Annotated in this window: 59 protein-coding genes and 1 tRNA gene (2 of these 60 cut by a window edge); 27 read left to right on the forward strand and 33 right to left on the reverse strand. The window is 44.2% G+C overall.

The window, feature by feature from the left end; genetic code table 11:
* Positions 1-160, reverse strand: partial view of a hypothetical protein gene (locus AOC28_RS01970; RefSeq protein WP_072582308.1) — the 5' portion only. The gene continues 125 nt to the left of window position 1, outside the view; 160 of the gene's 285 nt are visible here — the first part of the coding sequence; its start codon is at positions 158-160; its stop codon lies off the left edge, out of view.
* A 170-nt stretch (positions 161-330) separates the two neighbouring features.
* On the opposite strand from AOC28_RS01970, the gene AOC28_RS01975 reads away from it, so the two are divergent.
* The 3 genes from AOC28_RS01975 to AOC28_RS01985 all read left to right on the forward strand — a co-directional run bounded on the left by AOC28_RS01975 (position 331) and on the right by AOC28_RS01985 (position 3,473).
* Positions 331-1,581: an aspartate kinase gene (locus AOC28_RS01975; protein ID WP_072582309.1), complete on the forward strand. Its 1,251-nt coding sequence runs from the start codon at positions 331-333 to the stop codon at positions 1,579-1,581.
* Between the two features lie 72 nt (positions 1,582-1,653).
* Positions 1,654-1,748, forward strand: a tRNA-Ser gene (locus AOC28_RS01980).
* A gap of 312 nt (positions 1,749-2,060) precedes the next feature.
* Positions 2,061-3,473, forward strand: coding sequence for a Type 1 glutamine amidotransferase-like domain-containing protein (locus tag AOC28_RS01985; RefSeq protein ID WP_072582310.1), 1,413 nt, complete (start codon positions 2,061-2,063; stop codon positions 3,471-3,473).
* Positions 3,474-3,529: 56 nt separating this feature from the next.
* Here the strand turns inward: AOC28_RS01985 and AOC28_RS01990 are convergent, their stop codons facing one another.
* Positions 3,530-4,735, reverse strand: a complete 1,206-nt coding sequence (locus AOC28_RS01990) for a trypsin-like peptidase domain-containing protein (RefSeq protein WP_072582311.1) — start codon at positions 4,733-4,735, stop codon at positions 3,530-3,532.
* Between the two features lie 76 nt (positions 4,736-4,811).
* Between AOC28_RS01990 and AOC28_RS01995 the strand changes: the two genes are divergently transcribed.
* Both AOC28_RS01995 and AOC28_RS02000 read left to right on the forward strand, forming a co-directional pair.
* Positions 4,812-5,096, forward strand: coding sequence for a helix-turn-helix transcriptional regulator (locus AOC28_RS01995; RefSeq protein WP_072582312.1), 285 nt, complete (start codon positions 4,812-4,814; stop codon positions 5,094-5,096).
* Positions 5,097-5,165: 69 nt separating this feature from the next.
* A complete protein-coding gene (locus tag AOC28_RS02000) occupies positions 5,166-5,576 on the forward strand; it encodes a hypothetical protein (RefSeq protein WP_072582313.1) in 411 nt (136 codons plus the stop codon).
* Positions 5,577-5,666: 90 nt separating this feature from the next.
* On the opposite strand, the gene AOC28_RS02005 is transcribed toward AOC28_RS02000, so the two are convergent.
* The 9 genes from AOC28_RS02005 to AOC28_RS02045 form a co-directional block, all read right to left on the reverse strand.
* Positions 5,667-6,335, reverse strand: coding sequence for a hypothetical protein (locus AOC28_RS02005; protein ID WP_072582314.1), 669 nt, complete (start codon positions 6,333-6,335; stop codon positions 5,667-5,669).
* Between the two features lies 1 nt (position 6,336).
* The gene (locus tag AOC28_RS02010; protein WP_072582315.1) at positions 6,337-6,708 is read right to left on the reverse strand and encodes a hypothetical protein; all 372 of its coding nucleotides are present in this window, start codon (positions 6,706-6,708) and stop codon (positions 6,337-6,339) included.
* A 36-nt stretch (positions 6,709-6,744) separates the two neighbouring features.
* Entirely contained in the window at positions 6,745-7,581 is an 837-nt protein-coding gene (locus AOC28_RS02015) for a ParB/Srx family N-terminal domain-containing protein (RefSeq protein WP_072582316.1), read from the reverse strand.
* Positions 7,582-7,691: 110 nt separating this feature from the next.
* Entirely contained in the window at positions 7,692-8,150 is a 459-nt protein-coding gene (locus AOC28_RS02020; protein WP_072582317.1) for a hypothetical protein, read from the reverse strand.
* A 97-nt stretch (positions 8,151-8,247) separates the two neighbouring features.
* Positions 8,248-8,454, reverse strand: a complete 207-nt coding sequence (locus tag AOC28_RS02025; protein WP_072582318.1) for an AlpA family phage regulatory protein — start codon at positions 8,452-8,454, stop codon at positions 8,248-8,250.
* An 88-nt stretch (positions 8,455-8,542) separates the two neighbouring features.
* Positions 8,543-9,262 carry a hypothetical protein gene (locus AOC28_RS02030; RefSeq protein WP_072582319.1) on the reverse strand — a complete coding sequence of 240 codons (720 nt, stop codon included), beginning with the start codon at positions 9,260-9,262 and terminating at the stop codon, positions 8,543-8,545.
* A gap of 1 nt (position 9,263) precedes the next feature.
* Positions 9,264-10,478 (reverse strand): site-specific integrase, encoded by a 1,215-nt coding sequence (locus AOC28_RS02035; protein ID WP_072582320.1) that lies wholly within the window; start codon positions 10,476-10,478, stop codon positions 9,264-9,266.
* A gap of 453 nt (positions 10,479-10,931) precedes the next feature.
* Positions 10,932-11,525, reverse strand: coding sequence for a nitroreductase (locus AOC28_RS02040; RefSeq protein ID WP_158009031.1), 594 nt, complete (start codon positions 11,523-11,525; stop codon positions 10,932-10,934).
* Entirely contained in the window at positions 11,515-11,982 is a 468-nt protein-coding gene (locus AOC28_RS02045; protein WP_011902848.1) for a nuclear transport factor 2 family protein, read from the reverse strand. Before AOC28_RS02045 ends, AOC28_RS02040 begins: the two co-directional genes overlap by 11 nt.
* A gap of 113 nt (positions 11,983-12,095) precedes the next feature.
* Here AOC28_RS02045 and AOC28_RS02050 point away from each other — a divergent pair, with 113 nt between their 5' ends.
* On the forward strand, positions 12,096-13,235 hold the full coding sequence (locus AOC28_RS02050) for an HPP family protein (protein WP_072582321.1): 1,140 nt from the start codon (positions 12,096-12,098) through the stop codon (positions 13,233-13,235).
* Positions 13,232-13,756, forward strand: coding sequence for an HPP family protein (locus tag AOC28_RS02055; protein ID WP_071465697.1), 525 nt, complete (start codon positions 13,232-13,234; stop codon positions 13,754-13,756). The genes AOC28_RS02050 and AOC28_RS02055 overlap by 4 nt, the downstream gene beginning before the upstream one ends.
* A 6-nt stretch (positions 13,757-13,762) precedes the next feature.
* On the opposite strand, the gene AOC28_RS02060 is transcribed toward AOC28_RS02055, so the two are convergent.
* From AOC28_RS02060 to AOC28_RS02085, 6 genes are read right to left on the reverse strand one after another with little or no spacing between them, the layout of a single operon-like run.
* Entirely contained in the window at positions 13,763-14,272 is a 510-nt protein-coding gene (locus AOC28_RS02060) for an HPP family protein (RefSeq protein WP_011902845.1), read from the reverse strand.
* A gap of 3 nt (positions 14,273-14,275) precedes the next feature.
* Complete coding sequence (gene ybiB / locus AOC28_RS02065; protein WP_011902844.1) at positions 14,276-15,184, reverse strand: DNA-binding protein YbiB; 909 nt, start codon at positions 15,182-15,184, stop codon at positions 14,276-14,278.
* 7 nt (positions 15,185-15,191) lie between these two features.
* Positions 15,192-18,032 carry a nitrate reductase gene (locus AOC28_RS02070; protein WP_072582322.1) on the reverse strand — a complete coding sequence of 947 codons (2,841 nt, stop codon included), beginning with the start codon at positions 18,030-18,032 and terminating at the stop codon, positions 15,192-15,194.
* Positions 18,025-18,375: a nitrite reductase small subunit NirD gene (gene nirD / locus AOC28_RS02075; protein WP_011902842.1), complete on the reverse strand. Its 351-nt coding sequence runs from the start codon at positions 18,373-18,375 to the stop codon at positions 18,025-18,027. The genes AOC28_RS02070 and nirD overlap by 8 nt, the downstream gene beginning before the upstream one ends.
* Positions 18,368-20,818 (reverse strand): nitrite reductase large subunit NirB, encoded by a 2,451-nt coding sequence (gene nirB, locus AOC28_RS02080; RefSeq protein WP_011902841.1) that lies wholly within the window; start codon positions 20,816-20,818, stop codon positions 18,368-18,370. Before nirB ends, nirD begins: the two co-directional genes overlap by 8 nt.
* Positions 20,815-22,110 carry a CmpA/NrtA family ABC transporter substrate-binding protein gene (locus AOC28_RS02085; protein WP_011902840.1) on the reverse strand — a complete coding sequence of 432 codons (1,296 nt, stop codon included), beginning with the start codon at positions 22,108-22,110 and terminating at the stop codon, positions 20,815-20,817. The genes nirB and AOC28_RS02085 overlap by 4 nt, the downstream gene beginning before the upstream one ends.
* A gap of 151 nt (positions 22,111-22,261) precedes the next feature.
* Here AOC28_RS02085 and cobA point away from each other — a divergent pair, with 151 nt between their 5' ends.
* The 8 genes from cobA (at position 22,262) to AOC28_RS02125 (ending at position 30,655) form a co-directional block, all read left to right on the forward strand.
* On the forward strand, positions 22,262-23,065 hold the full coding sequence (gene cobA / locus AOC28_RS02090) for a uroporphyrinogen-III C-methyltransferase (protein WP_072582323.1): 804 nt from the start codon (positions 22,262-22,264) through the stop codon (positions 23,063-23,065).
* Between the two features lie 20 nt (positions 23,066-23,085).
* Positions 23,086-24,459, forward strand: coding sequence for a CmpA/NrtA family ABC transporter substrate-binding protein (locus AOC28_RS02095; protein WP_072582324.1), 1,374 nt, complete (start codon positions 23,086-23,088; stop codon positions 24,457-24,459).
* Between the two features lie 15 nt (positions 24,460-24,474).
* The gene (gene ntrB / locus AOC28_RS02100) at positions 24,475-25,335 is read left to right on the forward strand and encodes a nitrate ABC transporter permease (protein ID WP_072582325.1); all 861 of its coding nucleotides are present in this window, start codon (positions 24,475-24,477) and stop codon (positions 25,333-25,335) included.
* Positions 25,325-26,188, forward strand: a complete 864-nt coding sequence (locus tag AOC28_RS02105; protein WP_071467219.1) for an ABC transporter ATP-binding protein — start codon at positions 25,325-25,327, stop codon at positions 26,186-26,188. The genes ntrB and AOC28_RS02105 overlap by 11 nt, the downstream gene beginning before the upstream one ends.
* A gap of 30 nt (positions 26,189-26,218) precedes the next feature.
* Complete coding sequence (gene cynS / locus AOC28_RS02110) at positions 26,219-26,662, forward strand: cyanase (protein ID WP_071467220.1); 444 nt, start codon at positions 26,219-26,221, stop codon at positions 26,660-26,662.
* Positions 26,663-26,749: 87 nt separating this feature from the next.
* Positions 26,750-27,175, forward strand: coding sequence for a PAS domain S-box protein (locus tag AOC28_RS02115; protein ID WP_072582326.1), 426 nt, complete (start codon positions 26,750-26,752; stop codon positions 27,173-27,175).
* A 713-nt stretch (positions 27,176-27,888) separates the two neighbouring features.
* Positions 27,889-29,358 (forward strand): Fic family protein, encoded by a 1,470-nt coding sequence (locus AOC28_RS02120; RefSeq protein ID WP_072582327.1) that lies wholly within the window; start codon positions 27,889-27,891, stop codon positions 29,356-29,358.
* Between the two features lie 529 nt (positions 29,359-29,887).
* Positions 29,888-30,655 carry a metallophosphoesterase gene (locus tag AOC28_RS02125; RefSeq protein ID WP_072582328.1) on the forward strand — a complete coding sequence of 256 codons (768 nt, stop codon included), beginning with the start codon at positions 29,888-29,890 and terminating at the stop codon, positions 30,653-30,655.
* Positions 30,656-30,684: 29 nt separating this feature from the next.
* On the opposite strand, the gene AOC28_RS02130 is transcribed toward AOC28_RS02125, so the two are convergent.
* The 8 genes from AOC28_RS02130 to AOC28_RS02165 all read right to left on the reverse strand — a co-directional run bounded on the left by AOC28_RS02130 (position 30,685) and on the right by AOC28_RS02165 (position 38,068).
* Positions 30,685-31,992 carry a HipA domain-containing protein gene (locus AOC28_RS02130; RefSeq protein WP_072582329.1) on the reverse strand — a complete coding sequence of 436 codons (1,308 nt, stop codon included), beginning with the start codon at positions 31,990-31,992 and terminating at the stop codon, positions 30,685-30,687.
* Positions 31,992-32,348, reverse strand: a complete 357-nt coding sequence (locus AOC28_RS02135; protein WP_234397328.1) for a helix-turn-helix transcriptional regulator — start codon at positions 32,346-32,348, stop codon at positions 31,992-31,994. Before AOC28_RS02135 ends, AOC28_RS02130 begins: the two co-directional genes overlap by 1 nt.
* Positions 32,349-32,591: 243 nt before the next feature.
* Entirely contained in the window at positions 32,592-33,140 is a 549-nt protein-coding gene (locus AOC28_RS02140) for a hypothetical protein (protein WP_072582330.1), read from the reverse strand.
* A gap of 64 nt (positions 33,141-33,204) precedes the next feature.
* Positions 33,205-34,029, reverse strand: a complete 825-nt coding sequence (locus AOC28_RS02145) for an SDR family NAD(P)-dependent oxidoreductase (protein ID WP_072582331.1) — start codon at positions 34,027-34,029, stop codon at positions 33,205-33,207.
* A complete protein-coding gene (locus tag AOC28_RS02150; RefSeq protein ID WP_143143858.1) occupies positions 34,030-34,758 on the reverse strand; it encodes an SDR family oxidoreductase in 729 nt (242 codons plus the stop codon). It lies immediately after the preceding gene.
* Entirely contained in the window at positions 34,758-35,537 is a 780-nt protein-coding gene (locus tag AOC28_RS02155; protein ID WP_072582332.1) for a citryl-CoA lyase, read from the reverse strand. The genes AOC28_RS02150 and AOC28_RS02155 overlap by 1 nt, the downstream gene beginning before the upstream one ends.
* Positions 35,538-35,560: 23 nt before the next feature.
* On the reverse strand, positions 35,561-37,069 hold the full coding sequence (locus AOC28_RS02160) for an AMP-binding protein (protein ID WP_072582333.1): 1,509 nt from the start codon (positions 37,067-37,069) through the stop codon (positions 35,561-35,563).
* 6 nt (positions 37,070-37,075) lie between these two features.
* A complete protein-coding gene (locus AOC28_RS02165; protein ID WP_072582334.1) occupies positions 37,076-38,068 on the reverse strand; it encodes a tripartite tricarboxylate transporter substrate binding protein in 993 nt (330 codons plus the stop codon).
* Positions 38,069-38,473: 405 nt separating this feature from the next.
* On the opposite strand from AOC28_RS02165, the gene AOC28_RS02175 reads away from it, so the two are divergent.
* From AOC28_RS02175 to AOC28_RS02195, 5 genes are read left to right on the forward strand one after another with little or no spacing between them, the layout of a single operon-like run.
* Positions 38,474-38,773, forward strand: coding sequence for a hypothetical protein (locus AOC28_RS02175; protein WP_072582336.1), 300 nt, complete (start codon positions 38,474-38,476; stop codon positions 38,771-38,773).
* A 23-nt stretch (positions 38,774-38,796) separates the two neighbouring features.
* Positions 38,797-39,258, forward strand: coding sequence for a Smr/MutS family protein (locus tag AOC28_RS02180; RefSeq protein WP_072582337.1), 462 nt, complete (start codon positions 38,797-38,799; stop codon positions 39,256-39,258).
* A gap of 47 nt (positions 39,259-39,305) precedes the next feature.
* On the forward strand, positions 39,306-39,647 hold the full coding sequence (locus AOC28_RS02185; RefSeq protein ID WP_072582338.1) for a DUF883 family protein: 342 nt from the start codon (positions 39,306-39,308) through the stop codon (positions 39,645-39,647).
* A gap of 6 nt (positions 39,648-39,653) precedes the next feature.
* The gene (locus AOC28_RS02190; protein ID WP_072582339.1) at positions 39,654-40,022 is read left to right on the forward strand and encodes a phage holin family protein; all 369 of its coding nucleotides are present in this window, start codon (positions 39,654-39,656) and stop codon (positions 40,020-40,022) included.
* Entirely contained in the window at positions 40,019-40,300 is a 282-nt protein-coding gene (locus AOC28_RS02195; protein WP_072582340.1) for a YqjK-like family protein, read from the forward strand. The genes AOC28_RS02190 and AOC28_RS02195 overlap by 4 nt, the downstream gene beginning before the upstream one ends.
* On the opposite strand, the gene AOC28_RS02200 is transcribed toward AOC28_RS02195, so the two are convergent.
* A complete protein-coding gene (locus tag AOC28_RS02200; protein WP_072582341.1) occupies positions 40,297-40,815 on the reverse strand; it encodes an adenine phosphoribosyltransferase in 519 nt (172 codons plus the stop codon). The genes AOC28_RS02195 and AOC28_RS02200 overlap by 4 nt on opposite strands.
* Positions 40,816-40,826: 11 nt before the next feature.
* Here AOC28_RS02200 and AOC28_RS02205 point away from each other — a divergent pair, with 11 nt between their 5' ends.
* The 7 genes from AOC28_RS02205 (at position 40,827) to AOC28_RS02235 (ending at position 48,906) form a co-directional block, all read left to right on the forward strand.
* On the forward strand, positions 40,827-41,393 hold the full coding sequence (locus AOC28_RS02205) for a 5'-methylthioadenosine/S-adenosylhomocysteine nucleosidase (RefSeq protein WP_072582342.1): 567 nt from the start codon (positions 40,827-40,829) through the stop codon (positions 41,391-41,393).
* 147 nt (positions 41,394-41,540) lie between these two features.
* Positions 41,541-42,029, forward strand: coding sequence for a MarR family winged helix-turn-helix transcriptional regulator (locus tag AOC28_RS02210; RefSeq protein WP_072582343.1), 489 nt, complete (start codon positions 41,541-41,543; stop codon positions 42,027-42,029).
* Complete coding sequence (locus tag AOC28_RS02215) at positions 42,026-43,498, forward strand: efflux transporter outer membrane subunit (protein WP_072582344.1); 1,473 nt, start codon at positions 42,026-42,028, stop codon at positions 43,496-43,498. Before AOC28_RS02210 ends, AOC28_RS02215 begins: the two co-directional genes overlap by 4 nt.
* Positions 43,499-43,518: 20 nt before the next feature.
* Positions 43,519-44,487 (forward strand): efflux RND transporter periplasmic adaptor subunit, encoded by a 969-nt coding sequence (locus tag AOC28_RS02220; RefSeq protein ID WP_072582345.1) that lies wholly within the window; start codon positions 43,519-43,521, stop codon positions 44,485-44,487.
* A gap of 9 nt (positions 44,488-44,496) precedes the next feature.
* Complete coding sequence (locus tag AOC28_RS02225) at positions 44,497-46,029, forward strand: DHA2 family efflux MFS transporter permease subunit (protein WP_072582346.1); 1,533 nt, start codon at positions 44,497-44,499, stop codon at positions 46,027-46,029.
* Positions 46,030-46,143: 114 nt separating this feature from the next.
* Positions 46,144-47,298 carry an alkane 1-monooxygenase gene (locus tag AOC28_RS02230; RefSeq protein ID WP_072582347.1) on the forward strand — a complete coding sequence of 385 codons (1,155 nt, stop codon included), beginning with the start codon at positions 46,144-46,146 and terminating at the stop codon, positions 47,296-47,298.
* 9 nt (positions 47,299-47,307) lie between these two features.
* On the forward strand, positions 47,308-48,906 hold the full coding sequence (locus AOC28_RS02235) for a choline dehydrogenase (RefSeq protein ID WP_072582348.1): 1,599 nt from the start codon (positions 47,308-47,310) through the stop codon (positions 48,904-48,906).
* 19 nt (positions 48,907-48,925) lie between these two features.
* Here the strand turns inward: AOC28_RS02235 and AOC28_RS02240 are convergent, their stop codons facing one another.
* The 7 genes in view from AOC28_RS02240 to AOC28_RS02270 are tightly spaced (at most 59 nt apart) and all read right to left on the reverse strand, a layout consistent with a single transcriptional unit that may run on beyond the window.
* The gene (locus AOC28_RS02240; RefSeq protein WP_072582349.1) at positions 48,926-51,184 is read right to left on the reverse strand and encodes a molybdopterin cofactor-binding domain-containing protein; all 2,259 of its coding nucleotides are present in this window, start codon (positions 51,182-51,184) and stop codon (positions 48,926-48,928) included.
* Positions 51,181-51,633 (reverse strand): (2Fe-2S)-binding protein, encoded by a 453-nt coding sequence (locus AOC28_RS02245; protein WP_072582350.1) that lies wholly within the window; start codon positions 51,631-51,633, stop codon positions 51,181-51,183. The genes AOC28_RS02240 and AOC28_RS02245 overlap by 4 nt, the downstream gene beginning before the upstream one ends.
* A gap of 59 nt (positions 51,634-51,692) precedes the next feature.
* The gene (locus tag AOC28_RS02250; RefSeq protein ID WP_072582351.1) at positions 51,693-52,457 is read right to left on the reverse strand and encodes an enoyl-CoA hydratase; all 765 of its coding nucleotides are present in this window, start codon (positions 52,455-52,457) and stop codon (positions 51,693-51,695) included.
* A 5-nt stretch (positions 52,458-52,462) separates the two neighbouring features.
* On the reverse strand, positions 52,463-53,443 hold the full coding sequence (locus AOC28_RS02255) for a nitronate monooxygenase family protein (RefSeq protein ID WP_072582352.1): 981 nt from the start codon (positions 53,441-53,443) through the stop codon (positions 52,463-52,465).
* Positions 53,444-53,463: 20 nt separating this feature from the next.
* A complete protein-coding gene (locus AOC28_RS02260) occupies positions 53,464-53,919 on the reverse strand; it encodes a DUF2147 domain-containing protein (RefSeq protein WP_072582353.1) in 456 nt (151 codons plus the stop codon).
* Positions 53,920-53,949: 30 nt separating this feature from the next.
* Positions 53,950-55,146, reverse strand: a complete 1,197-nt coding sequence (locus tag AOC28_RS02265) for an acetyl-CoA C-acyltransferase (protein ID WP_072582354.1) — start codon at positions 55,144-55,146, stop codon at positions 53,950-53,952.
* A 17-nt stretch (positions 55,147-55,163) separates the two neighbouring features.
* On the reverse strand, positions 55,164-56,477 hold the 3' portion of the coding sequence (locus AOC28_RS02270; protein ID WP_072582355.1) for a 3-hydroxyacyl-CoA dehydrogenase/enoyl-CoA hydratase family protein. It continues 1,128 nt past the right edge of the window; only the last 1,314 of its 2,442 coding nucleotides appear in the window; its start codon lies beyond the right edge, outside the window — the gene reads right to left on this strand; its stop codon occupies positions 55,164-55,166.

A 56,477-nucleotide genomic window follows, 5' to 3' on the forward strand; every position in this document is an offset into this window, starting at 1 on the left:
CCTCAATAAAAGATCTCCGCAATTCCGCATTGATGCTTGCTTGTTTAATTGCTCCCACCATAAAGGCGTGAGTAGTCATGCCAAGATCTTTGGCCGCATTGGCTGCTTGGAGCTTGATTTCATCAGTGAGTTTGAGGGAGGTTGTGCTGACAGGGCTCATGGAGGGTCCTAGGATCAAAAAGGTAACACTAAAGTAACACCATCATAAACAGCCCCATAGGACAAAGTCAACAGCTTGGTCTTAAAGACCTACAAAACCCTGTAAAATAGCCCTTTTTAGACCTTCAAGGATTCAATTCCTTGTTACAGATAGTTAAATAGACGGTTTTTATGGCTCTTATCGTTCATAAGTACGGCGGCACCTCAATGGGCTCAACTGAGCGCATCGCCAATGTTGCCAAGCGCGTTGCCAAATGGATGCGTGCAGGCCACCAAGTGGTGGTTGTGCCCTCAGCCATGTCCGGCGAAACCAATCGCTTGCTCGGCCTTGCAAAAGAAATCAATCCAGATGCAAACCCACGCGAGTTAGATCAAATTGCATCAACTGGTGAGCAGGTTAGTTCTGGCTTATTAGCACTGGCATTAATCCGTGAGGGTATCGATGCAGTGAGTTACGCTGGTTGGCAAGTAACAGTCCACACGGATTCTGCATTTACCAAAGCGCGCATTAAGAGCATTGATAGCGAAAAGATTCTCAAAGACCTTAATGCTGGTCGAGCAGTCGTTGTTACTGGTTTCCAGGGCGTTGATCCTAATGGCAATATCACAACCTTAGGTCGTGGTGGCTCAGATACCTCAGCAGTTGCCATGGCAGCAGCTTTAAAGGCTGATGAGTGCTTAATCTACACAGACGTTGATGGTGTTTATACAACTGACCCCCGTGTTTGCGAAGACGCACGTCGCCTAGACAAGATTACCTTTGAAGAGATGCTAGAAATGGCAAGCTTAGGTTCAAAGGTATTGCAGATTCGTTCAGTGGAGTTTGCAGGTAAGTACAAAGTTAAAACCCGGGTTCTGTCTTCTTTGACAGACCCATTGATGCCTTTAGACGTCGAGATGAAGTCGGGCACCTTGATTACATTTGAAGAGGACAGCACTATGGAAGCCGCAGTTATTTCCGGCATCGCCTTTGCGCGTGATGAAGCGAAGATTACCGTTCTTGGAGTTCCTGATCGTCCAGGTATTGCGTATCAAATTCTTGGCCCGATTGCGGATGCCAATATTGATGTAGATATGATTATTCAGAACCAATCAGTTGAAGGTAAAACAGACTTTACTTTCACAGTGCCGCGCGCTGATTATCAAAAAGCATTGGACTTGCTCAAGAACACTGTGCAAGCGCACATCGAAGCAAAAGAAATTTCTGGCGATCCAAAGGTTTCTAAGGTTTCAGTAGTTGGTGTTGGCATGCGTTCTCACGTTGGCATCGCCAGCAAGATGTTCCGAACTTTGTCGGAAGAGGGCATCAACATCTTGATGATCTCCACCAGCGAAATCAAGATCTCAGTAGTGATTGATGAGAAATACATGGAATTGGCTGTACGCGCCTTGCATAAGGCATTTGAGCTGGACCAGAAGTAAGTAAAAAGCACAATAAACCCCTCAGGAGCGGTTATCCGTTAAACTGTGGGGCGTTGTAATAGTAAGAAGTACGGAGACGTGGCCGAGCTGGTCGAAGGCACTCCCCTGCTAAGGGAGCATCGGGGCTAAAACTCTGATCGGAGGTTCGAATCCTCTCGTCTCCGCCAAGATGTCAATAGTTAAAAGGGCTTTTTAGCCCTTTTTTCTTTTTCACCACAATTTTCCCCACATTTGCATTGAAATCACCCTGAAGATTGGTTCATTAATGCTGCTGAATCGATCAGAACGGGTGAAAGTCATTCTCAGGGCTAGTCTAAGATGGCTTCATGGGAAGGATATGCAAAAGCACTCTAGCTTCTTAGGCCATTGGCAATAAAGCCTTCGTTGAGCGACTCTAAGCATACATCTACGAGGAAAGGGACGTTTAACAGATTATTCATCCCGAAGGTTATGATCTTCATAAATATTTAGGACTAACTATGAAGCGACTATATGTAACATTATTGTTGCTAGGCTCATCCCTATCTTTTGAAGCCTCAGCATGGATTTTTATTCCCGGGTCATTAATTTCAGCCGCTATAGACGCAACGGGAGTGAATGACTGTCCTAAAAATGTTATTACCTCCCTCAGAGATAATGATTCATTAGCCACGCAAGATCAATTGGGGGGCGTAGGAAAAGGTTGGCTGATTATTCACGGAGGCGGCAAAATAACTCAAGAGCAGAGGAATTGCTTCATCACACTTGCCGGCGGTCTAAGAAGTAATTTTGTTGCCATTCCGACGGCTATGGGTGATAACGAAATTGATATGAGCGAACTCTCGAGTAGATATAAAAAACTACTAGGCGTTGATAACATAGCGATCCTTCATACAAGAAATAAAGAGGATTCAAATTCTGATGGATTTGTAAACCCCATTAAAAATGCAAATGGAATATTCATTGATGGTGGAAGACAGTGGAGGCTAGTTGATGCATACCTGAATACTGAGGTTGAAAAACAAATTAAAGCTGCCCTTAATCGTGGTGCCGTAGTAATGGGATCTTCTGCAGGAGCAAGTATACAAAGCTCATTTTTAGTTAGAGGTATGCCGGGTGATCCTAAAAATCCTGCTGGCGACAATACAGTTATGATTTTTCCGGGCTATACCACGGGCTTTGGCCTTCTTCCAAACTCGGCGATAGATCAACATGTGGATGCCCGAGGTAGGGGGAATGATTTGCGACCAGTTATCAGTGCGCATCCGGAGTTACTAGGAGTTGGCATTGATCAGGGTGCAGCGATTATTGTTCACCAAAACAAGTTTTATGTGGTTGGCGGTAGTGTAACTATTTGGAGTATGGCTGCTAACTCAATGCTTGCGCCTATTAAGCTTAACTCGGGACAGGGTTATGTGCTGCCAGCTTATTATGGCTCTTCTGCTCCACAAACACAAAGACTCTCACAACAAGACGCTGAAATAATAGCTCTTTCACCCAATAAGCCGCAAACTTCCCAAGCGGTTAACGCAATTGATATAAGCACATTGCCGCAATGTCAAGGGGGAAACTTTCAGCAATGGAATAACTGTTTAGGGATACATCAATACCCCAATGGAAATACTTATACGGGTGAATATCAACATGGGATGAGAATGGGCAATGGTTTTATAGATGTTGCTAACAAAGGATGTGAAGTTAGTTATAACTGCATTGGCTCTAGTATTCACGCTCAATATAGGGGGAGCTTCAAAAATGACAGAATTGAGGGTTATGGAACCTGGGTATCAGACGATGGAGAAAAATACATTGGAGAGTTTTTAATGAATTTACCAAATGGCAAAGGCTCTCGAATCACTCCATCGGGCACTTTTAGCGGCCAATTTAAAGATGGAAAATACATAGGGCTCTAGCGTCGTGTAATCGGTTACACCAGCCCTCTTTAAGGGCGTATATTTAAATCTTCACATTAAGAACCAGTGTATATGCCATCCTTAAAAGTACCACTTACAGTTCCTGATTTGGTGGTTAATGTACCTTTACCATTTCTAAGATTCATTCGAAATTGACCAACATACTTTTCTCCATCATCAGCAAACCAAGTGCCGTAGCCATCAATCTTGTCATCTTTAAATGTCCCTGCATACCTAGCATGAACCGCTGATCCAATGCAATTAAAACTAGTAATGCAGCCTTTATTAACTATATCGAGCGCACCATATCCGTCACGCTGACCATTTTTGAACTCGCCAATATAAAAATTGCCATTGCTAAAGCGGAACGAGCCGGCGCAGTTATTCCATCCTTTGGGATCGGTTCCTACGCAAGGAGGTAACTTGCTTATTACTGGTGGAGCAGCTTGTGGTACAGGAGCGGACGGAGGTTGTGCTGCAGGTGCAGGTCTTGGCTGAGGTTTCGCTTCAATCTTAGGCAAAGGCTTCTTTCCAAGCTCAACCCCAACTAATACCAGGCTTTGCTCAACTTCGCTTGCTGTTTCAGTTAGCTTTTTTGAAAAGACATTTACAAATGAAGAGCCTTGTGCGAGCTTCAAGCCATTAACTGTGCTTGCAAGCTCTATTAGATAGTTTGACTTAACTGCATAATTAACGTTCTGAGGCAAAGAGCCTGATTTTTCAAAAATGTATACATCGCTAAGAGATGAGCTGATTACTCCAACGACTTTCCCGTTATCCAAGAATAGCGGACCACCTGAATTACCAGGCTGAATGGGGTTGCTAATTTGAAACTTTACAGCTTCGTCATGTATACCGGATAGACTGCTAATAAGCCCATCTGTTAGCTTGGGCTCAAGGCCTTGGTCCCCTAATAATGGAAAACCCATTGCGTAAACTTTATCGCCACGTTTTACCTCTAGGGACGATTGAATTTGAATTGGCTTAAAGCCTGTTCCTTCAATTTTAAGAATTGCCAAGTCATTTCTTGGATCGGTCTTTACGATTACTGCATTAACTATCTTTCCGTTACTCGTTCGAACCTGTACAAGCTTTGCGCCATTAATCACATGAAACGCGGTTGCTATATATCCATCGGCAGAAATAATAAATCCTGTTCCAGTACCATCGGCATTAGTGAAAAGTGCAGTACTTCCCGCAAAGATTGGATTTGCGAGCAGTGTCAATGTTGTAAGTAATAAAAATCGTAGCAATAAGTTCATTATTTTTTTATTAAAGGATAATTACTAGTTAAATTTAACGTGGTTATTAGTCTCCAACCTTGCGATTCTTTTGTCAATGGAAAAGAATCGCAAAATCAGTCCTGGCCGTCCAAAGGGATCAATATCCTACGAGCCAAAGCCTGCTATCGCTTTTGGAGCTGTTGTGAGGGCACGAAGACTTGAGATGGGAATATCTCAAGAGGGCTTGAGCTCTATGGCATCCGTTGAGCGTTCCCATATGGGAAAGATCGAAAGGGGTGAGCACCTACCCAATCTGGTGCTAATTTTGCGTCTTGCCCAAGCCCTTGAAATTAGACCCGGTGTGCTGGTTGATGCCACCGAAGATTTAATGGGAAATTAAGACAAGCTCTAATTATGTATTAGCTTTAGTTAAACTGTTCCAGACCTATAACTAATAGTTAGTATTTACATGCTGGAGCATCAATTGTTCAATGAAAACCATCCTGATTGGGAGCGATTCCATCGTCTTGCCCAATATGGGCATAGTGGTTTTCAATACTTCCTAGCAGCACAGATCATAGGATCGGATGATTATCCCAATCGTAGAGTTGAAGCCTATAAGTGGGCTAGTCTTGCAGTTATATTGGGAGAATCTTTTGCAGAAGAGATTCCGAATTTCCTACGCCAGTCGATGTCTGAACAAGAGATTGATATGGCAAATCAGCTAATTGAAGATTGGTTTAGTAATGCTACTGTGTCAATCGGAGCAGGAGAAGGTCAGGCTGAGGGCTGGTCAGTGTCAATTCTGAAAATGTGCGAAGACATTTCTGATGCCGATATCTTTAATAGCCGTGGTAGAGAGAACCCTTATTCAGCGTGACAATACTAGTTCAACTAGTAAGGGTAAACCCTATGGTAGTCAGACTACTAATGGTAAACCCATACTAATCTGATTAGTATGGGGTGAAATTTAATCATCAGTTAATGTATTGATGATCCCATTTCTTTGAAATTCTTCATTGTCGATCTGAAGCATTTCATTGCAGCCAGCTACATTTTCTTTGGCTACAAAGAATTTCCCAGCCTTTTTTCCAAGTCTTTTATCTGCGTACTTCTGCAGATCGCTAAAAAAGTTAGGGCTATCTGTTGGGGGATGGCTCGGATTGGCACATTCTCCGCTCTTAGTGTTTCTACCTTTATGCATTCCAAAAACAGTGTGCTTAGAGGCAATTCTCTGTTCGCCTGAAATGAAAAGGTACACACATCCAGATTTGCATCGATTGAGAGCAATCGTGGTCATCTTTCTCATTTTGATGATGTTCCCAAGATCAAGTGCAACGGCTAGGTTCCCGCCGCCCGAATTAAGCTGCAATTCATAGGAGCTGCATCCCGAGTGGTCTGCTTTTTTCATGACCTCATCAAAAGCGTTTATTAAGGAGTCATTGATCTTGCCATCAATTTTTAGCTCACATTCTCCAGACCTATGAAGACTATAGTAAAGGGTGCCTTTGTCATATCTAGTGGAATGTAAATAACCATGATTAATAAAAATATAGTAGGAACCCACGCTTGCTAATACAAAAATACCTACTAGTATTTTTGTGCGAAGTCGGATTTTAGGTGGGGATGGTAACTTCAAGTTAGATCTCTTCTTGGCGTTTTCTTTTCAATTCAGCAATCAGATCAAAGAATACCTGAGCCCTCTCATTTGCTTCTTCCGAGTCAATGGCTTCCTCAATAATTTCAGTCCGAGCTAATTTAGGAATGGTGTATTCAACTGCCGACATAAACATATCAAAAGCTTTAGCAGGGTTGGGGCGCACCAGATATTCGTGGGTTAGTTTCCCTGTCTCAATATCCACTTTACGGACGCCAGAAGCGACTGTATCAAGCCATTCAGACAGCTTATCTATGTTCCCCTCTATCAATGCTGAAATAGCCCTTCTTGAGTCATTTGAAGCCTTATTGGGGGTTCCCAACTGCCTCCCCCCAGTTTTATATCCCATTGTCATTTCTAATGTCCTCTAAATTCTTCTAAAGTAGATGGCCTAGGGTTTTACGAGATTCATTCGCTCCATCTTTTTGAATCGATCAATTTCTCTCTGAAGTTGCTTAATTTGCTTTATGCAGAAATTTTTATCGTTCATTAATCCATGCATGCTGATTGTCAGTTGAGCGTTGAGATGAGTGAGCTTTTTGATCCGCTCATTGGCAGTGGAGAGTTTATCGTCCGACTCCATGATCATCTCAATCTCTTCGAGGTAGGCTTGCATTGCTAGCTCAGAGGCTTTGATCTCGTCATCATCTGGAGCGGCGCCACTACTTTGAATAGCCTCCGTAGGCGTAATTAAATTACATCCTTCCGGCGATGAAACATTTTTTGCAAAGTGCTTCTTGATATTCTCCTTCTGCCTAGCTTTAACTTTAGGATCTCTGATTGAGGAGACAAGGGGTGCGGAAACATTGCAAATCTTAGCCAGCTCTCGGTCTGACTTTCCAGCGAATCCATCGATTTTGAGCGCTATTTGAACTTTATTGCGCTTGTCATCATTGGTGAGTGGTTTGCCATGCTGACAGTTAGCCTTGAGAGCTTCAATCTGCGCATCTCGTAGGCATCCATCAATGCAATTCACTTGGATTTCTCTAATGCCTAATAGTTTGAAGGCATGGTAGCGATGAAATCCATCAGTGAGCCAGTAGTCTTTACCGTCATAGACAACGTCAATTAAGGGTAGTTCATCATCTTGCTTAATTGCATCACGGTAGTTATATACCGTTGGCTGATCTATCACCATGCGGTACTGGGTATTGCCATCAATCCTGATCTCATTAATGGGGACTGAGAAGGTTTTTGAGTTATTGGTAATTTGATTGTCTGTTTTCATTATGTACTCCTGTGTCAGTTATTTTTAAGCAATACACGGGACTAGGAACCCAATCCCAATTCATTTGAAACCACGGATAAGACCAACCAGTCAGTACCCATGCCCATCTTTTATCCCTTGGTTATTTCGAAGTAAATAATCTTTTCAAAATCACCCTTGCACATATAGCGCAAGAACCCGGAGTTGTAGTAATTCTCAATATGAATTGCTTGATAGCGCCATTCCATTGGCATAAACGCATCGATGATTAGCTGATGAAACTTGTGTTCACTTAGATGGGCGGGTCGACCTATGGCAATGTGAAGGTGAGGGCGGTCTGATTTATCGCCAATTTCATGCGACACCACAATTCCTAGTTGTTTGTGACCATCCATGTACCTGCGTCCATAGACTTTCTTATTTAGGCGGTCATAGCACCAGTGCGCAGTTGACTTTGCAAATTCAGTACGCCAATAGACGTTGAAAGTGGGATGTCTTTTTTTCAGAAGTATGGTGACAACATCGGTCAGATTGCCAAATTTATCAAAGAAATCTTGGTAATCGATTCGTGGAATTTGGATAGAGCTCATCTAATATTCATCCATTTATGTATGATGATTACGGTATGACTGGGGTTACTCAGAATCTCATTGAGCTTTGACCTTGTTGCCCCCACAGCAACCAAATTCATTGTTCCTCGACTTTCTGAAGCCATTCATTAATATGAGACTGTCGCCATACCTTTACAGTGTTAGACAAAGTGATGGGTCTTGGAAACTTTTCTTGAGCCACCCAAAGATTGATGCAACTCTTAGATAGAGTTGTTTGTTCAGAGACTGCTTTAATCCTCAGTAACTGGTCGCCAGTAGTATTTTGTGTTTGGATTTCGTTCATCTTCTTTCCTTGATACAAGAGATGAATGTATTGTTGCGAATGGGTGTTTATTAATCACCAGAATCAAACACTTATTGCCTAAAAATTGTTATTTGTAGTTTTTGATAGATTGGGATTTCCAGTTTCGTAAGGTTCTTTCGCTTACTCTGTGACCTAACTCTTCAAGTCTTCTTAAAATAGTTTTTTCACGAGGTCGTGACCTTGGCCCATTTTCAGCTACATGCTGATGCATTATTTTAAAGAAAGCTTCCTTGGCTGCTTGTTTTATAGGCCTATGGCTATATATCGGCAAGCCATTACTAGGATTTACAAAAACAGCCTCTTTTGTAATGGCAACTGAAAACATAAAAAAACGAATATCTAAGATGATTTCTTTAAGAGTTGTGATTGCATTGATGCGGTTATCAAGCTTATTTTTATTCAAACCTTCAATTTCAGCAGCTAGGCTTTGTTGAGCGGCATACATTTTTTTTGCGCAAACCAAAATTGTTTTCTGTTGAATCACATCCTCTTGGAGGGCATCTAAAAAATATCCCCCCATTACTAAAGAGTATTTTTTAATGATTTCAAACTCATGATCTGACAGTAGGTTATTTTCATTTAGGTAAACTAATTCATCCATCCTCTTATGAAAATCTTCTTTAAATTGATACCAAAATGCTTTTACTAAGTCACGTGGGGTAACTTTCTTTTTAATTTGTCTTGAGGATTTATAGACTCTTCTTGATGGGTACTTACGATGAGCAACTAGATCATCACCGATTAGGCCAATTATTTGCAAATATTGGTTATCTGAATTTCGTCGCATCTTAAGCAGCCCTTTTCTCTGCAATATTAACTACATTACCCCACCCACCAGTGAGGCAATAATCCTCCCAGTCTTTCATTAATCGCTTCCGATGCTCTAATAAATCACCACGTCTATAAGCGGCCTCTACTTGATTTACAACTTTATGGGCTAAAGCTTTTTCAGCAACCTCTGGACTATGCATTGTTTCTTCTGAAACCCAATCCCGAAAGCTTGATCTAAATCCATGGATGGTAACTTTAGGGTTAATTTTTCTAAGCATCATCAACATAGCCATACTAGAAAGTTGTTTGCCATCTCGTGAAAATAAATATTTACTATCTGGATCAAAGGATTTAGCGATTGCCAGCAACTCCATAGATCTTTTTCCTAAAGGTATCCTATGTTCCTTTTTTGCCTTCATACGGTGTGCCGGAATAATCCAAAGTCCCTCCTGTGTTATTTCACTACGTAATCCATTAAGAACCTCACCGGAGCGATTGGCATTCAGAATTAGAAATTCCAATGCTAATGCGGTAGTGCCTTCCTTTTCTCTTAATATTCGTAAGAAACTAGTAATCTCTGCATACGGTAAAGCGGGGTGATGCTTAACCGGTGCAATTTTGGATGGTTTTGGCAGAATTGTCTCTAAATGACCACGCCATGCTGCTGGATTAATTCCATATCTAAGCTTTCTTGTATTGGCTGATGCCAAAATCCACTCGATACGACCCCGCAGACGTGAGGCCGTTTCAGTTTTGGTGAACCAAATTGGAGTGAGAATATCCAAGATATCTTGAGTATCAATTTCGTCTAATGCCTTTTTTCCAATAAATGGATTGGCGTATTGATCAATTGTGTTGAACCATTGATCTTTATGTTTTGGATTTTGCCATTCCGCTTTTTTTGAATCTATGCATTGTTTGGCATAGTCGCTAAATAGAGGCTTATCAATTTGTTCTGGTGTTATTTGTGCTTTCCAGTAAGTTGCTGGTTTTTTTCCTTGCATTAACTCATTTCTGGATGCCAAAGCTCTTTTTCGAGCCTCTTTTAAGGTAATGGCGGGGTAGGACCCAAGGGATAAGTCCAATCTTTTTCCCGCATATGAGTACCTAAATACCCAATAACCGCCACCACTCGGTTTGATATTGAGGTTTAATCCCGCAATTGCTGCATCTGTATAGCGCCCTGGAGTTTTAAGATTCTTGATAAAGGTATCGGTAAACGCTTGTTTCATATAAATCCCCCTAATTTAAGGTTCCCCACATTCACCACGCAATTGCTGTGATTGGGGAAGTAACCTATAAGTCTCAAAGGTAACTTTTCGGATTTATTGAGTACATGTTTCGTAATACTTATTGCCTATTTTCCCCAGAAGGCAGGAGGGGGCAAGAAGCACAAGGACTATCTAGAACACTCAATAACTCCCAAGAAGTCATCAAGCCTCTATTGGATCTCGTCTCCGCCAGCACTTTTGGCATTTTTTCCTCTTTTTGCTATACGCAACATAGACTTAGCCCCTTAACCGGGGCTTTTTCTTTATCACTCCCGCTTACCAGTACGCTTACCACCCAAACAATATGTGATTGCAGATATGTGGCTAATGCAATTTAAGCTAACGATTACTCAGCACATCCTAATGGCATGGTTAATTAATTGTTGAGAAGCTAAAAACGTCCAATAGATTCAGCTAGAAAACAGAACTGTAAGAATTTGCATCAGGCCTTTGCTTATTAGGCTTATGAGCCGAGATAGTGCCGATAGTGATGAAGCACAGAGGCTCCTCTTTATCCTTAAGTAAAAATAACTCCCTCATCTTTTGGCTGTAAAGAGCCTTACCGCTTGATAGTCCTGAGCCAAATCCTAAAGCATTAGCCATTAGCAAAATATTTTGAATTGCACATCCTGCGGAGATGAGTTTTTCTTGCTCGGGAATATTGTCAAGTTCATTGTTCAACTTAGCGGTTGCCAATAAAAGCAAGGGGCCTCGAAAAGCTTTCTGCTTTGCTTCATCAATTTGAGTTGGCGTTGCGCTTGGGTCTCTTGCTATGAGTGCGTCTGCAAATAAGTCACCTAATAAATTACGACTTTCGGGGCTGACTTCATAAAAGTGCCAAGGCGTTACCTTTCCATGATCGGGGGCGGCTCCAGCCGCATTCAAAATTTCTAATTTCTGAGATAGGTTGGGGCCTGGTGCAATCAGTCTTTTAGGAGAAACATGCTGACGACTATGGATCAGTGCATGAGCAAAGCCTCCGAGTGAATCTAAATTATCAGAAGCCAAAATCACTTAGTCCTGGGTGGTCATCCGGTCTTCTTCCTAGGGGCCAAAAAAACTTTCGATCAGATTCTTTGATGGGTAAATCATTAATGCTAGCGAAACGTCTCATCATGAAACCATTCTCATTGAACTCCCAATTCTCATTACCAAAGCTTCGCGACCAGTTACCAGAGTCATCATGACATTCGTAAGCAAAACGAACTGCAATGCGATTAGCTGTAAAAGCCCATAGTTCTTTAATTAAGCGGTAGTCAAGCTCCTTGGCCCATTTACGCTGGAGAAACTCTTTTACTTGCTCTCTGCCTTTTGGAAATTCCGCTCGGTTTCTCCAAATGGTATCTTCCGTATATACCAAGGAGACTTTCTCAGGATCGCGGGTATTCCAAGCATCTTCTGCCATTCGAATTTTTTGAATTGCTGTTTCTTTAGTAAAAGGGGGTAGGGGTAGTTTTTGTTCCATAGCACTTTGTGGTTAATGTTTCGGAATAATAAGAATAAACAGGGATTTGCATACAATAGCCCAACTAGTACCACTTTTGGTGCATTTAAAATAAGCCTTTATTGAGATCGCTTTTGAGACATTTTTTAAAAAAGTTAATTACCATTGTTCTTCCAGAAACTACCTCAGTTTCTTGGTTGGAGCGGTTTAGATCGGTTTTAGGAGTTGTGCTGGGCTTGCTCGCAATGATGGGACTTGGTTTATTGCTTGCAGGTTACGGAAACGCATCACCATGGGTTGTCGCCTCGATGGGTGCCAGTGCATTTTTATTATTTGTCTTACCCTCAAGTCCAATGGCGCAACCATGGGCAGTTATAGGGGGTAGTTGTGTTTCTGCTTTGGTAGGTGTTGCGTGTACGCAATTTGTCCATGAATTACCATTATTAATTCCCTTATCTGTTGGACTCGCAATCTTGGCAATGTTTGCCTTGCGTTGCTTACACGCACCTGCTGCAGCTTTAGCCCTTTTAATTCCTCTTGGTGGAATGACAGATTTTCATTTTGTGCTTTTTCCGGTTATGGGTAATGCTGTTTTATTGGTTTTATGTGCAGTCATTTATAACTCCTTAACTGGCAAGCCATATCCGCAACGCCCTAAGGCCGTCTTGGATTCATCTCCACTGCAGAAACGAAATCGTAAGATCGAGGATCAGGAAATTAACGCTGTCTTGGAGAGCTATAACCAAGTACTAGATATCAGTAAGGATGATTTAGCCAATTTGATTTCTCAAGTTGAACATGGGGCTTATCAAAAGAAGTTGCAAAGTATGCTATGTAAAAATATTATGACCACTGAAGTCTTATACGTTGGGATGGATTCACCTTTGGATCAAGCATGGAATTTACTGCGCAAGCGTCATGTTAAAGCTTTACCAGTCATAGATGGTGCAAAAAGGGTGCTTGGAATTATTACTCTAGAGGATTTTCTTAAAAGTGCAGCAGTGGATTTCCATCAAACTTTTGGACAGCGCATCAGGGGTTTTATGCGGACAGCTGTTCCCGGTTTGAATAGTTTGCCTAACGCTGTTGGGCAGGTGATGAGTAAGCCGGTAAGGGTAATTAGTGAAGATCGAAATATGCTTGACTTAGCTGAGATATTTTGTGGTGATGGTCATCACCATATCCCCGTAATTAATGATAATAGGCAGTTGGTAGGAATGATCACCCAATCTGACTTTGTAAAAGCTATTGACCAGTCTATTGATATTAGATGAAAAATATTTTCAATAAACTGATTAATTTCTTTAATGAAATTGCACCACCCCAGGGACAATATTCTTGGTTTGATAGACTCAGAGTATCCATTGGTGTGGGCCTAACCATCCTTGTGATAGCCTTCTTTAATCACCTATGGGGTGATATGACGCAAGATGAGAATATGGTGACGGCTGTATTTGGAGTCAGCGCTCTATGCATTTTCCTATTTCCCAATAGTAAATTCTTTTCGCCCTTAACTTTAATAGAGGCAAATCTATTGGCTTCCTGCGTAGCCTTCATTTGTGTTTATCTAATTTCATCGATTTCTGTGGGAATTCCAGTTGCCGTCATTGGTACGATAGTTGGAATGTATTTGCTGGGGTGCATGCATCCACCAGCGGTTTTCTTAAGTATTTTTATAGTAATGGCTGGAACTAATAGCTATGACTTTGCCTGGCATCCCGTTTTGGTGGACTCTCTTGTATTGGTCTTAGCAAGTTTTTTAAACAAAGCTTTAATAAAGCGTTCGTTGGGCTAAGCTTTGCTACCCCCAAACACTCCAATCCTTGGATTGCGGTGAAGGTTCATTCCACTTCACTGGGTAATGCAGGGCTTTACCGGGAGTGAGGCGACTCCAGATGGCTGCTACAACCGCAAGAATCGTCACGCTTACCAAAACAACTGCTGTAAGATGGCCAAAGCTAGCATGCGCCTGGATCATGATGAGTGGATTAGCACCAGCCGGCGGATGAACGGTTTGCGTAAGCAATAAGACTACCAAAGTAATTACCTCCGCAAGCAAGTAAACCCATAAAGCATCATCAAAGAGCTGGTAGCAGACAATACCAATGAGTGCGCTAATGAGGTGCCCGCCAAATAAAGCTCTTGGCTGTGCTGCAGGAGCACCAGTCAAGCCAAACAGAAATATTGTTGAACCGCCTAGCGAAGCAAGTAGTAATGGCGTTGTTGGTGGTTTAGTGGCAAGCAGGGCCAAGCCAAGCGCAACGATTGCTCCCAATGAAACCCATGCCAAACGTTTAACTGTTCTGAGCATCGCTTAGTGTAATCCAGCCATCGTAGATATTTGAATGGCTTGTCTGAGAATTGAGCTCGGACATTTGACTTGCCCAGATAGAATTTGCTCGGTAACGGATGCGGTTGAAATGGCATCAATGTCTAAAAACGGACTGAGATCTTCAAAGCGCTCTTCGGGGGTTGTAATTTCATTCGCATTTGCATGCAAAAAATGCATTTCAGGTAATCGTTGCAGGGAGGCAGTTGGTTCACCCTCGCTCCCTCTAATCAAAATTGCATTGGCTGAGCGAAGTTGAAAAAATTCTCGTAGTTTTTCTGGATATTCTGGATGGGTGTAGTTGGAAACTTGCCAAGGCTTCTGAAGGGTTGGGTTAATGAGTTTTGCCAGCACATGACTAGTATTCCGCAGACCTATTCGCTCCCTGATATCTAATAACTTTTGAAGCGCTGGGGAAATAACATTAAGAGAGCAAAAGATCGGTTGATTCAATGCCAGGAGTGCACCAAATTCATCTTTCGTTTTGAGAATTGGCCAGCCAAGGGACTTAAAGATTTCATGGCTCGTTATCCTGGTTTGATCTTTTTCGACCCCCTGAACAAGCACTGTAAAACCATAACTAACAAGCATGCCGGAAAGAAGTGGTGTGAGATTTGCTTGTTTTCTAGCCCCGTTATAGCTTGGTAAGACTATGGTTGGACGTGTGCCAAGATTTAGTAAATTTAGATGTGGTTGCAGAGCATCCATAAAGCCCATGAGCTCAGATACGGACTCACCCTTGATGCGCATAGCAATACAAAATGCACCGAGCTCAAGATCGCTGACATTGCCATCTAGAATTTGAGTGAATACTTCTTTAGCCTGATTGCGATCAAGATCGCCGGCACCTTTGCTGCCTCGGCCAATAACTTTTAAGAATGATGTGATGCTCATTGCAGGATTATGCCGCTACTTCCACTTTCTTGAGAAAGCTGACAATAATTTGCTTGACTTCGGGCTTGCAGGATCCACAATTAGTTCCACATTGCGTTTCTGATTGAAGTGAGCTCATAGCATCATCGGGGGAGGTTCCTGCAGGCATCTTGCTTAAGCATTGCTTCATTGTGTCTGCAGATACATTAAAGCAATTACAAATGGCCTTACCTTTGGGTTTAATTTCTACAGGGGGTTTGCTGACAGGCATCAACAAAGACCGACCAAGCGCTTTTGCATCTAAACCGCTTTCTAGGTACTCTCTTAACCAGGCAGTACTTGCTAGGCTGCCAATAGGGCCGGTAAGCATGGCAGATAGAACCTTCTCTTGAGCGCGAACAAGTCGAACTACGCCCCTGCGCTTATCAATATAGCGCATTACAGGTTCTCCAGATGCTTCATCTAGCTTGAATTTCTGCATCACTTGCTTTAAAGCTTGCGCGGCAAGAGATTCTGATTCTTCTAGCGGGTCATCGTGGTGAGCGGCCTTGAATGAAACTCCAATGAGGCCACCATCCTGCTCTCTACCAAATAGAACACATTGGGCAGAATCGAAATGAGGCAGGATGCTGCGCAAACTGTTTTGAACAGAAAATACTTCTTCTTTAGGAAATAAGCCGAAAGCTACTAAATGCCAGGGAAGATTAGCGGGCAAAATCTTTACGGCTGAATGTTTCAGTTCAGGCTGACCGGATACGGGGTCGATCATGTTGCAAGTAAGGCCGTTGACTCCGCGGCCCGGTGTTTTACCAGCAGCGCCTGAAATAAATTCAGAACCCCAGTGCATGGCAATAAAGGCTTGGGAGGAGGCGATATCGTCTGAGACTTTGATTGGGAAGATCTCACTACCTCTGCGACTAGTGACATGAACTAAATCACCATTTTCTAGATTCATCCTGCCGGCATCTTTAGGTGATAGTTCTACACAAGGCTCAGGTGAGTGCCCATAAAGCGTTCCAATGGTTCCCGTTCTACTCATCCCATGCCATTGATCTCTGAGGCGCCCAGTATTTAAGGCAAATGGGTAGCGAGCATCTACAGATTCTGCGGTTGCTTTATAGGGTGCAGCAATAAAGTGCGCTTTTTTATCTTTGGTAGGAAAAACGCCATTTTCATAAAGACGTTTTTTGCCAAAGAAATCTCCTTTGGGCATAGGCCATTGCTGTGGTCCGCGTTCCTCAAGGATTTTGTAGCTTAAACCAGTAATATCGAGATCGCGACCGGCTGTACTCTCACGATGCTCATTCCAAATATCCTCAGGTCCGGCGTAAGGAAATAGAGTGGATGTTCCTTCTTTTCTATTGCCTGGTAATAGCGCTTCAAGAGCTAATCCAATTTCAAGAGCGATCTGCCAATCATGTTTAGCAGACGCATAGGGATCAATTGCGGGATTTACTTTGGAAATTCTTCGCTCTGAATTAGTAACTGTTCCCACTTTTTCTGCCCAGGTAGTGGCGGGCAATAATACGTCTGCATATAAGGTAGTGGCCGTGTGCGCATAAGCTTCCTGCACCACAACAAATTCTGCCTTGCTTAATCCCTCGTGAACTACATTGAGATCAGGCATTGATTGTGCAGGGTTTGTACAGACAATCCATATGGCTTTTAGTTTTTCAGTACGCAATGCCTCAAACATGGGAATGGCACTAAGACCTGGCTTTTCGGGAACTGAATCCACCCCCCACAGGTTTGCAACTTCTGCACGATGTTCTGGGTTAGCAAGATCACGGTGTGCGGATAGTAGATTGGCTAAACCTCCAACTTCCCGGCCACCCATGGCATTGGGTTGTCCAGTCAAAGAGAATGGACCAGCACCAGCTTTCCCTATTTGACCGGTGGCCAAGTGTAGATTTACTAAAGCAGCATTCTTGGCTGTACCTGATGCTGATTGATTTAATCCCTGGCAGTACATCGATAGAGTTGCGGGAGAAGTTGCAAACCATTGCGCTGCTTGGAACAAGTCTTTTTCGTTAATGCCACAGATCTGACTTACTGCCTTAGGCGTGAAATCTCTAACCAAATCACGCAGCGCATCAAAATCTGCCGTATATGAGTTGATATAAGACTCATTAATCCATTTCTCCCAGAGCATGATGTAAAGCATCCCGTGATAGAGGGCAACATCAGTACCAGGTTGTATCTGTAGGTAGAGATCAGCCTCTTTGGCGGTATCGGTTTTTCTGGGATCAACAACAATAACTTTGAGATCCGGATTATTTTTACGGGCATCCTCAAGACGTCTATATAAAATCGGATGAGCAAAAGCGGTATTTGATCCCGTAATAAAAATAGTGGATGCAGAATCAATATCTTCATAGCAACAGGGTGGGGCATCCATTCCCAAAGTTTGCTTGTAGCCAGCTACCGCACTAGACATACATAGGCGTGAGTTGGTATCAATATTGTTAGAGCCAATTAGGCCCTTCATTAACTTATTAAAGATGTAATAGTCTTCGGTCAGTAATTGACCAGACACATAAATGCCAACAGATTCTGAACCATGCTCTTGAATGATGTCGGCAAATTTTTGGGCAACAGTTTGAATTGCCTCGGGCCAAGAAATATCTACCGGATCTTCGCCTCTTGCCTTGCGGATTGCTGGTGAACCCAGCCGAGCCTGCATCTGAAGGCTTGGGTTTACAGTGAGATGAAGGGTAGAGCCTTTACTGCAGAGTCTGCCAAAGTTTGCAGGATGATCGGGGTCGCCGCGAACCCCGGTTACCTCGATCTTTCCGTTACTTTCTGCGGTTTCAATAATGACGCCACAGCCAACACCGCAATAGCAACAGGTGCTCTTAACTTCAGCCATGAGTAGCTTGCAATTCCTCGCGGCTTAGCCAAACCACACCAGACTCTACTTTGACTGCAAAGGATTTAGCACAGCCTTCATCTGGGGCAACTGCACAGCCAGTGGAGAGATCTATATTCCAGGAATGCAGTGGACAGGTTACGGATTTTCCATGGACAATGCCCTGAGACAGGGGGCCACCCTTATGCGGGCACTTATCCAATACGGCAAATACTTCGTCTTCTGAATTTCTGAAAATAGCTATTTGACCAGCTGGCGCTTCAATAACCCGAGATCCCAGAACAGGAATCTCATCAACTGTTGTGATTTTTTGCCACTGATCAAGTTGGGCGGTATTAGACATTTCCAACCTCGACAATAGGGATGGTTTTAAATTGACGAACATCTACACCAGCACGTTCAAAGTCTTTCCAGGGATCTGGAGCATCTTTTAGATCAAACAGCAGTCTTTCGTAGAGAGCTTTACGACTTTCAGCATCGTCGACCACTTTTTGCTTAATGTATTCCATGCCAACTCTTGCCAAGTAATGGACAGTTCGATCCAAATACCAAGCTTCTTCGCGGTACAGCTGTAAGAAGGCACCAGAATATTCACGAACTTCCTCATCAGTTTTAACTTTACAGAGAAATTCCGCTACTTCAGTTTTAATGCCGCCGTTACCACCAATATAGAGTTCCCAGCCAGATTCAACACCAATGATTCCAACATCTTTGATGCCAGCTTCTGCGCAGTTTCGTGGGCAGCCAGATACTGCAAGCTTCACTTTGTGAGGTGCGTACATACCAAAGAGCATTCTCTCTAGATCTACGCCCATTTTCATGGAGGACTGGGTACCAAAACGACAGTGCTCATCACCAACACAAGTTTTCACTGTGCGAATTGATTTGCCATAGGCATGACCTGACGGCATATCCAACTCTTTCCAAACCGCTGGGAGATCATCCTTCTTGATGCCAAGTAAGTCAATTCGTTGGCCGCCAGTGACCTTCACTGTGGGCACTTGGTATTTCTCAGCAACGTCAGCAATTCTTCGTAGTTCAGAAGGAGTAGTTAGACCACCAAACATCCGCGGAATAACTGAGTAGGTGCCATCTTTCTGGATATTGGCATGAGCACGTTCATTAATGAAGCGGGATTGTGGATCATCTTTTGCTTCATGTGGCCATGTGGAGATCAAATAATAATTTAAGGCAGGGCGACAAGTCGCGCAACCGTTAGGTGTTCTCCAATTCAGCTCGGTGCGAACTTGCTCTTGAGAAATTAAGTGACCGGAGCGTATGGCTTGACGAATTTCATCATGAGAAAGATCGGAGCATCCACAAATTGATTTCTTTCTAGGGGTTGCTGAATAGTCTGTGCCAAGAACATTCATCAGCACTTGCTCAACTAGGCCTGTACATGAGCCACAGGAGCTGCTTGCTTTAGTACATTTCTTTACTTCATCAAGCGTGAATAAACCCTGTTCCCGAATAGCCTTGACAATGGTGCCTTTGGTAACCCCGTTGCATCCGCAAATTTCATCTGCATCAGTCATTCCGGCCGCTTTATTGTGACCTTGATGGCCAACATCACCAATATTGGATTCACCAAACATCAATGTGTCACGAATTTCTGCAATGCTTTGTTCGTCACGCATGAGCTTGAAATACCAAGTGCTATCTGCTGTATCGCCAAACATGCAGGCGCCAATTAAACGATCATCTTTTAAAACTAATTTTTTATACACGCCACCAATAGGATCGGCTAGAGTAATTTCTTCAGTACCTTCGCCTCCCATAAAGTTTCCAGCGGAGAAGAGATCGACGCCCGTTACTTTCAGTTTTGTTGACGTTACGGAGCCCTCATATCGACCGATACCGTGTTCGGCAAGGTGATTTGCACAAACCTTAGCCTGCTCAAATAAAGGCGCAACTAAACCATAGGCAGTTCCACGATGGCTTGCACACTCACCAACTGCATAAACTCTTGGATCAAACGTTTGCAGAGTATCGTTAACAACGATACCTCTTTGGCAATGTAAACCTGCAGATTCGGCTAAAGCTGTATTGGGCTTAATACCCGCCGCCATAACAACTAAGTCAGCCGGTATTTCTAGTCCACCTTTAAAGCGGATATGGCCGACACGATCGCCGGCGGCATTAGGTGTAATTGCCTCGGTAGAAGTTTTCAGTAAAAACTTAAGACCTTTTTCTTCCAAGGATTTTTGTAGTAAATCAGCTGCAGTTTTATCTAGCTGTCTTTCCATCAACCATTCGGCAAGATGGACCACGGTCACACTCATACCTCTGAGAGCTAGACCGTTTGCAGCTTCGAGACCAAGCAGGCCACCACCAATGACTACGGCATTTTTGTAACGCGTCGCCACATCAATCATCTCGTTGGTATCTTTAATATCACGATACGCAATCACGCCAGGTAAGTCATTTCCTGGAACAGGCAAGATGAATGGTAAAGAGCCGGTAGCCAGTAATAAGCGATCGTAGCTTTCAATGGTGCCATCATCGGCAATAACAGTACGCTCTTTGCGATCAATCTTAGTTATGGTTTTGCTAAGATGAAGATGGATGCCATTGCTCTTGTACCAATCGAGGTCATTTAGAACAATTTGCTCAAGAGTCTGTTCGCCGGCCAATACTGGGGACAGCAAAATACGGTTGTAGTTGGGATGGGGCTCAGCACCAAAGATGGTGATGTCATAAAGCTCTGGGTCGAGCTTTAATAGTTCCTCGATGGTCCGAACGCCGGCCATCCCATTGCCAATCATGACGAGTTTTTGTTTTTTCATGCTTTGATCTTGAAGCTATCTGCATAAGCAGCAGGGTTGGAGCCATTCCACACAACACCATCAAATAATTTGCTGGAGCGCATATCGCTTTTTGGTAGTGGTGTCTTTGAAGCAGTAGCAGCCTCTTTGTAAAGCGCAATGTTGTTTACTTTTTTTGCTACAGCCAAGTAATCTGGGTGCTCTTTGAGTAAACCCCAGCGCTTGTGCTGAGTCATAAACCACATGCCATCAGATAGGTAGGGGTAATTAGCCATACCATCGTTATAGAATTTCATCGCATGGGGATCATCCCAAGTTTTGCCGATACCGTTGTTATAGCGACCCATCATGCGGTCTTGAATCACACTAACATCAGTATTGACAAATGAAGGTGCAGCTACAACTTCCGCAGTTGCATGCTTATTCGAAGTCGATGCATCAATATATTTTCCAGCCTCTAATATTGCTGCCGTAACTGCGCGACAAGTATTGGGATACTTCTTGGCAAAGTCGGAGGTTGTTCCTAAAGCCTTTTCTGGATGATCTTGCCAGATTGCTTGTGTAGTAATGGCTGTAAAGCCAATGCCGTCAATGATTGCGCGGGCATTCCAGGGTTCACCTACGCAATAGCCATCCATATTTCCGCTACGCATATTCGCGACCATTTGTGGGGGCGGAACGGTGATAATTTTTGCGTCTTTAAATGGATTAATGCCATAGTTCGCTAACCAGTAGTAAAGCCACATAGCGTGTGTACCAGTTGGGAAAGTTTGCGCAAAAGTGTAGTCACGCTTTTCTTTATCCATGAGCGCTTTAAGACTGGCGCCATCACTTACACCTTTTTGATAAAGCGCTTTTGATAAGGTTATTGCCTGACCATTATTATTTAGAGACATCAGAACTGACATATCTTTTTGTTGGCCACCAATACCCATCTGCAATCCATAAACTAAACCATAGAGGATGTGAGACATATCATTCTCGCCATTTACAAGCTTGTCACGGATTGCAGCCCATGACGCTTCTTTAGTGGGGATGATCTTAACGCCGTACTTCTTATCTAGACCAAGATGGTTAGCCATGACAACCGATGAGCAGTCTGTAAGGGCAATGAAACTGACCTTTACATCCGTTTTCTCAGGGGCATCTGAGCCTGCCGCCCATGCACCCGCTTTAACCATTGGGTCGATTAAGGACAGAATGCTGGCAGAGCCAATACTTTGGATAAGTTTGCGACGCGTGGGATTCGCATCAGCAACAGTGGGGGTAGTAGCTTCTGGTAATAAACCGCTAATGCTTATTTTCACTTTCATGCTGAGCTCCTTTAGTCGATAACTAACGATAAAGAAGTAGTAAGTCCCGAGATTAGAGTGGTGGCTCAGTATTGGTGCACCAAATCAAAGCATGAGCATTTTTGGTTCACGTAGAGAATTAAGGGCTATTGCCGACTGTTACAAATGATGCATGGAACAAATTGCACCAAGAACAGCCAAAGCACCCAAATTTAATGGGGCGTTGCCTGGCGTCTACCTCATTGGTGCTGGGCCTGGAGCCTCTGATCTCATCACTGTTCGGGGTTCAAGAATTTTGGCTCAGGCAGACATTGTTTTTTATGACGCACTCATTGATATTTCTATGTTGGAGTGGTGTCCTGGCACTAGGATGGTGCAGGTAGGGAAAAGATGCGGATCGCATTCAAGCTCTCAGCACTTCATTAACAAGCAATTGGTGGATGCTGCAGGCAAGTACTCAGTAGTTGTGCGCCTAAAAGGCGGGGATCCGATGATCTTTGGTCGTGCGCAGGAAGAAATTGACGCTCTTGAGAAAGCAAACGTGCGCTATGAGATTGTTCCAGGCATCACTACTGCCTTAGCGGCCTCGGCAGAATTAAAGCAGCCTCCAACTACGAGAGAGTTAAGTAGAACCCTGACGCTGACTACTCTTCCTGGCCGTTGCGCACATGAAGATCATAAAACCGCTATTTACTATATGGCGCGTGATCAGCTATCTGAGGTTGCGACAACATTGATTGCTCAGGGCTACACGGTAGATACCCCTGTTTGCTTGATGGAATCGGTCAGCCTGCCAACGCAACGCAGTTTTGCTTGCACATTAGATGAATTGCGCTTTGGTGATGTTCATCATCATTTTTTAGATAAGCAACCTGTTGTGGTGATGGTTGGAGAGGTTTATAGAAAAAAACTGCATACGCTTATCCCATTAATTGAGTCACAAAATCATTTCAACGTATTTCAAGCGGCATCTTAATTACTTACTAGGAGCTATAAATGAATTCATATCGTCCTTTTGATCCAGATAGACCTCTGTTTAGCAACCGCTGCAGCTGTGGACAGCATGCATCTGAGTTAGATCATGCAAACTCGCTTTCAGCAATGGTGGATGCCGAGCAGCAAAGCGCAGATTTTGTTGAGGCCAGCTTAGTTAAGGCTCTTTTTCCTCAAGAAGATCGTAGACGCGCATTTTTAAAGGCTGTTGGAGTTGGTGGAGCAATGAGCGCTCTCTCGGGCTTCTTGCCAGTAGGGTCCTTGCAGGCAATGGCACAAGAAAAAGCGCCATTAGAAAAACCAGACCTAAAAATTGGCTTTATCGCAATTACTTGTGCGACTCCACTCATCATGGCTGACCCACTTGGTTTTTATAAAAAACAAGGCCTGAACGTTACGCTTAATAAGACCGCAGGTTGGGCTTTAATTCGTGACAAGATGCTCAATAAAGAGCATGATGCCTCACACTTTTTATCACCAATGCCGATCTCAATGTCAATGGGCTTGGGTTCTGATCCTTCTCAGATGCGTGTGGCCACAATTCAGAACGTGAATGGTCAGGCTATTACGTTAGCTAACAAGCATAAAGATAATCGTGATCCGAAAAACTGGAAAGGCATGAAGTTTGCTGTTCCATTTGAATACTCAATGCATAACTTCTTGCTGCGTTATTACGTAGCTCAAGCTGGCTTAGATCCAGATAAAGACATTCAGATTCGCGTTACACCTCCACCAGAGATGGTTGCCAACTTACGTGCCGGCAATATTGATGGTTTTTTAGGGCCTGATCCATTTAACCAGCGCGCAGTATATGACGAGGTCGGATTTATTCACATTCTGACTAAGCAGATTTGGGATGGTCACCCTTGCTGTGCTTTTGGAACCTCAGAAGAATTTATCCGTAAGAATCCAAATACCTTTGCAGCCCTCTATCGTGCAGTCTTAAATGCTTCGACGATGGCACGTGATCCTGCGAATAGACCTTTAATTGCTAAAGTAATTTCTACGCCAAATTACCTTAACCAGCCAGAGACAGTTGTAATGCAAGTTCTCACTGGTAAGTTTGCAGATGGTCTAGGCAATGTGCAAAACGTACCAGATCGCATCGACTTCAACCCAATTCCTTGGTACTCCATGGCAACTTGGATGTTGACTCAAATGCAGCGCTGGGGCTATGTCAAAGGCGATGTGAATTATAAGGACATCTCTGAAAAAGTATTCTTGCTTACGGACGCTAAAAAGTATATGGGCGAGACTGGCATTGCAGTTCCACCATTAGCTAAAGTGGGATACAAAAAAGACAAGATTATGGGTAAAGAGTTTGACCCTAGTCAACCGGCAGCCTATTTGAAATCTTTTCAAACTAATAAAGCATGAACTTAGGGTAAATGAATGAAAACAGTATCAATTAAGGTTAAAGGCGCAATTCTATCGGTTGTGATTTTGCTCATGTGCTTATTTATCTGGCATATGGCGACAACACAAAAAGTTACACCGCCGCCAGGAGTATCAACTAGTTCTAGTGAGTACAGCAGTCTCATGGGTCAGGGTGGTAGTGAGCCTGTTCAAAAAACTGGATTCCCAACCTTAACGCAAATGGGGGAGACTATCTATAAGCAGTTATCACACCCTTTTTATGACAATGGCCCAAACGATAAGGGAATAGGTATTCAACTTGCTTATTCTTTGGCGCGTGTTGCCTTAGGATTCTTGTTGGCGATGATTGTCGCTATTCCGTTTGGATTCTGGATTGGCATGTCACCATTAGCTTATGAGGCATTTAATCCATTCATTCAAATCCTAAAGCCGATTTCGCCATTGGCTTGGATGCCTATTGCGCTTTACACCATCAAAGACTCTGCGATTTCTGGAATTTTTGTGATCTTTATTTGTTCCATATGGCCAATGCTCCTAAATACAGCATTTGGAGTTGCCAATGTGCGTAAGGAATTATTAAACGTTGCCAAGACATTAGAGGTTTCTCCTTTACGTAAAGCATTCTTAGTCATTCTTCCTGCGGCTGCACCAACTATTTTGACTGGTATGCGCATCTCTATGGGCATTGCCTGGTTAGTGATCGTTGCTGCTGAGATGCTTGTTGGTGGCACTGGAATTGGTTACTTCTTATGGAATGAGTGGAATAACCTATCGCTATCCAGCGTTATTTTTGCAATTCTTTTAATTGGTATTGTTGGAATGTTGCTAGATACAGCATTTGGCAAGTTACAAAAGGCGGTTTCATATGCAGATTGAAAATACATTCCTCAAAGTTTCAAACCTCAGCAAGTCATATAAAGCTGACGCACCTCCAGTATTTGAGGGCATCGATTTTGAAATCGAAAAAGGAGAGTTCGTTTGCATCATCGGTCACTCCGGATGTGGCAAAACCACTATTTTGAATGTGCTTGCTGGTCTTGAAGAGGCTACTGGTGGCGATGCCATCATTCTTGGTAAGCGTATTCAGGGGCCCGGCTTGGAGCGTGGCGTTGTATTTCAAGGGCATGCATTAATGCCGTGGATGACAGTTCTGCAGAATGTGGCTTTTGCAGTGAAGTCAAAGTATCCTGATTGGTCAAAAGAGCAGATTACTGAGCATTCCAAAAAGTATCTAGCAATGGTCGGCTTGGTAAATGCTGAAAATAAAAAACCATCTGAATTATCTGGCGGTATGAAGCAAAGGGTTGGTATTGCAAGAGCCTTTGCAATTGAGCCCAAAATGCTACTACTTGATGAGCCATTTGGCGCATTGGATGCGTTAACTCGTGGTGTTATTCAGGATGAGCTTCTCAAAATTTGCAAAGAAACAAATCAAACTGTATTTATGATCACCCATGATGTTGATGAGGCAATCTTGCTTTCTGACAAAATTATGCTGATGAGCAACGGCCCTAATGCACGTATCGCTGAAATCGTTGTTAATACTTTGCCTAAAGGAAGAAAGCGGGTTAATTTACATCATGATGCTATGTATTACCCAATGCGCAACCATTTGGTAGATTTTCTGGTCAATCGATCAAAGGATCTGCAGGTAAAAGGAGCTAAGGGTGAGTTGGATGGTTACAAGCCTGTAATAGTGCTTCCAGGTGTTGATGCGGCCGTTGCTTAACAAACTAAAACTTTAAACTAGGAGAAAAAGATGGATCGTTCAGTAGTTACACAAAAAATTATCGAAGCCAAAGTTCGCAATGGCATGAAGTGGAGTGATATCGCAAAAGCAATAGGCGAATCAAAGGAGTGGGTTACTGCAGGCTGTTTAGGTCAAATGACCTTTACTAAGGTGCAAGCTGAAGCTGCTGGTAAGTTATTTGATTTGACTGATGAAGAGATGGCTTGGTTGCAAATCGTTCCTTACAAAGGATCCTTGCCGACCGCTGTGCCAACGGATCCATTGATTTATCGTTGGTATGAGATTGTCAACGTTTATGGAACCACTATTAAAGAGTTAATCCATGAAGAGTTTGGTGATGGCATCATGAGTGCTATCGATTTCTCAATGGATATTCAGCGTGAGCCAGACCCTAAGGGCGATCGTGTTCAAGTCGTACTGTCAGGCAAGTACCTTTCTTACAAGACTTACTAAAAATAGAAGCGCCCCTGAGAACCACCTTCGGGTGGTTTTTTATTGGAGTATTCTTAGCGACAGCTTACTTAAAAATAGAGATTAAATATGTCGGACATCATAGATTTTAAGGCGCTCGTTAGTCATATTGGCGAGGCTGTGATCATTTCTGATCGGGATGAAAATATCCTGTTTTGGAATCCGTCTGCTGAGCGTATATTTGGGTATACCCCAGAGGAGGCCCTGGGAAAAACACTCAGCATCATTACGCCTGAGCGTTTTAGAGAGCGGCACTCTAAAGGGTACTTTCACACTATTCAGACTGGTGTAACAAAGTATGGAAATACTTTGTTAAGAGTTCCTGCGATGCATAAGGATGGGCGTTCTATCTCCATTGCTTTTTCAGTAAGCATGCTTTTTGATGATAAAAAACAACCCATTGCCATAGCCGCGATTGTCCGAGATGAGACTGAACGTTTTCAAGAAGAGCGTAATTTGAAGTCCAAACTAGCGGCATATGAGAAAAATGAGTAAGGCTCCAACACCAAAATTGCTATAAATCTGCTTAGTTTTAGCCCTTTTGTTTCTCCTCCGCCATTGCTTATGCTCATATTGGGCTTACCATCCCGCTTATCAGCGAAACATGGATTTTAGTAAGTTTGAATGGGTTACTCGGGAGTAGGGTCTGCCTTCAGAGGCATATAGGTAAAGGGTTTAATGGGCATTGGTAGACTTAGCGGGAGGGGCAAAATCTTGATCTCGTCTCCACCAGCACTTTTGGCATTTTTTCTCCTTTTCACCATACGCATCAATGACTTAGCCCCCTAACCGGGGCTTTTTCTTTACTACTCCCGCTTACCAGTACGCTTACCACCCAAGCAATGCTTGTTTTGGGATGCTCTAGAGCTTAGTTGCCAAATCTAGCTCTAAAACCTAATAGTTTAAATTGCTCAAAATTTAGGCAATATTGATATCTCAGGTGTTTTCGACATGTTGCGCCTGCTAGGTGGCATATTAAGAAAACTGCATTTTCAAGGTGAATTCAGGCCCTCGATGCCACTAGTAAAAAATCATTTAAATAGCTATTTAGTAGGAAAAAGTGAGGATATGTTTAAAAATGTAGGAATCTATTAAAAAATGTAATAAAAAGTATGTAAATATGTCTAATCGTAAGAAAAAGTGTGTATATGTAAGAAAAAGTATGGGAAAATAACCATTCGAACGAAAAAGCGGAGCTTGAGGGAAATATGAGTGAAATAGGCTACTCACGAGTAAAAAGTCAGTTAGATCTCAGTGCTTTTGATCCTCTGGTACCCGCACGCCTTGCCTCGGTAACCAGTGTAACGCCCACTCAGGGCGCATTGTTGATACCGGCAAAGGTAGCCCCTAAAGATGATCGCCCACTAAGCCACCTTTTGTTTGCACTAAAGCATGAGGGGGTTAATCTTCAGCTGCTATCGCAGGCCTTAAGAAAAATCCCGGCCCAAGAGATGCTGGCTGCCATTAGTGAATCGCCAACAGGCGTTTATATACGCACAGCATGTTTTTTGTGGGAAGCCTTTAATAAGCAAGAGTTAAAGGGCGCGCCAGTAATTACAGGGCCAATGGCCAATTTATTTGACCCAAAAAAATACATTACCGGTCCAAGCATACGCAATGCTAAATGGCGGGTTCATTTCAATGGATTGGGTTCTTTGGATTACTGCGTAACTGTTGAGCGAACCGCACGTATTAATAGCTTGCTTGAATCCAACATCCTCCAGAAGGCAAATGAATTTCTATCGCAGCTTGGTGGAGCCGCGTCCGATAGGGCAATGTCATGGGCTTATTTAAGCGAGACCAAAAGTTCTTTTGAGATTGAGCATGAAACACCAAGCGCAACTAAAGCAGAAGCATTTGTAGAGCTGCTTAAAAAAGCACATCTGACTCCTCAATTGAATGAAGAATACTTGGTTGGATTGCAAAACACTGCCATTACAAGCCCATTAGATAGGGCCGTTCATTATCGGCATGAGCAGAATTGGTTAAGTAGTCCGTTACGTGGTGCTGCTGGCGTAACGTATATTCCGCCACCACCTGAAATTGTTAATGACTTGATGAAGGGTTTGGTAGATTTTGCTAATGCCTCGCCAAAGCAGATAGACCCCTTGGTTGCAGCTGCAATTATTTCATTCGGGTTTGTTTTCATTCACCCATTTATGGATGGAAATGGACGTTTGTCCAGATTTTTATTTCATCATGCAATATGCCAGTCTGGCGCTTTAAAGAATGGCCTGCTATTGCCAGTATCCATTGCGATGAAGCGGAATGAAGATTTATATCTAACCGCTCTAAAGAGCTTTTCTGAACCTGCTCGCAAGCGCTGGGAAGTTATTTGGATTGATGGTGATGAATATCAAATGACATTCAAATCAAATGATTCCTTATATCGCTATTGGAATGCCACTGCCTGTGTTGATTTTGGATTGGAGATGGCCAAGCAAGCATTGGAAAAGGACTTAAGAGAAGAGACCGAGTTCTTGGCAAAGTATGACCTTATTTACCGTGCTATTGATAGTCAGTTTGATATACGCGGCAAGGATCTCAACGCCTTAATTTTGACCTGCATGGAACAAAATGGAAAGCTATCAGCTAACCGTCGTAAGAAATTTTCTGCAACGGTGCCGGAAGAAATATTTAATGCAATTGAAGCTGAATATATGAAGATAGCGGACTGATTCAAAAAGCCTCGCTAATTCTATCAAGGTCAACCCAAGGGCTGGCGCAATGATAAATTGGGTAATTCAGTTGTCTGAAGTTTAATCTTCCCAGACCTTTTGGCTTGCATCCTAACTATGTAAGGCCATCATTTGCTTACCATCCCGCTTACCAGCAAAACATGGATTTTAGTAAGTTTGAATGGATTGCTCGGGAGTAGGGTCTACCTTCTAAGCCATATATATAAAAGATTTAATGGACATTGGTGCACATGACAGGAGGGTCAAAACCTAGATCTCGTCTCCGCCAGCACTTTTGGCATTTTTTCCTCTTTTTACTATACGCAACATAGACTTAGCCCCCTAACCGGGGTTTTTTCTTTATTACTCCCGCTTACCAGTACGCTTACCACTCAAACAGTATTGCATTTCATATGTGTGGCTAATGCGATTTAAGCTAACAATCGCTTATTACATCCTGGTGGCATGGTTAATTTATTGAATACACTAGATTTCAATATAAAAACCAAGATCGTGTCTTATCCAATTTATGAAACTTCATGTACTGAGTGATTTACATCTAGAGTTTGCTGACTTTACCCCTGCATCAAATACGGCAGATGTTATCGTTCTGGCGGGTGATATCGGCCTTCGCGCGGAAGGTGTAACTTGGGCCAGGAAATCTTTTCCGGATCAAGAAATCATTTATGTGGCTGGCAACCATGAGTTCTATGGTTCTCAGCATTCTCATGTCATTGAGGACATCCAAAATGCATGCGCAGAAAACGGCATTCATTTCCTAGATGACTATGGGATTGAGCTACATGATTCGCAGTTAAATACCCCCGTCCGTTTTTTAGGGGCTACTTTATGGACGGACTTTTTATTATTTGGTGAAGATCTAAAATCTAAATGCTTATCGTATGGCGAGCTTTACTTAAATGACTTCAGAAGAATCCGTGACGGAGGTAGAAATTTTTCCCCGAAAAAGTCTATCCAATTGCATGAAAAGTCACTGGCTTGGCTGCAAAAAGAGTTAGAGAGTCCCTTTAGTGGCAAGACGGTAGTGGTTACTCATCATCTACCCTCAATGAGTTCAGTAGCGGAGCGATATAAACCGGATCTACTATCCGCCTGTTTTGCCTCCGAGTTAGCCCATCTCTTTGGAAAGATGTCTTTATGGATTCATGGGCATACGCATGACTCCTGTGATTATCAAATGAATGGCACTAGGGTGGTTTGTAATCCTCGCGGTTATGTGCGATCTAACCATGCTGAAAACCCAGCATTTAATCCATCTTTAATAATTGAAATCTAGTTACCCACCATGCGCTTCATAATGAGAGCTTAGTTTTTGGCTAGGGTCTTGATTAATTCAGTGCTGCAAATATCATCGATATGCCTAAAGGCTAGAGAGATTCCTTCGATTTGATTTGCAGCAATTCCAAGGCTCTCAAAGTGAGTTTTCCATTGCCTAGTTACTCGCCATACACGATCGATAATGTCGCTTGCTTGCTGCGCGGAAAGGCCAAAGCGCTCTTTGGCACCATAGGCATTATCTAGAGTGGCCAATTTACCTTGTGGTCCAACACCTAGATGTTGATAACGCTCGCTTGCAATGACTGCATGAGGCATCACGTCATAGAGTGGGCTCAGGCTCCAACCTTTAAGCGCATGGCTCCATAAGAATGCATGATTGCGTAGATGATCATCATCGTTACTAACAAAAATATTAAAGATCATGCGTGCATATAGTTCTTCAATATCAGCTTTGACTGTTTGAACCACGCAATATCTGCGGATGGTATCCGCAATATCCATATAGCTTTTTGTGTTGGATTCCGATTCGTGACAGGCAACTAAGGTGAGGGCACTAACGACATGATGACGAATTTCTACTGGCCGAGCAAAAGTAGTCCAAGAGCGATCAAAGCGTTTGACCATCAACACTTTTTTCTTGCCAACTTGTTCTAATTGCGTTTGCGCTACATTAAGACCGGCTAACTGCGCAAGTTGGAGTGTGGCGTATTCAATGCTTGGTACATCTAAAGCGCCATCTGAGTTACCTGGGAACTTAGCCATCCATAAAATGTTTTCATCATCGCGCACGCTTGCCTTAGGACGCATGCCCCCAAGACCGCTACCCACAAGCAAAATTTTGGATAGTGCTTCTGACACTGGCAAGCCCGCCTCAATCTTTTGCGCACCCTCGAGTACGTATGACAGATTGTGAATACTTTCGTGAGCAGGGCGCTCCTCTTGATCTAAAGAAGACCGAATGTCTAAAGCCCCAACACGATCACTGCCTGCTTCGACTAGATAGGTTGATTCTGGAAGGCTATTGGCTGGAACCTTCAGCCTAGCTTCAATCACTCTTCTTCCCCAAGAATCAGGAGCAGCATCCCGAATTCCACCAAAAGCCTCTAAGCCGTTAGGTGGAATGAGGCGTTTACCTTTGATCTCACTTTTACTCCTAAGGCTAAGTGCGACTGGATCCACTTCTTGTGCGTTGCTCCTATCTAAGTAACGCAAGCCATAAGCAAATGAAGAGGCAATGAGTCTTGAGCCTTCTTCATCTACTTGCAGTTGACCTGCTGGTACAAATTGCCCATCAAGATTGGCAAAGACAAAAAGATCCTTAGTGGTATTGGCCATCAGAAATCAAGCGCTTTCATTTCCGCTGCACTTAAATCACGCACGCGTTGTGGACGTGAGCGACGCTCTAAAGCAATGATCGCAGGATCATCTCCGCTTAAGAGTTGCAATAAGTTCATGCCTGGAGCAATTGCATCTAAGTAACGCAAGAGCGCGCCAATGGCTACACCAGGATCACCCTTTTCAATGCGCTGTGCAGTAGCGCGAGATAGGCCGGCACGGACTGCTGCTTCACCTTGGCGAACACGACGCGCAAGACGCAAAGAAACAAGGCATTGCGCTATTTCAGCGGATTGGCCAAGTTGCTTTGATGCTAGGGTCAGTTCTTGATCTACGCGCATAGTTGCCTCATGCATTTTGTTAAGTATGAGACGTTAATATACCTGTTTATACTCCATAGGTCAATAAATATGACTCATAAATGAGTCTTTAAGTATTTTAATGACCCATTTATAAGTCATTTAATGGTTTACAGTAGAAAATTTAGGCTTGTAATTCCGTCAAAGGGACACCTCTTTACCGGACAGATTCTCCGCCAGTACTTAAAAATAAAGGGGCTCTATGCCCCTTTATTTATTTCAATCACACTGATCGAGCTATCAATTAAATCCATTCACTGCCTGCATATAACCTTGGATATATTGTGGCGACACAAAAAGCTCAGTCTTCATTCCATTCTTAGCGGATAGGGTGATTATGAAACCCTTCTTCATCTTATCCTTTAGGAATGCCTCGGGCAATTGGATAGAGACGACTTCTCTAAAGATGCAACCTCTGTCACCACAAGCGCCAGCTTCTCTACCAACCACTTTAAATGTCGTAGCAGGTGTGTTTTCTAGCATTGCGGAATCGTAATAACGCCATTGTGAGAAATAAGTTAATTGTGCGTTGAGCTCATAAGTCTTTGCGCCTTGCTTTGGTTGCTCGGCTCTAAGGCTAAACATTTCATAAGTATTGGCTTCATCCATCGTGTTGATAGGAGGGCCTTGATAGGTTTTTCCACCAGTTGAAGAATTTGGCGTGATGATGGTCGAGTGATAGACATCATTAATTTCCCAGCCACTAATTTTTTTATCATTCATATTGCAAGCAACCAGAACAGCGCTGATTGCTAGCAATAAAACAACTCGGTAGATGATTCGATGCATATAAAGCTCCTAAAGAATCATCAAATCATACTATCCCTTAAGCTCGGGGCTGGAATTCTGGGACTTAGACGTATTTCCCGGTGAGGCCGCCATCAACCACCAGCTCAGTGCCTGTAATGTAGGCTGCGGCATCTGAGACCAGAAAGGCGCAAGCGTGTGCCACATCCCATGCTGTTCCAGAGCGTCCCAGGGGTACCTGCTTATCACGTGCGGCACGAGCCTCATCTAGACCATTTTCAGAAAACATCCTCGCTACAGTATTGGCAATGCGTGGAGTATCTATAAGGCCAGGCACTACTGTATTGGCTCGAATGCCTTTATCGGCGTATTGCTGAGCAATCATCCGAATAAATTGGGTATTTGCAGCCTTGGTAACGCTATAGGCAAGGTGAGGGTAGCCCAAATATCGCATACCAGCGACTGAAGAGATCGCAATGATGTTGCCCGTACCGCGTGCCACCATCTCAGGCAAGACTTCTTGAGCTGCTAGCAATAAGCTCCGCACATTGACTTTATGAATGCGATCAAAATCTTCAGCGCTGGTTTCCATTGGTCCGCCAACTTTCCCTATGCCCACGTTGTGGTGCAGTACATCAACAGGACCAAATTGTTTACGAGCCTCGTCAAAGAGTCTTGTTACATCAAGTTCTTCAGAAACATCCCCAACAAAAGTCTGCGCTATACCGCCTTCATTCAGAATGATCTTGGTAGTTTCTTCTGCAGATGCTTGATCTCGATCGACTACGCAGACCTTTGCACCTAAGCGAGCATAGGTAACACATGATGCTCTACCAATACTCCATCCAGGACCAGCTGAGCCTCCACCCGATACAAAGATCACGCGATCAGTGAGATCCGTTGGTAAACCAGGAGGGTGCTTTGAACTCATTTACTGACTCAGGCCTACAGTCATGCCACCACATACATATACAACCTGACCGGTTGTATAACCCGCGCGTTGATCAAGTAGAGAGGCGACGATATGGGCCACTTCCTCTGGTTGGCCAATGCGACCTAGCGGCACGCTGTCTAAGATGCGTTGCGTAGCAGGTGCGCCAGGAGGGTTGGCACTTTGAAAGAGCTCAGTTGCTATCGGGCCTGGTCCAATCGCATTAACCGTAATGCCATCACTTGCGAGCTCTAAGGCTAATGTGCGAGTCAGGCCTAATAAGCCTGCTTTAGAAGTCGCATATGAAATGCGTTCTTCTTTACCCAAAGCTGCGCGACTGGCGATATTCACAATACGACCAAAATGAGCGGCTTTCATAGCGGGGAGTAAGGCTTGCACGCAAATAATGGCAGCGGCGACATTGACATTCATGACCGCTTGAAAATCAGCAATAGTGGTTTTCTCAATCGTAGCGGGGCGCACGATACCTGCGTTATTGACCAAGCGAGTAATCGCAAATTTGGAGGTTACCTCAGCCAATGCATCACGCAATACTTTTTCATCTGAAACATCTACTTTGACAAAAGTTTCATGCTCAGCAATTTTTACAGGCACCTCTTTATCAAAATTAATCACATGCATACCATCGGCAATGAGGCGTTCTGCTATTGCTCGCCCAATGCCACGGCTAGCACCGGTAACTAATACGCATTCTCTAGAGCTCATCATTAGCCAATCTTGTTGGCGCCATCCACAAACGGAATGGCATGTTCAATCGTGTCCCAAATAAAGCGACCAGATGGACTTTGTTGCTCCTCGACAATATGGGCTACTAAGCCAGCAGAGCGGGAGATGACCGCAAAGCCACGCATCACGGCTGTAGGAATGCCAATCTCACCCAATAGGGCAGCAACCGCACCAGTAGCATTAATCGTAATAGGCCGACCAGCCAGTTCATCCACCGCTTTAGATAAGGTCTCAAGAGCCCTAATGTGATCACCTTTGAGTTCTTTCTCAGCGCGGCCCATGTCTAATAGTTTGTAAGCACGTGGATCTACCGGCTTATGTAAGTGATGACCAAATCCGGGAACGGCACCTTTAATGCTCTTGTAATGTTGTGCAATCAACAGGGCTTCAGCATATTGGTCTTTAGAGGTAATAATCCGATCTAGCAAGGCGGAGCAATTTTCCATTGTGCCAATAAAGGAGCTGCCAACAGCCAACAGGCCGGCAGATACTGCGCCTTGAAGGTTCTCTGGGGCACTCATATAGATCAAGCGTGTGGCAATCGCACTCGGCGTTAAACCATGTTCCATCAACACAATCAACACTACATCTGTAATACGAATATCAACACCACGAGGCTCTCTACCCAGAATCTGCATCAGCATGACTTCAGTAAATGTTTTCTTACCCATCAAATCTTCTACTAAATTTGCATCACGATAATGCAGGCTAGTCAGGGTATGGGTGCATAAGCCAGTGATAGGAGTTTTTTTGTCAGTCATAGTCGATAAGTATTCAATATTGTTTAAGCAGGAGTTTGAAGTTTTTGAATCACAGCACTCTTCAGTAACTTACCTACATTGGAGCGAGGCAAGCTCTCGTAGAAATGGACTCGCTTAGGAGTTTGTACTGGCCCCAATAAATTTCGAACAAATGCAATCAGTTCTGCTTCATCCGCTTTTTGTCCAGGATGTAATTGGACGGCAGCTTGAACAGTTTCACCCCACTTTTCGTCAGGGAGACCAAAGACAAGGCATTCGTGAACAGCAGGGTGCTGACTTAAGGCGTTCTCAACATCCACTGGGTATACATTAAATCCGCCAGTAATCACGATGTCCTTAAGGCGATCCTTGAGATACAAAAATCCACGTTCATCAATCAGGCCACGGTCACCGGTATGAAGCCAGCCATCGATAACGGTTTCAGCAGTTTTTTCAGGCATGCGCCAATAGCCACTCATCAGCAGATCACCTCGGGCAACCACTTCACCGATTTCACCGGTAGGTAATAACTTTCCTTCTGGAGACATGATGGCCACATCACTAAACCAAGTGGGTCTGCCAACGGCTGCCCAGTTGTTGGGATCTTCAAAATCCTCTGGGCGCATCACCGTCAAAATTTGCGGCGCTTCGGTTTGACCATAGGTCGTACCCAATACTGGGCCAAAGAAATCACGCACCTTACGAACCTGTTCTGGAGGCATTGGTGCACCCCCATAAATCAGCCTTCGTAATTTTGGATAATCATCTCTGGATGCATTAGGTAATGCCATCAACATATAAACAAGGGTTGGCGGCATGAAGCAAACAGTACCGCGTCTTTCACGAAAAGCAGTTCTGACTACCTCTGCGCCAGCACCATCCAAAATCACATGACAGCCACCTTGCGCCAAGATCGGAACGATATAAGTAGATGTGCCATGGGTAATTGGTGCTGCAACAACATAGCGCTCGTGCTCATCAAATCCCCATACCTGAATCTGATTGGTGATGTTTGCCAACCAAGCGCGATAGGGCTGCATAACTCCTTTAGGAGCGCCAGTTGTCCCCCCAGTAAATTTGATCGCCTGAATTGCATCTAGTGGTAATTCAAAAGAAGGCTGCGGCGCATCTTCATGCAATTGAATTAATTCGTTCATACTCCGCGCAGAAGCATCAGAGGCAGTGCCTGTATAAACCCATGCCCCTGCAGCGCCTTTAAGTAATGCTTGATTAGTGGCATCCAAAATCACAATAGAAGGCTCGGTGACATTAACAATACGCTGAATCTCAGGGTGGGTGCTCTTAGGGTTCAGTGGTACCCAGACCTTGCCGCAAGCCAAAATAGCTAGCAGGGCAGTAATGTGATCATCACTGTTACCCGCGCAAATAGCTACCCGACTCTGTAAGGTTGGATCTAATGCGGTAAGCCCCGCTGCTAGTGCTTTAACACGCTTAGCTAAGGCGGCGTAATGAATGGGGCCACTCGGTGTATCAATGGCAATGCGATCGGGCCAACGCTGTGCGGCCCTCCAAAAAAAATCAATCGGAAACATAATGAGTTATTCGGCTTTAGCGCCCGAAGCCTTTACAACTTCTCGCCAGCGTTTAACTTCGGTTGCTTCAAATGCAGCCATTTTTTCTGGTGAACCAGGCTCTGGTGTTGCTGCCAATTCTTGAAGTCGCTGTTTAACTTCAGGGGAGTTGAGTGCTTTATTTAAGGCGGCATTTAATTGCATGATGATCGGCTTCGGCGTTCCAGCTGGCGCCACCAATGCAAACCAAGACTGCACATCAAAGCCAGGATAGCCTGACTCAGCAATAGTCGGGACATCCGGTAAAAACGGGGAGCGTTGAGCGCTAGTAACTGCAATCGCACGAAGTTTTCCGGCCTTAATATGAGGCAATGCAGAGGGCGCGTTGTCAAACATGGATTCCACTTGACCACCAAGCAAATCGGTCACTGCAGGTGCGCTGCCTTTGTATGGAATATGGAGCATTTGAATTTTTGCTTGCATCTTAAACATTTCACCAGAGAGGTGAATAGATGATCCGCTACCAGAGGAGGCAAAGGTTACGCCATCTTTCGCATCTTTAGCATAGCGCACGTATTCTGCAAGCGTTTTTACTGGAAGATTTGGATTCACTACCAAAATATTCGGAATCTTAGCAATCATGCCGATCGGCTCAAAATCTTTGATCGGGTCATAGCTTAAATTTGGATAGAGCGTAGCGTTAATCGTATTAGCAATCGAGAAGGCGTAAAGCGTGTAACCATCAGCCGGTGAGCGAGCCACAATTTCAGCACCCACATTGCTATTTGCACCTGGGCGGTTTTCCACAACGATAGATTGACCTAAGGTGTTACCCATACCGACTGATACCAGTCTGGTTAATACATCAGTTGCACCACCAGCAGAATAGCCAACAATAATTTTGATCGGCTTGTTAGGCCAGGCGGTGTTAGATTGCGCAAGGGCCGGAATTGAAGTGGCCGTGATGAGGGCAGCAAAAACAGTCAAAAAGCCTTTTCTGGGCGTGAAATGTAAAGACATAGATCTCCTTCAATTGGTAGGGTGCTTTAAGACAGTATTAAGAGGCCCCATTTCTTATTTATCCAGTATTTATAACACCAAAGCGGCTTAAACGCCCCAATACAGCCGCAGCCAAAGCAGTGATCCCAAATCCCCTTAATTAGGGTATCTCATTACTAAATTATTATACTTCACAACTTCACAATTTCAGAAGTTGTGATATAGTGTTGGTACTGGGAGATGAAATGAAGAGACAGGTACCGAAAACACATCAAGCCTTGGAGTGGGTGGGTAAGGGTATGACCGCTGCTCAAGCGGCCAGAAAGATGCAGATTTCAGAATCCAGTGTGTATGCCGCCCTTAGAAAGACAAAGGCGAAAGAAGTGGGTTGTTGTCCAACGTGTGGTCACAAAATAAGGAACTAAGATGAAAAAGACTCTATTAGCAGCCGTAACAATCTCTGTTGCTGCATTCGCTTATGCGAATACATCTCCGTCAGATTCTTCTGAGTTAGTAAATCAGCAGTGCAAGATATCTGCTGAAGCGGTATCCACTTTGAAGGGTCTTCGTTACGGCAATACTGCAATCCGCAAAGATGTATCTACATTAATTAATGCCAGCCTTAAGACTCCAGAAAATCGCGAGCTGGCGCAGAAGACCTTGAACCTCATGGTTGACGATAAGACAGCTGATACACGGGGTTTAGAGGGTAAGTACTGCTCTTAAGGAGTTCAGTCTGATTTTGTAAGGTGGCACATAACGCTGAATGTCCTGATTGTGGAAATATGCGGGCATTGTTTAATCAGTGTCCGCATTGCGGTTCTGTCAATTTTCCTATCTTGAGCTCAGATACGATTGAGCTCAATATTAAGCAAGATGGGCCATATGTTGAAGAGGCGTTAGAGCGGCTGACCGACTATTTACGCAAGTCTTTAGAGGTTGGGATTAAAGCCATTGTATTGATTCATGGATATGGATCAAGCGGTGAGGGTGGTCGAATTAAGTGGGCTATCCATGATGCGCTCGAAAATAACCGTTACTCCGACAGGATTGACGAATACCATTTTGGCGAAGATGTAGCTTTTGGCAGTGAGTCCTACCATGCCCTGCTCAAACGCCGTCCTGGTCTGAAGCGATATCTCAAGCGATTTAAAGAGGGTAATGCTGGCATGACAGTTTTATTGCTGGGATCTCAGGCTAGAAGTGCTTAGAATAGGATTATTGGTATTAATGCCTCATCTATTAGGAATCCATTTCCATGACTGCTAAGAAACTCGAACATTCAGATTCACATGATGCCAAGCAAGTTGGCGCAGAAAGTCTCATCGGTGAATTCAAGGCCTTGATGGCTGATGCTGAGGCTTTGATTAAAGCGACAGAAGACCATCCAGGCGCTGCCGTCACATCTATTCGTAATAAAGCATTAGAAACTATTGCTGGTGCCAAAGAAAGTCTCTCAGGTGTCGAGGGTAAGGTGCTTGATAAGGCAAAGGTGGTTGCTGATGGCACAGATGATTTCGTGCATCGCAATCCCTGGGAGGCTGTTGGTGTTGCGGCTGGCTTAGGTTTGCTGATTGGCTTATTCATTGGACGCCGCTAGTTCTCTATGTCACAAGAAAACTTACTTTCCTCCATCAAAGGTCTTGCTTCTACCGGAGTATCAATAGCCCAAACCCGCTTAGAACTATTATCGCTTGACGTTCAAATCGCTAGAAGTAAATTCATCAGTTTGCTGGTGATGATTATTGGCGCCTTATTCTTCTTGTTCTTTGGCTTGGTCATGCTGGCATTGCTAATAGTGATTTATAGTTGGGAGACGGATCGAATGATGGCGCTCGGTTTACTAGCTGGAGCATTCCTATCTATTGGGTTAATTTTGACCCTCTTAATTACCCAGTCATTACGCAAGATGCCAAGATTGTTTGAGGCTTCAATTACTGAGTTGGCCAAAGATCGCGAAGCCCTTTCAAAATGAACGCCAAACTAGAGGTTCTAGAGTTGCGCCAACGTGAGCTAATGCTTCAGGCAAGTCGTGAGCGCAAAGAGTTCGCTGAACATTTTGAGGCTTGGGAAAAGCCACTCTCATGGGCTGATAAAGGGGTTGATGCCGTCAACTTCTTGAGGAGTAATCCGATTCTATGGACCACTGCATTTGCAGCGTTAGCGCATTACAAACCTAAGCTTGCAAATAAGGCTCTTGCAGTAGGTTGGGGCGCCATGAAGGTCATCAAGAGTGCTAAAAATCTCATTTAGATTTTTAATGCAGACTGATGTTGAATGTCAGATTGATTTAATAGGTCATTGCCATTTAAGAAGGTAATTTCTAGCAAAGTAATTGCGCCACTGACTTCAAAGCCGGCATTGCGAATTAATTTGCCAGCAGCAACTAATGTTCCACCGGTGGCCAGAATATCGTCAAGCAGCAATACTCTGGCATCTTTAGGTAGAGTGGATTGCTGAATCTCTAAGGCGTCATTGCCATACTCCAGGCCGTATGCTTCACGATGGCTTGCCAAGGGAAGTTTGTTTGGCTTTCTGGCCAACACTAAACCTTTATGGGCATAGTGGGCTAAAGCAGAGCCAAAAATAAAGCCGCGGGATTCGATGCCCAAAATGTGGGTGTAATTAAATTGCTGTGCAATCTCATTTAGCTGACGAATGGCTTCCTTAAAGGCGGCTGGATTAGCTAATAAAGGGGATATATCTCTAAAGAGAACACCTGGTTTTGGAAAATCAGGAACTCCGGGTAGATAATCCAATAAATTCATCACAATCCAATATGAAAACAGAACTCCTTATTATTACCGCATTAGAGTCCGAGCTCAAGCGTGAGTCCCTCCCAAGAGGCGTAGAGATTGTGTATTCGGGAGTTGGCAAAATTAATGCTGCCATGACTTGTATCAAAGCAATACACCAATACTCACCAAAGAGAATATTGAACTTTGGTACCGCAGGGAAAATCAAGCCAGAATTGAGCGGCCTATTGGAGATAGGTAAAGTTATTCAACGCGATATGGATGCTGAGCCATTGGCGCCGCGCGGCAGCACTCCTTTTTGCACCCGTCCACAAGAATATCTTTCTACGGGGAATTTTCTGTGCGGCTCTGGAGATAGCTTTGTGACTTCTCATGATTCTTGGTTGCATAACCAAGGTGTAGATGTAGTAGATATGGAGTTGTTTGCGATTGCTGCAATCGCACATGAACATCAAATACCTTGGCAGTCATTTAAATACATCACAGATGAGGCCAATGAAGACTCTGGGGAACACTGGCAGGCAAAAGTTCATCACGGCCAAGAGCTGTTTTTAGCGGCTTTGAGTCAGGCTCTTGCAGGCTATTCCTAGTTAGCCGTTTCCGTAATTTGAGCAAAACGACCCTAATTCACCCTAAATAAGGGTTTAAACCTCTCAGGCTCTTGATGATTGCGGCTGAGCCGCGCCGGCAAAATAAGTTCTTGTGTTATAAAATTCATTGACTAGTCAATTAGTTTTATGAAAAACACCAGACCTGCACCATCATCCTTCTATACCCCAGATAATTACACCCCCCAGGGCAGTGTTGCTTATTTGATGTTGCGTAATAAATCAAGCTATCAACGCCTAGGTGATTTGAAGCTGGCTGATCTTGGTATTACCGCAGCGCAGATGAGCGTGTTGCTCCTTGTTTCACATTCTGAAGCAGCTACGATTTCTTCCTTATCGCAAGCGTTGGGAGTTAATGCCGCAGCAACTGTGCGCGTGGTTCAAAAACTGGAAAAGATGAAACTCATACAAAAAGTACCCTCCAAAAAGGACGGACGGGTAATTGGCCTGTCGCTCACTGCTGCCGGAAAGAAGGCTGCTATATCGATTCCACCACTGTGGTGCAATCTATTGAATCAGTCATTAAATGGTTTCACGCAAAAAGAATTTGAGCAATTGCGTGATTTCTTATTGCGAATTGAAAAAAATAATTTACAGCAACTAGAGGTGATCTCATGAGGCGCTTAAGTTGGGTTTGTAGCTTAGTCCTAATAACTTCTATAGGCTTGCTCCTATCGGCTTGCGCCTTTTTTCCTAGACAGGCGTTACCTGAGCAAACAGCGAAACCTATTGGCGTGCTTGAGCCAAAGCTGGGTGCACAGGACAATATTAATAACAGCAGCACCAATCCTATTGAAGATTCTTGGTGGAAGGCATTTGGTGATCCCCAGTTAAATCAATTGATTCAACTGGGGCTTAAGCAGTCTCCTAGCCTGGATACATCAGGCGCAAGGTTAATAGCAGCCCAAGCGATGTTAGAGAGCGAAAGGGCGGCATTTATTCCTCAGGTAAGTGTTGGAGGTCAGGTTGATCGACAACAACTTTCACAAAATTATATTTTTGTGCCTGGCATGCCTATTTACACTGGATACGGACTAGCCAATGCATCACTTAACTGGTCTCTGGATATTTGGGGAAAGCAAAAGAAGTATTTTGATGCCGCCAAGAACCAGGTGCTTGTTGCTCAAGCAAATTACAAAGCATCAGAACTCCTTCTGTCGACCACTATTGTGCGTGTTTATTTTGACTATGATCATATGGTTCTGGCTCGAGAACTTTATGCGAGAGAGCTTGAGGTCAAAAAGAATTTACTGCGCATTGCCATTGACCGCCAACACGCTGGCCTAGTTGATGCGTTGACAGTAAATCAACGCAAGGTAGAATTAGAGTCCGCTCAGGCTAATGTCAATCAGTCTAACTTGAGTGTGAGGATGATGCAGCATCAACTTGCTGCGTTGGTTCAGGAGGGCCCATCCTGGGGTGAATCGCTCAAGGCCCCCTCTATTCAGGTAACTAATCTTAGTCTTCCCGAAGTTATCCCATCCGATCTATTGGAGCGCAGGGCTGATTTACAGGCGCTCTTAAGTCAGATTGATGTAGCAAAGCTGCAATTAGAAGGTGCAAAGTTAGAGTACTTACCGGACGTGAATCTTGCAGGTTTCATCGGAGTTCAATCATTTGGCTTATCTCAACTCTTTTCTAGCAGAAGTCAGCAATTTAGTATCGGCCCTGCGATAAATCTGCCAATCTTTGATGGCGGCGTAATTGATGCCAACGTAACCGGCAAAGAAGCGAATCGAAACCAAGCGATTGCCTCATATCAGGAGCAACTAGTACAAGCTTTGCGTGAGGTTGCCGATAGCATTGGATCTGTGAAGAATGCACAGGCTAATTATGAGGGCTTCACTAATGCCGAGATAAACGCTAAAAGAAATTTTGAAATTACGCGCAGTAGAAGCGAGGTTGGAATCGCCTCCAAAGAAGCGTCTTTAACTGCGGAGCAGGCTTATCTGTTGCAGGGGCAAAACTATGCAGATGCTAAATCCAAACTGTTAACTGCCAATGTGGTACTGGTTCAGGCCTTAGGTGGTTCTTATCTTCAGTCTAAATCTAAAACTCAAGCGAAATTAAGCGGACAAACTCAATAAGTATTTCACTCAGAATATTCATGGACACTACTACAAACAATGGCAGGTTTAATCGACCAAAAGCTTTCAAGATCCTTTTTGCAATCTTGATAGGCATCTTTCTTTTAGGGCTGCTTTACTGGCTTATTTTTAGCCGTAACTCAGAATCTACTGATGATGCATATGTATCAGGATCGCAGATTCAGGTTGTATCTCAAATAGAGGGGGCCATTGCTACTGTCAATGTTTCTGAAACCCAATCTGTCGAGGAGGGCCAAACACTCTTTAGGATTGATCCTACAGAAGTAATGATTGCTTCAGAAAAAGCAGATATTGATTTGCGTAATGCGGAGGCTGATTACCAAAAACGTAAGGCCTTACAAGGCGATGCCAGTGTGTCTAAAGAGGAGCTGGAGCATTCCCAGTTGGCCTTGCTAAAAGCGATGGCTAATGCACGCCAAGCCTACATTAATCTACTTCGAGTTGATGTCCAAAGTCCAGCTAAAGCCACAATAGCAAAACGGTATGCTCAAGTTGGCCAGCGTGTAGCTCCAGGCACTCAACTGGCAATGATGGTTGCTGGCGATCAGATTTGGGTTGATGCCAATTTTAAAGAAGACCAGCTTAAAAATATTCGCATTGGACAGTCAGTCAAATTGGAGTCTGATATCTATGGTGGAAAGATGGAATTTCATGGGAAGGTTGTTGGCTTTGCCCCTGGAACAGGCTCCACTTTGGCTCTCTTGCCACCTCAGAATGCCACGGGAAATTGGGTAAAGGTAGTGCAGCGTTTACCCGTGAGAATCGCGCTGGATAGTAATGAGTTAAGTAAGTACCCCTTAAATATTGGCTTATCAATGAATGTTAAAGTCGATACTAGTGATCGCGATGGTAGTTCACTACAGGCGATGGATAAAGGTCCCATTAGTGACACTACTATTTATCAAAAGCAATTTGATAAAGCTGAGCGCCATATTCAGTCTCTATTGACGAACTCTAAGAAGCCATAATTAGCCCTTATGAGTGCGCCTGAGCTAGAGCCTCTTAAGGGATATAAGCTGGTACTTGGAACCTTGGCTTTTGCCTTGGGATCCTTTATGAACGTTCTTGATATGTCCATTGCAAACGTTGCTTTACCAACGATTGCAGGAGATTTTGCTATTAGCCCAACTCAAGGGACCTGGGTCATTACTTCCTACGCAGTTAGCGAAGCTATCTTTTTGCCATTAACCGGCTTTCTAGCCAAGAGAATTGGCGAGGTACGTCAGTTTATCTTTGCCACAATACTTTTTACGATAGCTTCAATGCTGTGTGGGTTGGCGCCATCCTTCGAGGTGCTGGTCATCTCGCGCATCTTGCAAGGCATTGTTGGCGCTTCAATGATTCCGCTTTCCCAAACCTTGATCATGAAATGTTATCCGCCAGCAAAGCGGGGTATGGCATTGGGTATTTGGGCGACAACTACCATAGTGGCGCCTGTATTAGGACCCTTAATTGGTGGCTGGCTTACCGATAATTTGGTGTGGCGTTGGGCTTTCTATATCAATTTGCCTTTTGGAATTTTGGTTGCTGTGATGGTCTATTGGTTGTATGGCGCTCCAAAGCCTGAATCTACTAAAGAGAAAATCGATTTAGTTGGCATAGCTCTACTGGTTGCTGCTGTAGCTTCGATGCAAATTGCTCTAGATAAAGGCAGCGAGTTAGATTGGTTGTCATCATCATTTATTGCAACTTTAGCGGTAATCTCTTCTGTATCTTGGGTCGCCTTTGTTCTCTGGGAGTTGGGGGCAGAGCACCCCATTGTGGATTTGCGCTTATTTAGGCTGGTGAACTTTCGTACCTCTGCCATCTGCTTGGGGATAGGATCCTTTGCCTTTTACATCTACATTGTGATCGGCCCTTTATGGCTGCAAACCCAATTGGGCTATACCGCATTTAACTCTGGCAAGGTCATGGCAATCACTGGAGTATTGGCTTTATTTTGTGGCCCTTTATTTGGGGCCAATATCCATCGTATTGACGCGAGAATCATTGCCACTATTGGATTTGCCGCCATGGCAATTGGGTGCTGGATGGCTGCCGGCTTTACAACTGGCGTCGATGAAAAAACACTGATGTTTGCTCGCCTCATTATGGGTGTGGGTATTGCAGGATTCTTCATGCCAATGTCTGCAATTTCTATGTCACAGCTCAGGGGGAGTCAAATTGCTTCTGGTACGGGTATCTCTAACTTTTTAAGAAACGTGGGTGCCAGTGTAGGAACAGCGGTTGCCACTACGCTCTGGCAGGACAATGCGATTAGACAGCATGAGAACCTCATGAGCAATATTCAGACGGGGAATCTTGCATACCAACAATTGATGGAAACAACTGCCAAACTCGGCATGACAGAAATGCAGCGATATGCCTTAGTTGATAACTTGGTTACCTCTCAGGCCTACATGCTTTCAACCAATCAGCTAATGCTATTGGCAGGACTCATTTTGGTGGCGCTGATGCCCCTAATCTGGTTATCTAAACCTCCATTCGGATCGGGCCTTATCGGTCACTAATGAGGCTTTAATGCTGCGTCATTAGGGATTCTACTGAGATGCTCCGAACACTGCATCCCAAAAGGCGGGCCATCCAATCAAGCAATTTTTGTGAGTGGAGGCTAAGATGTAGTTATGAATAGCATAACAACAACCCAAAATCCAGAGTGGAATGATAAGCGCTGGCTTTGGTTATTGAGCCCAACTATTCCATTTGCTTTTACCGCTTCTATTCTGGCATTCGTATTGACGGGGCAGTGGCTTTATTTGCTTTTTGCCCCCGCCATCATTCATATCGCCATACCAATCTTGGATCTGACTTTTGGTGAAGACTTTAGCAATCCTCCGGAATCCGCTGTTGAGAACTTGAATAAAGATTTCTTTTATCGTGCGTTGGTTTGGCTCTATGTTCCCTTTCAACTCATTGGGACGGTTTATGGAACTTGGCTGGCAGTGACCCAGTCTTTAGATTGGTATGCCTACATCGCTTTAGTATTTACCGTGGGATCTACCAATGGTATTGGTATAGGAACTGCCCATGAACTTGGGCATAAACAAGATTCAATTGACCGCTGGCTTTCTAAATTAGCATTAGCTTCCAGTATGTATGGCCACTTCTTTGTTGAACATAATCGCGGTCATCACAAACGGGTGGCAACCCCAGAGGATCCCGCTAGCGCTCGTATGGGAGAGAGTTTTTGGGTATTTCTGCCGCGCACTGTATTGGGTAGCCTATATTCAGCATGGGAATTAGAGCGAGAACGCTTAAAAAGAAAAGGTAAGGGCGTTTGGAGTATCCAGAATGAAAATCTCCAAGCTTGGTCTCTCACCATTCTCTTGTATGGTGCTCTCATGCTTTGGTTGGGATGGGCAGCCCTGATCTTTCTTGCCCTTCAGGGCATCTACGCTGCCTCCATGTTGGAGGTTGTGAACTATGTAGAGCACTACGGACTATTGCGTCAAAAAGATCAAGATGGTGAGTACGTGCGCTGTGCACCAGAGCACTCTTGGAACAGCAACCATATAGTTGGAAACATTTTGCTGTATCACCTACAGCGTCATTCTGATCATCACGCACATCCAACTAGACGATATCAAGCGCTGCGACATTTTGATAAAGCACCGCAATTACCGGGTGGGTATGCATCCATGATTACCTTGGCTTACTTTCCACCATTATGGTTTGCCTTGATGGATCATCGTGTAGTGAAACACTACACTGGTGATCTAAGTAAAATAAATATTCAGCCATCGGCCAGCCGAAAACTATATCAGCGCTGGTGCAATTAAGGAGACAGCATGACTTCACATAGCTATGACTATGTTGTGATTGGCGGAGGATCTGGTGGCTCAGTTGTGGCAGGGCGCTTAAGCGAAGATGCCAGCACCTCAGTGGTGCTACTAGAGGCGGGCGGCAAGGGCGATAGTTGGGTTGTGAAGACTCCGGCAGGCGCTGTTGCTATGCTGCCAACCCCATTAAACAACTACGCTTATGAGACCGTACCGCAATCGGGCTTAAATGGACGTCGTGGATATCAACCCAGAGGAAAGTGTCTTGGAGGCTCCTCAGCAATTAATGCAATGATTTATATCCGCGGCCATAAATCAGACTATGACCACTGGGCGGAATTAGGAAATGACGGTTGGTCATATCAAGATCTACTACCTTATTTCAAAAAAAGCGAAAATAACGCCGCTATAGCTGATGAGTTCCATGGAAATGATGGCCCTTTACATGTTTCCAATCTTCAATCCCATAATCCCTTTCAACAATATTATTTGGAGGCCGCTAAAGAAGCTGGCTTTAAGATTAATGATGACTTCAATGGTGAGGAACAAGAGGGTCTGGGTATCTATCAAGTAACCCATAAAAATGGGGAGCGTTGGAGTGCTGCGCGCGGCTATATTCATCCATATATGGGCAAGCGCTCTAATTTAAATGTTCAAACTGGCGTTCAAGTCGAGCGCATATTATTCGAAGGTAAGCGTGCAGTGGGTGTGAGTTACAACCAAGGCGGCAAGCACCATATCATTCGCGCAAACAAAGAAGTCATCCTGTGTGCTGGAGCCTTTAATTCCCCTCAATTGTTAATGGTGTCTGGAGTGGGACCTAAAAAAGAACTGCAAAAGTTTGATATTCCACTGGTACATGATTTACCGGGCGTTGGTCAAAACTTGCAAGATCATCCCGACTTTATCTTTGGTTATTCTGCGGATAGTCTTGATTTAATTGGCATTTCACTTGGTGGCACCGTCAAAATCACGGGTGAGATTATGAAGTATGTGCGCTCTCGCGAAGGCCTGTTGGCGACTAACTTTGCCGAAGGAGGCGGATTCTTGAAAACAGATTCCAGCTTAGAGGCTCCAGATGTGCAGTTGCATTTTGTAGTGAGTCTAGTAGAGGATCATGCCAGAAAACTCCATATGGCTCATGGATACTCATGTCACGTTTGCGTTCTTAGGCCAAAGAGTCGCGGTCAAGTGACATTAGCTAGCGCAAGCATGAATGAAGCCCCCTTAATTGATCCTGGTTTCCTAAAAGATGATGAGGATCTTGAAACTTTAGTTAAAGGCTATAAATTAACTAAAAAATTAATGGATGCCCCAACGTTTACTAAGATTCGTAAGAAAGATATTTTTACGCCTTATGTAAAAACAGATGATGATATTCGTCAAATTCTTAGACAAAGATCAGATACCGTATATCACCCGGTGGGTACCTGCAAAATGGGTAATGATCCAATGGCAGTTGTCGACTCCCAATTAAAAGTGCATGGCATTGATGGTCTTCGGGTAGTTGATGGATCCATCATGCCGACCCTCATTGGCGGTAATACCAATGCCCCTATCATTGCTATCGCCGAAAAAGCAGTTGATCTTATTCGGGCAGAAGCTTAAATAAGTTTCATTTTGAAAACTAGGCTAATAAAGGTAGCTTTCGGATGCGATTGCCAGTCAATGCAAATAAGGCATTACTTAAGGCTGGTGCAACAGGAGGGACCCCTGGTTCACCCACGCCTGCTGGTGCCCTAGTGCTCGGCACGATCCAAGTCTCTACCTGGGGTGACTCTGACATGCTCAATATTGGATAGTTATTAAAATTTGTTTGCTGAACCACGCCATCTTTGATATCTATCTTGCCGTACAAAGCTGCTGTTAATCCAAAATTGACTGAGCTTTGTATTTGCTGGGCAACCGTATTGGGATTGATTACTGTGCCACAGTCAATTGCGCAAACTACCCTGTGGACCTGAGGTTTTCCATTCTGAATTGATGCTTCAACAACTTCCGCCACAATCGAGCCAAAGGATTCATGCAGTGCAATTCCTCTAGCGTGACCACTTGGAAGAGGGCCGCCCCAATTCGCTTTTTTGGCAGCCAGCTGTAAGACCGCTAAATAGCGCGGCGCAGCTGTAAGCAAGGATTCTCTAAAGGCTAGTGGATCTTGTTTAGTAGCATACGCCAATTCATCCATGAAACTTTCTAGGAAGAAGGCATTTTGAGAATGACCAACGGAACGCCAATAACCAATTGGTACACCCATATGGGTTGGTATATGGGATATATGTTGATTAGTAAAGGCATACGGAAAGTCAAACAGTCCTTCTGATGCTGTTTTATCTGGGGCATCAATTGGGCCAGCCAATGGAATGGAAACACGTTCCATCCATCGAGGGGTAATGGCGTCACCAGCAGAGATGATGCGCAAGCTTTGCACCTGACCTTTTTCATTGAGGGCTGCTTTGAGCTGCGTGGCTTGCATTGGTCGATAAAAGTCGTTAGCCATATCTTGTTCTCGTGACCAAGTTAGCTGAACTGGTTTACCGTCTGTAACCATGGCAACTTGTACGGCTTGGGAGACAAAATCAAGCTCTAGGCGTCGTCCAAATCCACCGCCCAATAAAGTCACATGAACATTTACCTTCTCAACAGGAACATTGGCGATTTTTGCAGCCATTGCTCTCGCTAGTCCTGGAATTTGAGTCGGGACCCATACATCCACTTGCCCATCTTTAACCTGGACAGTGCAATTCATTGGCTCAAGAGTTGCATGTGCCAAGTAGGGGACAGAGTAGCTAGCTTCGATAATGTTGTTGGCTTTTTTCTCAGCCTCATTTGTGTCGCCTGTTTTATAGAAAGTAAAACCACTATCCGTTTTTATATTTTCGTGGAGTGTTTTCAATATTTGATCGGTATTAATGGCGCCATTTTTTCTCTCGGCCCACTGTACTTTGACTTGTTTAGATCCTTGCATCGCGTCCCAGGTTGTTTTGCCAACAACGGCAAAACCATTGGCTGATCCTGCATGGCTCTTGAGTGGAACGATACTTATCAATCCTGGTACATTTTGGTTTGTGTCTAGCTCCCTCACACTTCCACCCATCATCGGCGCTTGAACGATGGTTGCATAAAGCATGTTTGGCAGTCTGATATCTATGCCAAATATTGCTGAACCATCTGTCTTTGATGGGATGTCCACACGTTTCGCACTCCTGCCAATTACCTCCCAGTTTTTGCGATCTTTTAACGTCACTTCATATGGCGTGAGAGCTGCAGCCTCTTTAGCAAAGTCTCCAAAGTGAGCTGATTTGCCACCAGGGCTAATAATTTTTCCATTTATTACCTGTAAATCTTTGGCGGGTACATTCCATTGCTTGGATGCAGCCATCAGTAGGCTGGCTTTTGCTGTAGCTGCAGCATAACGTAAATTGAGCCACGAATCCGCTACTGAAGTAGAGCCGCCAGTAGCATTGATACCTAATTCACGAGCAACTTTGCCAACAAGCCACTCACTACTTTTCATAATGAAAGGTTTTTCACCGTCATTGACGACGGGATGCAGCGGCAGGGCTCCCATAAAAAGTGCTACGTTGCCATAAATGCCGTCATAAGCAGCTTGGTGAAGATAAATGCTGGCCATTGGGGCGTTTAACTCTTCTGCTACAAGCATCATCAGGGCATTAAAAATACCTTGTCCCATTTCACTTTTATTCATAGCCAGACCCACGCTACCATCGGGTGCAATCTGAATCCAGCCATTCAGAGAAATAGCCCCATCTCCAGTCAAGAAATTATCAGGACTTCCAAGTCGTGATCTGGCTGGGAGGACGCCCCATCCCACAATGAGCGCACCTGCAACACCAAGTGTGCTGAGGATCATCGTCCGGCGCTTCATGCTCGCTCCTTTGCTGCGGTATGTATGGCAGCCTTGACTCTTTGATACGTACCGCAACGGCAAATATTGGACATCGCTTCATCGATATCAGCATCGGTTGGCTTAGGTTTGCGTGCCAATAAATCTACAGCGGCTAATAGCATGCCACTTTGACAATAGCCACATTGTGGAACTTGTTCTTGAATCCAAGCAGCTTGAAGAGGGTGGGGCTTTTCTGGGGTGCCTAAATATTCAATAGTGGTAATTTTTGCGCCAGAGACACTTTCCACCGGGGTTACGCAGGAACGCGTAGCTCGACCATTAACGAGAACAGTACAAGCTCCGCAAGCGGCTATGCCGCAGCCATATTTCGTTCCAGTCATATTCAAAACATCGCGAATAACCCACAGTAGGGGCATGCTAGGATCTACCGTCAGCTCAACTGATTTATCGTTAATGGTTAATTGCATATTTTCTCCCGAATTGATAGATCTAGGAATGCTACATTCTCAAAAACTAAAAACCATTACTAATCCAGCCCATCAAAATTAGGAGCGCGCTTTTCTAAAAAGGCGGTCAGAGCCTCTTTCGCTGCAGGACTATGAAGCCTATCAATGAAGAGTTTGCCCTCAATATCAATTTGATTGAGTACTGCAGTCTTCAGAGCGCCATCTTTCAATAGTGACTTAGTGCGTAAAACAGACCCGAAGGAGAGGGAGGTAAGTTTTTGAGCTTGCAGCTCTGCATAAGGCAAAGCGGATGGCTCTGTAATTACCTTGTTTGCAAATCCAATTTGCTGTGCATCGTCAGCGCTCATGGGTTCGCCAAAAAGCAATATTTCTGACGCTCTTTGATGACCAACGAGGCGTGGAAGTAATAAAGAGATGGCGCCTTCTGGAACCAATCCTAGCGAAACAAATGGAAAAATAAAGCGTGCATCCTTTTGAGCGTATACCAAATCACAATGAAACAGTAATGTCGCCCCTATACCAACGGCAACACCATCAACCGCAGCGATTAACGGCTTAGTTAATCCTGCCAGCACTTTCAATAGGTTAATGGGCGGGGCATCTTTATGAGTAATGGGGGATTGCATGAAATCAGCAATATCATTTCCGGCAGAAAAGGCATTGCCAGCCCCAGATATCAACATCACTTTTACTTCGGGATTTTGGTCGCCATCAGACAATATCTGCGTAAGCTCACTATACATGGCATTGGTGAATGCATTTTTTTTCTCAGGACGATTCAGTAGTATCTTGAGGATGCCATCCGATAGATGATGATTAATCATGTCGTCTATGCTGTACCTTTAAGCAAATTCGCTTTAGTTTGATCATATTCAGCCTTTAAGCGACCTACAAATTGCGCTGTAGGTGTAACCGCTTTCACGGCGCCAATACCTTGACCGCAACCCCAAATATCCTTCCAGGCTTTCTGAGCTGCGCCACCAAAGTTCATCTTGCTTGGATCGCTTTCGGGGAGATTGTCTGGGTCCAAGCCGGCATTGCGTATAGATGGCGCTAAATAGTTGCCAGATACGCCAGTAAATAGGTTGCTCAAGACAATATCGTCTGAATTGCAATCAACCACCGCTTGCTTATACGCATCACTGGCACGAGCTTCCTCGGTAGCGATGAATGCTGAACCAATATAAGCATAGTCAGCGCCCATTGCCTGAGCAGCTAAAACAGCGCCACCAGTAGCAATGGATCCACTTAAAACTAGCGGGCCTTTAAACCACTCCCGAATCTCCTGAATCAATGCAAATGGGCTTTTAATGCCAGCATGTCCACCAGCGCCAGCTGCAACAGCAATTAAGCCATCAGCACCTTTTTCTATCGCCTTTTTAGCAAAGGCATTATTGATAATGTCATGCAATACGATTCCGCCATAACTATGTGCGGCAGTATTAATTTCTTCACGAGCACCTAACGAGGTAATGATGATGGGTACTTTGTATTTGACGCACAGAGCCATATCATGTTCAAGGCGATCATTGCTCTTGTGCACAATTTGATTGATGGCAAAGGGTGCGGCAGGCTTTTCAGGATGTTCTTTGTTGTATAGATCCAATGCAGTTGTAATTTCAATCAACCATTCTTCAAACTGCTCAGCCGGCCTCGCATTAAGTGCGGGCATAGAGCCAATCACTCCCGCTTTGCATTGGGCAATTACCAATTTAGGATTGCTGATAATGAATAGAGGCGCTGCAATGACGGGTAAATTACCATCCGCCAAATGTTTACGAAGAACTTCTGGAAGAGGTTGATTGCTCATATTTTTAAGTGATCTTTAGATTACTGCTCAGCTTTGTACCAAACTTGGGTACGACCTAATAATGGAACACCAATATAGCCACGCACATCCATTTTCTTGCCATCTTCAGTCGCAATTTTGACGCGATAGATTTCACCTTCTTCAGGATCCAGAATTTTTCCATCTATCCAAACACCCGGCTTGTCTCGTCTTAGGTCGGTCATGATTTTCATCCCAAGGATGGGCTTATCCTTACGATCATCTTTACATAGCGTGCAATACACCAAAGGCTTTTCATTCGGCTTTGGAAAGGTTTTGATAATAGTGCCTTCCAGTTTTCCATTTACTTCATCGATCTTGATTAAAGAAGAGGGCTCATTGGTTTTGTCATCAATCGTCTTCCAAACTCCAATAGCTGGGTCGGTAGCTTGAGCATGCGCATTGCCAGCAATCAGACCAAGTACGCAGGCTGATAGGATAAATTGCTTCTTTAACATTCTGAAGTCCCCTGATTTAAATAAGTCTAATTAACAGCGCTCAAAGATTCCTGCAGCGCCCATACCGGTACCAACGCACATCGTCACCATGGCGTGCTTAAGATTATGTCTCTGCAGGGCATGAATCGCTGTAGCAGCACGGATGGCACCAGTTGCACCTAAAGGATGTCCAAGAGCAATGGCACTGCCTAAAGGATTGACTTTGCTTTGATCTAAGCCAAGATCTCTAATGACCGCTAATGACTGGGCTGCAAACGCTTCGTTCAATTCGATCCAATCTAAATCCTGCAAATTGAGCCCTGCAAGTTTTAAGGCGGCTGGAATTGCTTCCTTAGGACCAATGCCCATGATTTCAGGTGGAACACCTTTCACGGCAAAGCTAACAAAGCGCGCCAAAGGGGTGAGGCCAAAGGTCTTAATTGCTTTTTCACTAGCTAGAATAAGTGCACCAACACCATCAGAGGTTTGTGAGCTGTTACCAGCGGTAACGCTACCTCTCGCGGCAAATGGAGACTTCAGTTTTGCTAATCCCTCAAGTGAAGTATCAACTCGCGGACCCTCATCTTTCAAAAACTCGCGCCATTGCACATCTACTTGACCCTTGTCTAGATTCATGGAGCGATAAGCCACCTTGACTGGAAAGATTTCAGAGTTAAATTCACCGGCGGCTTGTGCGGCCATAGCCTTTTGATGTGAATGGAATGCAAAAGCATCTTGATCTTCACGGCTGATCTTCCATTGTTGTGCAACCTTCTCAGCAGTTAAGCCCATGCCGTAAGCGATACCAATATTTTCATCGCCCATAAAGATTTCTGGCGACATTGATGGCGAATTGCCGCCCATCGGTACCATGCTCATAGACTCAACGCCACCAGCAATCATCACATCCGCTTCACCAACCCGAATGCGGTCAGCTGCCATAGCGATAGCATTTAATCCGGAGGAGCAGAAGCGGTTTACGGTAATGCCACCTATAGTATTTGGCAGGCCACCGAGGAGCAAGCCTATACGAGCCACATTCAGACCTTGTTGACCTTCTGGCATTGCGCACCCAATAATGGCATCCTCAATGGCTTTGGGATCTAGGGTAGGGACTTGCGTCAGAATATGTTGCAAGGCATTGCCAAGCAAATCATCTGGCCGAGTATTTTTTAATGCGCCTCGCCCAGATCTGCCAACAGCACTGCGAGTAGCTGCAACGATATAAGCGTCTTGGATATTTTTCATAGTGATATCTCGATCAATTAGTTTCTAACGGGTTTGCCAGTTTGGAGAATGCCCATAATTCGTTCCATAGATTTAGGGTGTCCAATTAAATCCACAAAGGCCTGACGTTCTAGTTTTAATAGCCACTCTTCGCTAACTAGTGTTCCTGCATCAACGTCACCACCAGTAATAATTTCGATAATTTTCTTGGCAATATGCGCATCATGTTCAGAGATAAATCCACCGTCACGCATATTGACTACCTGACCCATTACAGTGGCAGCAACAGAACGGCCGCCAACGGGAATTAAAGTTGGGATAGGTGGTCTATATCCTGAGTAGCGCATTGCCTTTACTTGATTTTGTGCTTGAGCTAGTAACTCATAGACGTTAGCAACAATAATGTCACCCTTTTGCAGGTAAGCCATCTTCATTGCCTCTTGGGCCGATGAAGAAACTTTAGCCATCGCAGCATTTTCAAAAGACGCTTTGGTGAAATCTAAATAATTGGTATTACCAGCAAGCGCGACACCCTGAGCAGCCCTAATAGCCGCTTCTTTTAGTCCGCCACCAGCAGGCAATAGGCCAACACCAACTTCCACTAAGCCGATATAGCTCTCTATAGCGGCAACCCTGCGTGCAGATTGAAGAACCAGTTCACAACCACCCCCTAAAGCAATGCCAGAGACCGCTGAAACTACAGGCACTTGGGAGTATTTGATTTTCATCATCGTGTCTTGAAACTCTTTGACGAACGGCTCTACTCCAGCAGGGCCGCCTTTCATAACCATTGGCATCGCAGCCTCCAAGTTGGCGCCTGCAGAAAAAGGTCCTCCAGGTGTGCCTAGCTGCAATGATGTAGGCTGCCAGATTACCAATCCCGCATAATTTGCCTCTGCGATCTCAACCGCTTTTTGTAGACCACTTAATACGTCTGGACTAAAGGTATTCATCTTCGAGCGGAATGAGGCAATTAAGACCTCTGGCTGATTGGCATCGACCCAAGCTCGGAAGTCCGTGTTTTCAAAAACAGTGGTGCCCGCTGTTTTAGGGTCTGGAGAACCATCTCCTAACAGTGGCGCTCTAAATACTTGCTTTTGATACACCGGCAAAGTAGAGCGGGGGATGTATTTATTCTCAGATGCAGACCATGAACCTTCAGGTGTATGGAAAGCTTGCTTATCCGCAACTGGCCCACTAAAGATCCATGCGGGCAAAGGTTCTTTGCTTAATGTTTTGCCAGCATCGATATCTTCTTTAATCCAATTAGCTACTTGTGTTAATCCAGCGGCTTGCCAATCCTCAAACGGACCTAAATTCCAGCCATAACCCCAACGCATTGCAAAATCGAT

This window comes from Polynucleobacter sp. MWH-Adler-W8 (assembly GCF_001889925.1).
Taxonomy (GTDB): domain Bacteria; phylum Pseudomonadota; class Gammaproteobacteria; order Burkholderiales; family Burkholderiaceae; genus Polynucleobacter.

What these genes read in the sequence shown, in the direction of transcription:
- AOC28_RS01975 (WP_072582309.1), top strand. Translation starts at nt 331, where the DNA reads ATGGCTCTTATCGTTCATAAGTACGGCGGCACCTCAATGGGCTCAACT.
- AOC28_RS01985 (WP_072582310.1), top strand. Translation starts at nt 2,061, where the DNA reads ATGAAGCGACTATATGTAACATTATTGTTGCTAGGCTCATCCCTATCT.
- AOC28_RS01990 (WP_072582311.1), bottom strand. Translation starts at nt 4,735, where the DNA reads ATGAACTTATTGCTACGATTTTTATTACTTACAACATTGACACTGCTC.
- AOC28_RS01995 (WP_072582312.1), top strand. Translation starts at nt 4,812, where the DNA reads ATGGAAAAGAATCGCAAAATCAGTCCTGGCCGTCCAAAGGGATCAATA.
- AOC28_RS02000 (WP_072582313.1), top strand. Translation starts at nt 5,166, where the DNA reads ATGCTGGAGCATCAATTGTTCAATGAAAACCATCCTGATTGGGAGCGA.
- AOC28_RS02010 (WP_072582315.1), bottom strand. Translation starts at nt 6,708, where the DNA reads ATGACAATGGGATATAAAACTGGGGGGAGGCAGTTGGGAACCCCCAAT.
- AOC28_RS02015 (WP_072582316.1), bottom strand. Translation starts at nt 7,581, where the DNA reads ATGAAAACAGACAATCAAATTACCAATAACTCAAAAACCTTCTCAGTC.
- AOC28_RS02020 (WP_072582317.1), bottom strand. Translation starts at nt 8,150, where the DNA reads ATGAGCTCTATCCAAATTCCACGAATCGATTACCAAGATTTCTTTGAT.
- AOC28_RS02025 (WP_072582318.1), bottom strand. Translation starts at nt 8,454, where the DNA reads ATGAACGAAATCCAAACACAAAATACTACTGGCGACCAGTTACTGAGG.
- AOC28_RS02030 (WP_072582319.1), bottom strand. Translation starts at nt 9,262, where the DNA reads ATGCGACGAAATTCAGATAACCAATATTTGCAAATAATTGGCCTAATC.
- AOC28_RS02035 (WP_072582320.1), bottom strand. Translation starts at nt 10,478, where the DNA reads ATGAAACAAGCGTTTACCGATACCTTTATCAAGAATCTTAAAACTCCA.
- AOC28_RS02045 (WP_011902848.1), bottom strand. Translation starts at nt 11,982, where the DNA reads ATGGAACAAAAACTACCCCTACCCCCTTTTACTAAAGAAACAGCAATT.
- AOC28_RS02055 (WP_071465697.1), top strand. Translation starts at nt 13,232, where the DNA reads ATGAAAAATATTTTCAATAAACTGATTAATTTCTTTAATGAAATTGCA.
- AOC28_RS02060 (WP_011902845.1), bottom strand. Translation starts at nt 14,272, where the DNA reads ATGCTCAGAACAGTTAAACGTTTGGCATGGGTTTCATTGGGAGCAATC.
- ybiB (WP_011902844.1), bottom strand. Translation starts at nt 15,184, where the DNA reads ATGAGCATCACATCATTCTTAAAAGTTATTGGCCGAGGCAGCAAAGGT.
- AOC28_RS02070 (WP_072582322.1), bottom strand. Translation starts at nt 18,032, where the DNA reads ATGGCTGAAGTTAAGAGCACCTGTTGCTATTGCGGTGTTGGCTGTGGC.
- nirD (WP_011902842.1), bottom strand. Translation starts at nt 18,375, where the DNA reads ATGTCTAATACCGCCCAACTTGATCAGTGGCAAAAAATCACAACAGTT.
- nirB (WP_011902841.1), bottom strand. Translation starts at nt 20,818, where the DNA reads ATGAAAAAACAAAAACTCGTCATGATTGGCAATGGGATGGCCGGCGTT.
- AOC28_RS02085 (WP_011902840.1), bottom strand. Translation starts at nt 22,110, where the DNA reads ATGAAAGTGAAAATAAGCATTAGCGGTTTATTACCAGAAGCTACTACC.
- cobA (WP_072582323.1), top strand. Translation starts at nt 22,262, where the DNA reads ATGGAACAAATTGCACCAAGAACAGCCAAAGCACCCAAATTTAATGGG.
- AOC28_RS02095 (WP_072582324.1), top strand. Translation starts at nt 23,086, where the DNA reads ATGAATTCATATCGTCCTTTTGATCCAGATAGACCTCTGTTTAGCAAC.
- ntrB (WP_072582325.1), top strand. Translation starts at nt 24,475, where the DNA reads ATGAAAACAGTATCAATTAAGGTTAAAGGCGCAATTCTATCGGTTGTG.
- AOC28_RS02105 (WP_071467219.1), top strand. Translation starts at nt 25,325, where the DNA reads ATGCAGATTGAAAATACATTCCTCAAAGTTTCAAACCTCAGCAAGTCA.
- cynS (WP_071467220.1), top strand. Translation starts at nt 26,219, where the DNA reads ATGGATCGTTCAGTAGTTACACAAAAAATTATCGAAGCCAAAGTTCGC.
- AOC28_RS02115 (WP_072582326.1), top strand. Translation starts at nt 26,750, where the DNA reads ATGTCGGACATCATAGATTTTAAGGCGCTCGTTAGTCATATTGGCGAG.
- AOC28_RS02120 (WP_072582327.1), top strand. Translation starts at nt 27,889, where the DNA reads ATGAGTGAAATAGGCTACTCACGAGTAAAAAGTCAGTTAGATCTCAGT.
- AOC28_RS02125 (WP_072582328.1), top strand. Translation starts at nt 29,888, where the DNA reads ATGAAACTTCATGTACTGAGTGATTTACATCTAGAGTTTGCTGACTTT.
- AOC28_RS02130 (WP_072582329.1), bottom strand. Translation starts at nt 31,992, where the DNA reads ATGGCCAATACCACTAAGGATCTTTTTGTCTTTGCCAATCTTGATGGG.
- AOC28_RS02135 (WP_234397328.1), bottom strand. Translation starts at nt 32,348, where the DNA reads ATGCATGAGGCAACTATGCGCGTAGATCAAGAACTGACCCTAGCATCA.
- AOC28_RS02140 (WP_072582330.1), bottom strand. Translation starts at nt 33,140, where the DNA reads ATGCATCGAATCATCTACCGAGTTGTTTTATTGCTAGCAATCAGCGCT.
- AOC28_RS02145 (WP_072582331.1), bottom strand. Translation starts at nt 34,029, where the DNA reads ATGAGTTCAAAGCACCCTCCTGGTTTACCAACGGATCTCACTGATCGC.
- AOC28_RS02150 (WP_143143858.1), bottom strand. Translation starts at nt 34,758, where the DNA reads ATGATGAGCTCTAGAGAATGCGTATTAGTTACCGGTGCTAGCCGTGGC.
- AOC28_RS02155 (WP_072582332.1), bottom strand. Translation starts at nt 35,537, where the DNA reads ATGACTGACAAAAAAACTCCTATCACTGGCTTATGCACCCATACCCTG.
- AOC28_RS02160 (WP_072582333.1), bottom strand. Translation starts at nt 37,069, where the DNA reads ATGTTTCCGATTGATTTTTTTTGGAGGGCCGCACAGCGTTGGCCCGAT.
- AOC28_RS02165 (WP_072582334.1), bottom strand. Translation starts at nt 38,068, where the DNA reads ATGTCTTTACATTTCACGCCCAGAAAAGGCTTTTTGACTGTTTTTGCT.
- AOC28_RS02175 (WP_072582336.1), top strand. Translation starts at nt 38,474, where the DNA reads ATGAAAAAGACTCTATTAGCAGCCGTAACAATCTCTGTTGCTGCATTC.
- AOC28_RS02185 (WP_072582338.1), top strand. Translation starts at nt 39,306, where the DNA reads ATGACTGCTAAGAAACTCGAACATTCAGATTCACATGATGCCAAGCAA.
- AOC28_RS02190 (WP_072582339.1), top strand. Translation starts at nt 39,654, where the DNA reads ATGTCACAAGAAAACTTACTTTCCTCCATCAAAGGTCTTGCTTCTACC.
- AOC28_RS02195 (WP_072582340.1), top strand. Translation starts at nt 40,019, where the DNA reads ATGAACGCCAAACTAGAGGTTCTAGAGTTGCGCCAACGTGAGCTAATG.
- AOC28_RS02200 (WP_072582341.1), bottom strand. Translation starts at nt 40,815, where the DNA reads ATGAATTTATTGGATTATCTACCCGGAGTTCCTGATTTTCCAAAACCA.
- AOC28_RS02205 (WP_072582342.1), top strand. Translation starts at nt 40,827, where the DNA reads ATGAAAACAGAACTCCTTATTATTACCGCATTAGAGTCCGAGCTCAAG.
- AOC28_RS02210 (WP_072582343.1), top strand. Translation starts at nt 41,541, where the DNA reads ATGAAAAACACCAGACCTGCACCATCATCCTTCTATACCCCAGATAAT.
- AOC28_RS02215 (WP_072582344.1), top strand. Translation starts at nt 42,026, where the DNA reads ATGAGGCGCTTAAGTTGGGTTTGTAGCTTAGTCCTAATAACTTCTATA.
- AOC28_RS02220 (WP_072582345.1), top strand. Translation starts at nt 43,519, where the DNA reads ATGGACACTACTACAAACAATGGCAGGTTTAATCGACCAAAAGCTTTC.
- AOC28_RS02225 (WP_072582346.1), top strand. Translation starts at nt 44,497, where the DNA reads ATGAGTGCGCCTGAGCTAGAGCCTCTTAAGGGATATAAGCTGGTACTT.
- AOC28_RS02230 (WP_072582347.1), top strand. Translation starts at nt 46,144, where the DNA reads ATGAATAGCATAACAACAACCCAAAATCCAGAGTGGAATGATAAGCGC.
- AOC28_RS02235 (WP_072582348.1), top strand. Translation starts at nt 47,308, where the DNA reads ATGACTTCACATAGCTATGACTATGTTGTGATTGGCGGAGGATCTGGT.
- AOC28_RS02240 (WP_072582349.1), bottom strand. Translation starts at nt 51,184, where the DNA reads ATGAAGCGCCGGACGATGATCCTCAGCACACTTGGTGTTGCAGGTGCG.
- AOC28_RS02245 (WP_072582350.1), bottom strand. Translation starts at nt 51,633, where the DNA reads ATGCAATTAACCATTAACGATAAATCAGTTGAGCTGACGGTAGATCCT.
- AOC28_RS02250 (WP_072582351.1), bottom strand. Translation starts at nt 52,457, where the DNA reads ATGATTAATCATCATCTATCGGATGGCATCCTCAAGATACTACTGAAT.
- AOC28_RS02255 (WP_072582352.1), bottom strand. Translation starts at nt 53,443, where the DNA reads ATGAGCAATCAACCTCTTCCAGAAGTTCTTCGTAAACATTTGGCGGAT.
- AOC28_RS02260 (WP_072582353.1), bottom strand. Translation starts at nt 53,919, where the DNA reads ATGTTAAAGAAGCAATTTATCCTATCAGCCTGCGTACTTGGTCTGATT.
- AOC28_RS02265 (WP_072582354.1), bottom strand. Translation starts at nt 55,146, where the DNA reads ATGAAAAATATCCAAGACGCTTATATCGTTGCAGCTACTCGCAGTGCT.